At 67.4% G+C, this 56,846-nt stretch carries 54 protein-coding genes and 1 pseudogene (2 of these 55 cut by a window edge); 37 read left to right on the top strand and 18 right to left on the bottom strand.

The annotated features are described in order from the left end of the window. The 10 genes from FHR72_RS19310 to proB all read left to right on the top strand — a co-directional run. A protein-coding gene (locus FHR72_RS19310; protein WP_183471069.1) for a saccharopine dehydrogenase family protein crosses the window boundary here: on the top strand, positions 1–599 show its 3' end. It extends 658 nt beyond the left edge of the window; 599 of the gene's 1,257 nt are visible here — the last part of the coding sequence; the start codon falls outside the window, past its left edge; its stop codon occupies positions 597–599. A gap of 75 nt (positions 600–674) precedes the next feature. Next, positions 675–3,356, top strand: a complete 2,682-nt coding sequence (locus FHR72_RS19305; RefSeq protein ID WP_183471067.1) for a valine--tRNA ligase — start codon at positions 675–677, stop codon at positions 3,354–3,356. Then, positions 3,353–4,762, top strand: a complete 1,410-nt coding sequence (gene folC / locus FHR72_RS19300; RefSeq protein WP_183471059.1) for a bifunctional tetrahydrofolate synthase/dihydrofolate synthase — start codon at positions 3,353–3,355, stop codon at positions 4,760–4,762. Before FHR72_RS19305 ends, folC begins: the two co-directional genes overlap by 4 nt. A gap of 104 nt (positions 4,763–4,866) precedes the next feature. Next, entirely contained in the window at positions 4,867–5,205 is a 339-nt protein-coding gene (locus FHR72_RS19295) for a DUF4233 domain-containing protein (RefSeq protein ID WP_260156126.1), read from the top strand. 10 nt (positions 5,206–5,215) lie between these two features. Then, entirely contained in the window at positions 5,216–5,626 is a 411-nt protein-coding gene (ndk, locus tag FHR72_RS19290) for a nucleoside-diphosphate kinase (RefSeq protein ID WP_183471055.1), read from the top strand. A gap of 308 nt (positions 5,627–5,934) precedes the next feature. Beyond that, the gene (gene rne / locus FHR72_RS19285) at positions 5,935–9,018 is read left to right on the top strand and encodes a ribonuclease E (protein WP_183471053.1); all 3,084 of its coding nucleotides are present in this window, start codon (positions 5,935–5,937) and stop codon (positions 9,016–9,018) included. Between the two features lie 157 nt (positions 9,019–9,175). Further along, complete coding sequence (gene rplU, locus FHR72_RS19280) at positions 9,176–9,499, top strand: 50S ribosomal protein L21 (RefSeq protein WP_183471051.1); 324 nt, start codon at positions 9,176–9,178, stop codon at positions 9,497–9,499. Positions 9,500–9,516: 17 nt separating this feature from the next. After that, positions 9,517–9,783, top strand: a complete 267-nt coding sequence (gene rpmA, locus FHR72_RS19275) for a 50S ribosomal protein L27 (protein ID WP_183471049.1) — start codon at positions 9,517–9,519, stop codon at positions 9,781–9,783. Between the two features lie 89 nt (positions 9,784–9,872). Beyond that, positions 9,873–11,318, top strand: coding sequence for a GTPase ObgE (gene obgE, locus FHR72_RS19270; RefSeq protein ID WP_183471047.1), 1,446 nt, complete (start codon positions 9,873–9,875; stop codon positions 11,316–11,318). Then, the gene (gene proB / locus FHR72_RS19265; protein WP_183471045.1) at positions 11,315–12,427 is read left to right on the top strand and encodes a glutamate 5-kinase; all 1,113 of its coding nucleotides are present in this window, start codon (positions 11,315–11,317) and stop codon (positions 12,425–12,427) included. The genes obgE and proB overlap by 4 nt, the downstream gene beginning before the upstream one ends. Positions 12,428–12,429: 2 nt before the next feature. Here proB and FHR72_RS19260 read toward each other — a convergent pair whose 3' ends face one another. Next, positions 12,430–13,266, bottom strand: coding sequence for an NAD-dependent protein deacetylase (locus tag FHR72_RS19260; protein ID WP_183471043.1), 837 nt, complete (start codon positions 13,264–13,266; stop codon positions 12,430–12,432). 173 nt (positions 13,267–13,439) lie between these two features. Here FHR72_RS19260 and FHR72_RS19255 point away from each other — a divergent pair, with 173 nt between their 5' ends. Continuing rightward, positions 13,440–15,482: an NAD(+) synthase gene (locus FHR72_RS19255; protein WP_183471041.1), complete on the top strand. Its 2,043-nt coding sequence runs from the start codon at positions 13,440–13,442 to the stop codon at positions 15,480–15,482. A gap of 3 nt (positions 15,483–15,485) precedes the next feature. Here FHR72_RS19255 and FHR72_RS19250 read toward each other — a convergent pair whose 3' ends face one another. From FHR72_RS19250 to FHR72_RS19235, 4 genes are read right to left on the bottom strand one after another with little or no spacing between them, the layout of a single operon-like run. After that, positions 15,486–16,094, bottom strand: coding sequence for a cation diffusion facilitator family transporter (locus FHR72_RS19250; RefSeq protein WP_183471039.1), 609 nt, complete (start codon positions 16,092–16,094; stop codon positions 15,486–15,488). Beyond that, positions 16,094–16,423 carry an ArsR/SmtB family transcription factor gene (locus FHR72_RS19245; RefSeq protein WP_183471037.1) on the bottom strand — a complete coding sequence of 110 codons (330 nt, stop codon included), beginning with the start codon at positions 16,421–16,423 and terminating at the stop codon, positions 16,094–16,096. The genes FHR72_RS19250 and FHR72_RS19245 overlap by 1 nt, the downstream gene beginning before the upstream one ends. 46 nt (positions 16,424–16,469) lie before the next feature. After that, positions 16,470–17,285: an enoyl-CoA hydratase/isomerase family protein gene (locus FHR72_RS19240; RefSeq protein ID WP_183471035.1), complete on the bottom strand. Its 816-nt coding sequence runs from the start codon at positions 17,283–17,285 to the stop codon at positions 16,470–16,472. Between the two features lie 20 nt (positions 17,286–17,305). After that, the gene (locus FHR72_RS19235) at positions 17,306–18,163 is read right to left on the bottom strand and encodes a ribokinase (protein WP_183471033.1); all 858 of its coding nucleotides are present in this window, start codon (positions 18,161–18,163) and stop codon (positions 17,306–17,308) included. A gap of 70 nt (positions 18,164–18,233) precedes the next feature. On the opposite strand from FHR72_RS19235, the gene FHR72_RS19230 reads away from it, so the two are divergent. From FHR72_RS19230 to FHR72_RS19220, 3 genes are read left to right on the top strand one after another with little or no spacing between them, the layout of a single operon-like run. After that, positions 18,234–19,481, top strand: coding sequence for a glutamate-5-semialdehyde dehydrogenase (locus FHR72_RS19230; protein WP_183471031.1), 1,248 nt, complete (start codon positions 18,234–18,236; stop codon positions 19,479–19,481). Between the two features lie 16 nt (positions 19,482–19,497). Then, complete coding sequence (locus tag FHR72_RS19225; RefSeq protein WP_183471029.1) at positions 19,498–20,373, top strand: AAA family ATPase; 876 nt, start codon at positions 19,498–19,500, stop codon at positions 20,371–20,373. Then, a complete protein-coding gene (locus FHR72_RS19220) occupies positions 20,373–21,809 on the top strand; it encodes a vWA domain-containing protein (protein ID WP_183471027.1) in 1,437 nt (478 codons plus the stop codon). Before FHR72_RS19225 ends, FHR72_RS19220 begins: the two co-directional genes overlap by 1 nt. A gap of 13 nt (positions 21,810–21,822) precedes the next feature. Here FHR72_RS19220 and FHR72_RS19215 read toward each other — a convergent pair whose 3' ends face one another. From FHR72_RS19215 to FHR72_RS19200, 4 genes are read right to left on the bottom strand one after another with little or no spacing between them, the layout of a single operon-like run. Continuing rightward, positions 21,823–23,067 (bottom strand): NAD(P)/FAD-dependent oxidoreductase, encoded by a 1,245-nt coding sequence (locus tag FHR72_RS19215; RefSeq protein WP_183471026.1) that lies wholly within the window; start codon positions 23,065–23,067, stop codon positions 21,823–21,825. Further along, positions 23,064–24,449 carry an NAD(P)/FAD-dependent oxidoreductase gene (locus FHR72_RS19210; protein ID WP_183471024.1) on the bottom strand — a complete coding sequence of 462 codons (1,386 nt, stop codon included), beginning with the start codon at positions 24,447–24,449 and terminating at the stop codon, positions 23,064–23,066. The genes FHR72_RS19215 and FHR72_RS19210 overlap by 4 nt, the downstream gene beginning before the upstream one ends. Then, the gene (locus FHR72_RS19205; protein WP_183471149.1) at positions 24,446–25,894 is read right to left on the bottom strand and encodes an FGGY family carbohydrate kinase; all 1,449 of its coding nucleotides are present in this window, start codon (positions 25,892–25,894) and stop codon (positions 24,446–24,448) included. Before FHR72_RS19205 ends, FHR72_RS19210 begins: the two co-directional genes overlap by 4 nt. Before the next feature lie 11 nt (positions 25,895–25,905). Then, on the bottom strand, positions 25,906–27,411 hold the full coding sequence (locus FHR72_RS19200; protein ID WP_183471022.1) for an amino acid permease: 1,506 nt from the start codon (positions 27,409–27,411) through the stop codon (positions 25,906–25,908). A gap of 144 nt (positions 27,412–27,555) precedes the next feature. Between FHR72_RS19200 and FHR72_RS19195 the strand changes: the two genes are divergently transcribed. The 7 genes from FHR72_RS19195 to FHR72_RS19165 are packed head-to-tail and all read left to right on the top strand — an operon-like array spanning position 27,556 to position 32,123. Continuing rightward, on the top strand, positions 27,556–28,284 hold the full coding sequence (locus FHR72_RS19195; protein WP_183471020.1) for a GntR family transcriptional regulator: 729 nt from the start codon (positions 27,556–27,558) through the stop codon (positions 28,282–28,284). 43 nt (positions 28,285–28,327) lie between these two features. After that, positions 28,328–28,969 carry a nicotinate-nucleotide adenylyltransferase gene (gene nadD / locus FHR72_RS19190; protein ID WP_183471018.1) on the top strand — a complete coding sequence of 214 codons (642 nt, stop codon included), beginning with the start codon at positions 28,328–28,330 and terminating at the stop codon, positions 28,967–28,969. Then, the gene (gene rsfS / locus FHR72_RS19185) at positions 28,966–29,388 is read left to right on the top strand and encodes a ribosome silencing factor (protein ID WP_260156124.1); all 423 of its coding nucleotides are present in this window, start codon (positions 28,966–28,968) and stop codon (positions 29,386–29,388) included. Before nadD ends, rsfS begins: the two co-directional genes overlap by 4 nt. Further along, positions 29,385–30,059 (top strand): glucosyl-3-phosphoglycerate phosphatase, encoded by a 675-nt coding sequence (gene gpgP / locus FHR72_RS19180; RefSeq protein ID WP_183471016.1) that lies wholly within the window; start codon positions 29,385–29,387, stop codon positions 30,057–30,059. Before rsfS ends, gpgP begins: the two co-directional genes overlap by 4 nt. Then, positions 30,049–30,795, top strand: coding sequence for a diglucosylglycerate octanoyltransferase (octT, locus tag FHR72_RS19175; RefSeq protein ID WP_183471014.1), 747 nt, complete (start codon positions 30,049–30,051; stop codon positions 30,793–30,795). Before gpgP ends, octT begins: the two co-directional genes overlap by 11 nt. Before the next feature lie 3 nt (positions 30,796–30,798). Further along, positions 30,799–31,641 (top strand): DegV family protein, encoded by an 843-nt coding sequence (locus FHR72_RS19170; protein ID WP_183471012.1) that lies wholly within the window; start codon positions 30,799–30,801, stop codon positions 31,639–31,641. A gap of 14 nt (positions 31,642–31,655) precedes the next feature. Then, entirely contained in the window at positions 31,656–32,123 is a 468-nt protein-coding gene (locus FHR72_RS19165) for a DUF2834 domain-containing protein (protein ID WP_260156111.1), read from the top strand. 55 nt (positions 32,124–32,178) lie between these two features. On the opposite strand, the pseudogene FHR72_RS19160 reads toward FHR72_RS19165, so the two are convergent. Beyond that, positions 32,179–32,376, bottom strand: a pseudogene (locus FHR72_RS19160) (dihydrodipicolinate reductase); the annotation flags it as partial. Between the two features lie 17 nt (positions 32,377–32,393). Here FHR72_RS19160 and FHR72_RS19155 point away from each other — a divergent pair. The 3 genes from FHR72_RS19155 (at position 32,394) to FHR72_RS19145 (ending at position 35,924) form a co-directional block, all read left to right on the top strand. Further along, the gene (locus FHR72_RS19155; protein WP_183471010.1) at positions 32,394–33,764 is read left to right on the top strand and encodes a recombinase family protein; all 1,371 of its coding nucleotides are present in this window, start codon (positions 32,394–32,396) and stop codon (positions 33,762–33,764) included. A 956-nt stretch (positions 33,765–34,720) separates the two neighbouring features. Next, a complete protein-coding gene (locus FHR72_RS19150) occupies positions 34,721–35,173 on the top strand; it encodes a hypothetical protein (protein WP_183471008.1) in 453 nt (150 codons plus the stop codon). A gap of 505 nt (positions 35,174–35,678) precedes the next feature. Then, a complete protein-coding gene (locus tag FHR72_RS19145; protein WP_183471006.1) occupies positions 35,679–35,924 on the top strand; it encodes a hypothetical protein in 246 nt (81 codons plus the stop codon). Positions 35,925–36,805: 881 nt separating this feature from the next. Here FHR72_RS19145 and FHR72_RS19140 read toward each other — a convergent pair. After that, positions 36,806–37,084: a hypothetical protein gene (locus tag FHR72_RS19140; RefSeq protein WP_183471004.1), complete on the bottom strand. Its 279-nt coding sequence runs from the start codon at positions 37,082–37,084 to the stop codon at positions 36,806–36,808. A gap of 14 nt (positions 37,085–37,098) precedes the next feature. Here FHR72_RS19140 and FHR72_RS19135 point away from each other — a divergent pair, with 14 nt between their 5' ends. From FHR72_RS19135 to FHR72_RS19110, 6 genes are all read left to right on the top strand, one after another. Continuing rightward, positions 37,099–38,547: a terminase large subunit domain-containing protein gene (locus tag FHR72_RS19135; protein ID WP_183471002.1), complete on the top strand. Its 1,449-nt coding sequence runs from the start codon at positions 37,099–37,101 to the stop codon at positions 38,545–38,547. A 10-nt stretch (positions 38,548–38,557) separates the two neighbouring features. Further along, positions 38,558–39,904, top strand: coding sequence for a phage portal protein (locus FHR72_RS19130; RefSeq protein ID WP_183471000.1), 1,347 nt, complete (start codon positions 38,558–38,560; stop codon positions 39,902–39,904). A gap of 71 nt (positions 39,905–39,975) precedes the next feature. Continuing rightward, positions 39,976–40,395 (top strand): hypothetical protein, encoded by a 420-nt coding sequence (locus tag FHR72_RS19125; protein WP_183470998.1) that lies wholly within the window; start codon positions 39,976–39,978, stop codon positions 40,393–40,395. Between the two features lie 129 nt (positions 40,396–40,524). Next, complete coding sequence (locus FHR72_RS19120; RefSeq protein WP_183470996.1) at positions 40,525–41,388, top strand: phage major capsid protein; 864 nt, start codon at positions 40,525–40,527, stop codon at positions 41,386–41,388. Between the two features lie 318 nt (positions 41,389–41,706). Further along, the gene (locus tag FHR72_RS19115; protein WP_183470994.1) at positions 41,707–42,087 is read left to right on the top strand and encodes a hypothetical protein; all 381 of its coding nucleotides are present in this window, start codon (positions 41,707–41,709) and stop codon (positions 42,085–42,087) included. Between the two features lie 244 nt (positions 42,088–42,331). Next, positions 42,332–43,000: a hypothetical protein gene (locus FHR72_RS19110; protein ID WP_183470992.1), complete on the top strand. Its 669-nt coding sequence runs from the start codon at positions 42,332–42,334 to the stop codon at positions 42,998–43,000. On the opposite strand, the gene FHR72_RS19105 is transcribed toward FHR72_RS19110, so the two are convergent. After that, positions 42,895–43,896 carry an NAD(P)H-dependent amine dehydrogenase family protein gene (locus FHR72_RS19105; RefSeq protein ID WP_260156110.1) on the bottom strand — a complete coding sequence of 334 codons (1,002 nt, stop codon included), beginning with the start codon at positions 43,894–43,896 and terminating at the stop codon, positions 42,895–42,897. The two genes, FHR72_RS19110 and FHR72_RS19105, sit on opposite strands and share 106 nt — an antisense overlap. A gap of 57 nt (positions 43,897–43,953) precedes the next feature. On the opposite strand from FHR72_RS19105, the gene FHR72_RS19100 reads away from it, so the two are divergent. Continuing rightward, positions 43,954–44,760, top strand: coding sequence for an SDR family NAD(P)-dependent oxidoreductase (locus tag FHR72_RS19100; RefSeq protein ID WP_183470990.1), 807 nt, complete (start codon positions 43,954–43,956; stop codon positions 44,758–44,760). 3 nt (positions 44,761–44,763) lie between these two features. Here FHR72_RS19100 and FHR72_RS19095 read toward each other — a convergent pair whose 3' ends face one another. Genes FHR72_RS19095 through FHR72_RS19085 form a run of 3 tightly spaced genes read right to left on the bottom strand, consistent with a single transcriptional unit; the run spans position 44,764 to position 47,695 of the window. After that, the gene (locus FHR72_RS19095) at positions 44,764–45,753 is read right to left on the bottom strand and encodes an acyl-CoA dehydrogenase family protein (RefSeq protein WP_183470988.1); all 990 of its coding nucleotides are present in this window, start codon (positions 45,751–45,753) and stop codon (positions 44,764–44,766) included. After that, positions 45,750–46,895 (bottom strand): acyl-CoA dehydrogenase family protein, encoded by a 1,146-nt coding sequence (locus FHR72_RS19090; protein ID WP_183470986.1) that lies wholly within the window; start codon positions 46,893–46,895, stop codon positions 45,750–45,752. The genes FHR72_RS19095 and FHR72_RS19090 overlap by 4 nt, the downstream gene beginning before the upstream one ends. Further along, positions 46,895–47,695 (bottom strand): hypothetical protein, encoded by an 801-nt coding sequence (locus tag FHR72_RS19085; RefSeq protein ID WP_260156109.1) that lies wholly within the window; start codon positions 47,693–47,695, stop codon positions 46,895–46,897. Before FHR72_RS19085 ends, FHR72_RS19090 begins: the two co-directional genes overlap by 1 nt. A gap of 110 nt (positions 47,696–47,805) precedes the next feature. On the opposite strand from FHR72_RS19085, the gene FHR72_RS19080 reads away from it, so the two are divergent. Genes FHR72_RS19080 through holA form a run of 3 tightly spaced genes read left to right on the top strand, consistent with a single transcriptional unit; the run spans position 47,806 to position 51,034 of the window. Then, a complete protein-coding gene (locus FHR72_RS19080) occupies positions 47,806–48,609 on the top strand; it encodes a ComEA family DNA-binding protein (RefSeq protein ID WP_183470984.1) in 804 nt (267 codons plus the stop codon). 5 nt (positions 48,610–48,614) lie between these two features. Then, positions 48,615–50,078 carry a ComEC/Rec2 family competence protein gene (locus FHR72_RS19075; RefSeq protein ID WP_183471145.1) on the top strand — a complete coding sequence of 488 codons (1,464 nt, stop codon included), beginning with the start codon at positions 48,615–48,617 and terminating at the stop codon, positions 50,076–50,078. After that, complete coding sequence (gene holA, locus FHR72_RS19070) at positions 50,075–51,034, top strand: DNA polymerase III subunit delta (RefSeq protein ID WP_311736197.1); 960 nt, start codon at positions 50,075–50,077, stop codon at positions 51,032–51,034. Before FHR72_RS19075 ends, holA begins: the two co-directional genes overlap by 4 nt. A gap of 31 nt (positions 51,035–51,065) precedes the next feature. On the opposite strand, the gene rpsT is transcribed toward holA, so the two are convergent. After that, entirely contained in the window at positions 51,066–51,326 is a 261-nt protein-coding gene (gene rpsT / locus FHR72_RS19065; protein ID WP_183470982.1) for a 30S ribosomal protein S20, read from the bottom strand. A gap of 206 nt (positions 51,327–51,532) precedes the next feature. Here rpsT and FHR72_RS19060 point away from each other — a divergent pair, with 206 nt between their 5' ends. From FHR72_RS19060 to FHR72_RS19050, 3 genes are read left to right on the top strand one after another with little or no spacing between them, the layout of a single operon-like run. After that, the gene (locus tag FHR72_RS19060; RefSeq protein WP_183470980.1) at positions 51,533–53,173 is read left to right on the top strand and encodes a circularly permuted type 2 ATP-grasp protein; all 1,641 of its coding nucleotides are present in this window, start codon (positions 51,533–51,535) and stop codon (positions 53,171–53,173) included. 15 nt (positions 53,174–53,188) lie between these two features. Next, the gene (locus tag FHR72_RS19055) at positions 53,189–54,163 is read left to right on the top strand and encodes an alpha-E domain-containing protein (RefSeq protein ID WP_183470978.1); all 975 of its coding nucleotides are present in this window, start codon (positions 53,189–53,191) and stop codon (positions 54,161–54,163) included. Between the two features lie 2 nt (positions 54,164–54,165). Next, complete coding sequence (locus tag FHR72_RS19050) at positions 54,166–55,005, top strand: transglutaminase family protein (RefSeq protein ID WP_183470976.1); 840 nt, start codon at positions 54,166–54,168, stop codon at positions 55,003–55,005. Here the strand turns inward: FHR72_RS19050 and FHR72_RS19045 are convergent. Both FHR72_RS19045 and FHR72_RS19040 read right to left on the bottom strand, forming a co-directional pair. After that, a complete protein-coding gene (locus FHR72_RS19045; RefSeq protein WP_183470974.1) occupies positions 54,989–55,849 on the bottom strand; it encodes a ribonuclease Z in 861 nt (286 codons plus the stop codon). The genes FHR72_RS19050 and FHR72_RS19045 overlap by 17 nt on opposite strands. A 59-nt stretch (positions 55,850–55,908) precedes the next feature. Beyond that, positions 55,909–56,846: the 3' portion of an aldo/keto reductase gene (locus FHR72_RS19040; RefSeq protein ID WP_183470973.1), read on the bottom strand. It continues 67 nt past the right edge of the window; 938 of the gene's 1,005 nt are visible here — the last part of the coding sequence; the start codon falls outside the window, past its right edge; its stop codon occupies positions 55,909–55,911.

Raw genomic sequence — 56,846 nt, 5'->3', positions numbered from 1 at the left:
AACTGGGGGCCCAGCCCGACGCGCGGTGGCGGCGCGGTCGCGACATCGCCCCCGAGCTCGACGGGTATTGGGTGGGGGCGTTCGCGATGGCGCTGCCGAACACCCGGATCGTGCGCCGCAGCAATGCGCTGCTCGATTTCGCCTACGGCAGAAGGTTCGAGTACGCCGAGCAGATGAGTACCGGACGCTCCGTCGGCGCACCGCTGGTGGCGGCGATGGCCACCGCCGGGAACGTCGCGACGATGGAACTCGGCAGCCGCTTCATCAACCGGGTGCCGCAGGGGGCGCTGGAAAGGGTGCTGCCCAAGGCGGGCACCGGACCCAGCGAACAGACCCGCGAGCGGGGGCACTACACCGTCGAGACGTACACCACGACGTCGCAGGGGGTGCGCTATGTCGCGCGGATGTCGCAGCAGGGCGACCCTGGCTACAAGGCGACATCGGTCTTGCTGGGCGAGAGCGGGCTGGCGCTGGCGCTCGATCGGGACACTCTGCCCGACCTGCACGGGATCCTGACGCCGGCGGCGGCGATCGGTGACGCACTGCTCGCCCGCTTCCCGGCGGCTCAGGTGTCGCTCGACGTCACACGTCTGAACTAGCCGGACGCCCTCAGATCGCCGATGCCGCGCTTGGGCGGCACGCGGCGGGCGGCGGCCGGTTCCTAGAATGGCGCGGTGACCTCCCAGCCCCACGCCCACGGTGACGCACACAGCGTCCCCGCGCTCGACGCCCTGCCCAAGTCCTGGGATCCGGGGGCGGTCGAGAGCGATTTGTACGAAGGCTGGGTCAAGGCCGGCTACTTCACCGCCGATCCGACCAGCGAGAAGCCGCCGTACTCGATCGTGCTGCCCCCTCCCAATGTGACCGGCAGCCTGCACATGGGCCACGCCCTGGACCACACGCTGATGGACGCGCTCACCCGGCGCAAGCGCATGCAGGGCTACGAGGTGCTGTGGCTGCCCGGTATGGACCACGCCGGCATCGCCACGCAGACCGTGGTCGAGAAGCAGCTCGCCGTGGACGGCAAGACCAAGGAGGACTTCGGTCGCGAGCTGTTCATCGACAAGGTCTGGGACTGGAAGCGTGAGTCCGGCGGCACCATCGGCGCCCAGATGCGCCGCCTCGGCGACGGCGTCGACTGGAGCCGCGACCGCTTCACGATGGACGACGGGCTCTCGCGGGCGGTGCGCACGATCTTCAAACGGCTCTTCGACGCCGGGCTGATCTACCAGGCCGAGCGGCTGGTCAACTGGTCCCCGGTGCTGGAGACCGCGATCTCGGATCTCGAGGTCAAGTACGAAGATGTCGAGGGCGAGCTCGTGTCCTTCCGCTACGGCTCGATGGACGACGCCGAGCCGCACATCGTGGTCGCCACCACCCGGCTGGAGACCATGCTCGGCGACACGGCGATCGCCGTGCACCCCGACGACGATCGCTACCGCCATCTCGTCGGCACCACGCTGCCCCACCCGTTCCTCGACCACGACATCGTCGTCGTCGCGGATTCGCACGTCGATCCCGAATTCGGCACCGGCGCAGTCAAGGTCACACCCGCGCACGATCCGAACGACTTCGAGATCGGCCTGCGCCACCAGCTGCCGATGCCCACGATGCTCGACACCAAGGGCCGGATCGCCGACACCGGAACGCAGTTCGACGGCATGGACCGTTTCGAGGCGCGCGTCGCGGTGCGCGAGGCGCTGGCCGCTCAGGGCCGCATCGTCGCCGAGAAGCGCCCGTACCTGCACAGCGTGGGGCACTCCGAGCGCAGCGGCGAGCCGATCGAACCGCGGCTGAGCCTGCAGTGGTGGGTCAGGGTCGAATCGCTGGCCAAGGCCGCCGGTGACGCAGTCCGCAACGGGGACACGGTGATTCACCCCGCGAGCCTGGAACCGCGATGGTTCGCCTGGGTGGACAACATGCACGACTGGTGCATCTCGCGCCAGCTGTGGTGGGGGCACCGCATCCCGATCTGGCACGGCCCCGACGGCCAGACCGTGTGCGTCGGCCCCGACGAGACGCCGCCGGAGGGGTGGGAGCAGGATGCCGACGTCCTGGACACCTGGTTCAGCTCGGCGCTGTGGCCCTTCTCGACGATGGGGTGGCCGGACCACACCCCCGAACTCGACAAGTTCTATCCGACCACCGTGCTGGTCACCGGGTACGACATCCTCTTCTTCTGGGTGGCCCGGATGATGATGTTCGGCACGTTCGTCGGTGACGATCCGGTCCTCGCCCCGAGCGGCACACAGAGCGGACGCCCCCGAGTTCCGTTCGAGAACGTGTTCCTGCACGGCCTGATCCGCGACGAGTTCGGCCGCAAGATGAGCAAGTCGCGCGGTAACGGCATCGACCCGCTGGACTGGGTGGAGATGTTCGGCGCCGACGCGCTGCGGTTCACGCTCGCGCGCGGCGCGAGCCCGGGTGGCGACCTCGCGATCGGTGAGGACCACGCGCGCGCGTCGCGGAACTTCGCGACCAAACTGTTCAACGCGACGCGGTTCGCACTGCTCAACGGCGCCAGCCCCGCCGAGCTGCCGCCGATGGCCGCGCTCACCGATGCCGACCGCTGGATCCTCGGCCGCCTCGAAGAGGTGCGCGTGGACGTGGACACCGCACTCGATGCCTACGAGTTCAACCGGGCCTGCGAGTCGCTGTACCACTTCGCCTGGGACGAATTCTGTGACTGGTACGTCGAGCTCGCGAAAGTTCAATTGAGCGAGGGCATTTCGCATACCACCGCGGTGCTGGCGGCGGTGCTGGACACCCTGCTGAAGCTGTTGCACCCGGTGATGCCGTTCGTCACTGAGGTGCTCTGGAAGGCGCTGACCGGGGGAGAGTCGCTGGTGGTCGCCGACTGGCCGGCACCCACCGGCCACGGCGTCGATCCCGCTGCCTCGCAACGGATCGCGGACATGCAGAAGCTCATCACCGAGGTGCGCAGGTTCCGCAGCGACCAGGGCCTCGGGGACCGGCAGAAGGTGCCGGCGCGACTGTCGGAGATCGCCGCGGCCGGCCTGGATTCGCACGTGCCGGCGGTCACGGCCCTGGCCTGGCTCACCCCGCCGGCCGAGGACTTCACCCCGTCGGCGTCGGTCGAGGTCAGATTGTCGTCGGCCACCGTGGTGGTCGAGGTGGACACCTCCGGCACGGTCGATGTCGAGGCGGAACGCCGTCGGCTGGAGAAGGACCTCGCCGTCGCCCAGAAGGAGCTCGCGGGCACCTCGGCCAAGCTCGGCAACGAGGCGTTCCTGGCCAAGGCGCCCGCGGAGGTCGTCGACAAGATCCGCGCCCGCCAGCAGGTCGCCGGGGAGGAAGTCGAGCGGATCACGGCTCGCCTGGCCGCCCTCTCATGACCGAACCGACGCCCGACGAGGTCGCCGCGCTGCTGCAGGTCGAGCACCTGCTGGACCAGCGCTGGCCGGAAACGAAGATCGAGCCGAGCACCGCGCGGATCACCGCGCTGCTGGAGATGCTCGGTTCTCCCCAGCGCGGCTACCCGTCCATCCACATCGGGGGGACGAACGGCAAGACGTCGGTGGCCAGGATCGTCGACGCGCTGCTGACGGCGCTGCACCGCCGGACCGGGCGCACCACGAGTCCGCACCTGCAGTCGGCCGTCGAACGCATCTCCATCGACGGCAGACCGATCAGTCCGGCGGCCTACGTGGACACCTATCGCGAGATCGAACCGTTCGTCGAACTGGTCGATCAGCAGTCCGAGGCGTCCGGTGGCCCCCGGATGAGCAAGTTCGAGGTGGTCACCGCGATGGCGTTCGCCGCCTTCGCCGACGCCCCCATCGACGTCGCGGTCGTCGAGGTCGGCCTCGGCGGCCGGTGGGACGCGACCAACGTGGTCAACGCCCCCGTCGCCGTCATCACCCCGATCGGCGTGGACCATGTCGACTACCTCGGCGGCACGATCGCCGAGATCGCCGGCGAGAAGGCCGGGATCATCACGAAGCAGGAAGACGACCTCGTGCCCACCGACACGGTCGCGGTGATCGCCCGCCAGGTGCCGGAGGCGATGGAGGTCCTGCTCGCGCAGACGGTGCGCGCGGATGCGGCTGTGGCGCGCGAGGATTCGGAGTTCCGGGTGCTGAGCAGGCAGGTGGCCATCGGCGGTCAGATGCTCGAGCTGCAGGGGCTCGGCGGGGTCTATCCGGAGATGTTCCTGCCGCTGCACGGCGACCATCAGGCGCACAACGCGGTACTCGCCCTGGCCGCCGTCGAGGCGTTCTTCGGCGCCGGCGCGCAACGCCAGCTCGACGTCGACGCCGTGCGTGCCGGTTTCGCCGCCGTGACGTCGCCGGGGCGTCTGGAGCGCCTGCGCAGTGCGCCGACCGTGTTCATCGATGCCGCGCACAACCCGGCGGGCGCCGCCGCGCTGTCGGAGGCGTTGCGCGACGAGTTCGACTTCCGCTACCTCGTCGGCGTCGTGTCGGTCATGGGGGACAAGGACGTCGACGGGATCCTCGCCGCCCTCGAGCCCGCCCTGGATCAGATCGTCGTCACCCACAACGGCTCACCGCGGGCGTTGGAGGTCGCGGCGCTGGCCGTCAAGGCCGAGGAGATCTTCGGGCCCGAGCGGGTGATCACCGCGTCGACGCTCGCCGATGCGATCGAGACGGCCACCGCGATCGTCGAAGAGTCCGGCAGCGATGCCGACGGGGCGGGGATGAGCGGAGCCGGCATCGTGATCACCGGTTCGGTGGTGACCGCGGGTGCCGCCCGCACGCTGTTCGGAAAGGACCCGGCATGAGCGACGACGCGGTGCCCGGCGCACCCGGTCCCGACACACCCGGTTCCGGCGCACCTGGTCCCGGCGCCACGCCACCGGATCCGTGGAAGAGCTTCCGCGGGGTGATGGCGGGCACGCTGATCCTGGAGGCGATCGTCGTGCTGCTGGCCCTCCCGGTGGTCGGCGCCGTGGGGCCCGGTCTGACGGGTTTCTCCGTGGGCTACGTCGTCGGCGTCGCCGTGCTGCTGGTGCTGATGGCCGGCATCCAGGGCCGCCCGTGGGCCATCTGGGCCAATCTCGGCATTCAGCTGCTGCTGGTCGCCGGCTGGGTCGTCTACCCGGGCGTCGGCTTCATCGGCCTGCTGTTCGTCGTGGTCTGGTTGCTCATCGTCTACCTGCGGGCCGAGGTGCTGCGCAGGCAGAAGCGGGGCCTGCTGCCGGGGCAGCGACCGGCCGGCGATTAAGCTGTCCGGCGTGACTGAGCGAACTCTCGTCCTGATCAAGCCCGACGGCGTCCAGCGCCGCCTCATCGGAGAGATCATCAGCCGGATCGAAGCCAAAGGCCTGACCGTCGCCGCCCTGGAGCTGAAGAACGTCAGCGACGAGCTGGCACGTGCCCATTACGCCGAGCACGAGGGCAAGCCGTTCTTCCCGTCGCTGCTCGAATTCATCACCTCGGGCCCCGTGGTCGCGGCGATCCTGGAGAGCCCTCGCGCCGTCGCCGCGTTCCGGCAGCTGGCCGGCGGCACCGATCCCGTGGAGAAGGCCACCCCCGGCACGATCCGCGGTGACCTGGGCCTGGAGACCCAGTTCAACCTGGTGCACGGCTCCGATTCACCAGATTCGGCGGCCCGCGAAATCGACCTCTGGTTCCCCGGTTCCTAGGGTTCGCGCCGCGAGCTAACCCGGCCTTATCGGTTCCGCCTCCGCGGTGTGGGATACTGGTCGCGGGTGACCGGCCTTACAACCCGGGTCGGCCGCCCGAATGAAGACTTCGACGAGCGCGACCATCGCTACCGCGGTGCGGCGCAGACCGTCCAGCCATCATTCAGACCGGCACCGGGACCGTTCCTTCGGGATCGCCCGGAGCGAGACCATAAGAGGTTCGGGCGTAGGTAGCTCGGACGAATAATCGGAAGCCCTCGCGTGGCCGCGTTAGCAAACTGACGCGCCCGGGGGCTTGAGGAGAATACGTGGCCGACAATGAGAATCTTGACGCATCAACTCACGACCTCGGGCAGGAGCCGCAGCAGCCGGCTGACGCCCCCGCGGAAGCAAAGACCGCTCCGGCGCCCGAGAAGCTGAGAGTTCATTCGCTGGCGAGGGTGCTCGGCACCACCAGCAGGCGCATCATCGACGCGCTCCTCGAGGTCGACGGCCGCGCCCGCAGTGCGCACTCCACCGTGGGCCGGGAGGAGGCCGACCGCGTCCGCGAGGTGCTGGCCGCCCCGGAGCCCGACGCCGCCCCCGCACCGGCCGATGAGCCCACCACCGACGCCGCCGAGGCTGCTGTGCAGCCCGAGGCGCCGTCGGCAACGCCGGACGAGGCTCCGGCAGCGAATGCCGACGACGCGCCAAACGGTGGCGAGACCGCCGAGGAGGAGCCGGAGTCACGGCTGATCCTGGAGGCGCCCGCGTCCGGCCCCACCACCGAACCCGCCGATTACCTGCCGCTGTTCGTGGCGCCTCAGCCGGTGCGATTCCAAGAGCCGTACGACGAGGCCGAGGAGGACACCGCCGACAGCGACGACGTCGACGACGCCGGCGACACCGAGGCCGGCGACGCGGACGGTGACGGTGACGACGCCGAGCGGCCGGCCGCCAAGCGGCGCCGACGCGGCCGCCGTGGCCGTGGCCGTGGTCGCGGGGAGCAGAACGGCGACGAGCCGGGTGCCGACGGTGACACCGACGGCGACGCCGAGACCGACAAGTCCGAATCCGACGACGACACCGACGACGATGCGGGCGAGGACGACGGTTCCGGTGGCGACGGAAACAGCCGCCGCCGCCGCCGGCGACGTCGCCGCAAGTCCGGTTCCGACGAGGACGGCGACAGCAACGGCGCACCCGACGATCCGCCCAACACCGTCGTCCACGAACGCGAACCCCGGAAGTCCGGGCGGTCGGAGAAGTCGTCGTCGGACAACGAGATCCAGGGCATCAGCGGCTCCACCCGGCTGGAGGCCAAGCGCCAGCGTCGGCGGGACGGGCGCGACGCCGGACGGCGCCGACCGCCCATCCTGTCCGAAGCCGAGTTCCTGGCCCGCCGCGAAGCCGTGGAGCGCACGATGGTCGTGCGCGACAAGGTGCGCACCGAACCGCCCCACGAGGGCGCCCGCTACACCCAGATCGCCGTCCTCGAAGACGGCGTGGTGGTCGAGCACTTCGTGACGTCGGCGGCGCAGGTCTCGCTGGTCGGCAACATCTACCTCGGCATCGTGCAGAACGTGCTCCCGTCGATGGAAGCGGCGTTCGTCGACATCGGCCGCGGACGCAACGGTGTGCTCTACGCCGGCGAGGTGAACTGGGAGGCCGCGGGTCTCGGGGGTGCGCAGCGCAAGATCGAGCAGGCCCTCAAGCCCGGCGACTACGTCGTCGTGCAGGTGAGCAAGGACCCCGTCGGGCACAAGGGCGCCCGTCTGACCACCCAGGTGTCGCTGGCCGGGCGCTACCTGGTCTATGTCCCCGGTGCGTCGTCGACCGGCATCAGCCGCAAGCTGCCCGACACCGAGCGGCAGAGGCTCAAGGAGATCCTGCGTGAGGTCGTCCCGTCGGACGCCGGCGTGATCATCCGGACCGCCTCGGAGGGCGTCAAGGAAGAGGACATCCGCAGCGATGTCGAACGCCTGCAGCAGCGGTGGACCGAGATCGAGGCCAAGGCCGCCGAGATCACCAAGAAGAAGGCCGGCGCCGCGGTCGCGCTGTACGAAGAGCCCGACGTGCTGGTCAAGGTCATCCGCGACCTGTTCAACGAGGACTTCTCCGGCCTGATCGTGTCGGGCGACGACGCGTGGAACACCATCAACGACTACGTCAACGCGGTCGCACCCGAGCTGCTGCCGCGGATGACGAAGTACGAGCCCGCTGGTAACTCCGAAGGCGGGACGGCCCCGGATGTGTTCGCGGTGCACCGCATCGACGAGCAGTTGGCCAAGGCGATGGACCGCAAGGTCTGGCTGCCGTCGGGCGGCACGCTCGTCATCGACCGCACCGAGGCGATGACGGTCGTCGACGTCAACACCGGCAAGTTCACCGGATCGGGCGGCAACCTCGAGCAGACCGTCACCCGCAACAACCTGGAGGCGGCCGAGGAGATCGTGCGCCAGCTGCGGCTGCGCGACATCGGCGGCATCGTCGTCATCGACTTCATCGACATGGTGCTGGAGTCGAACCGGGACTTGGTGCTGCGACGTCTGACCGAGGCGCTGGCCCGTGACCGCACACGCCACCAGGTGTCCGAGGTGACGTCGCTGGGATTGGTGCAGCTGACCCGGAAGCGGCTGGGGACGGGTCTGGTCGAGGCGTTCTCGACCACCTGCTCGCACTGCGCGGGGCGCGGCATCGTGTTGCACGGCGATCCGGTCGATTCGATGTCGGCGTCCAACGGCCGCAAGGCCGAATCGGGCGGCGCCGGCGGTGGCGGCGGCGGAGGCGGGGGACGCCGCAGCAAGCGCGGCAAGCGTGGCGGACGGACCGAACAGGAAGTCCCGGTCGTCAAGGTGCCCGCGCACTCGCCCGGTGAGCATCCGATGTTCAAGGCGATGGCCGCGGCCAACGGCAAGCATGAGGATGACGAGGACGGCGACACCGACGAGGGCACCGCCGTCGCCGAGGATGTCGGCGAGCTCGATGCCGACGCCGCCGCGGTCGTCTCGGACGACACGGACGACACGGACGACGAGTTCGGTGACGAGGACTCCGACGACGAGTCGGAGGACGACGACACCGACGACGATACGGACGAGGACTCCGACGACGACACGGACGAGATCGACCTCGATGACGACGAAGACTCCGAGGACGACGACTCCGAGGACGACGAGGACGACATCGACGAGCTCGACGACGAGGACGAGGACGACGACTCTGATGAGGACGAGGACGACGACTCCGATGAGGACGAGGACGACTTCTCAGATGACGAGGATGACGACTCCGATGACGAGGACGACTCCGATGACGAGGACGAGGACGACGAACCCGTCGTCGCGGCCCCGGTAGGCAGACAGCGCCGGCGCGCCGCGGCGCGACCCGCAGGTCCGCCGAGCCGCGACTGAGCGGTTTGACCCTCTCCCCGCTGGTCACGTACCCTTGACCAGTTGTCTCCAGGGCCTGCCCACAGCCGGCCGGAGACGGGGACGAGATCCCCACCCAGACCCGCACGCACACCCCCGGTGATGCGCGCCCGCACGCAGAGCAGAGGAAGACCAAGCGATGGCAGCGAATACAGCCACGTACGCGATCGTCAAGACCGGTGGCAAGCAGTACAAGGTCGCAGCCGGTGACATCGTCAAGGTGGAGAAGCTCGACGTCGAGCCCGGTGCGTCGGTCTCGCTGCCGGTCGCACTGGTCGTCGACGGTGCGAACGTCACCACCGACGCCTCGGCGCTGGAGAAGGTCGCGGTGACCGGCGAGGTTCTCGAGCACACCAAGGGCCCCAAGATCCGTATCCACAAGTTCAAGAACAAGACCGGCTATCACAAGCGCCAGGGTCACCGTCAGCAGTTGACGGTGCTCAAGGTCACCGGCATCAAGTAACGACGGGAGCGACACACATGGCACACAAGAAGGGCGCTTCCAGCTCACGCAACGGTCGTGACTCCAATGCGCAGCGGCTCGGCGTCAAGCGTTTCGGCGGGCAGATCGTCAAGGCCGGCGAGATCCTCGTCCGCCAGCGCGGCACCCACTTCCACCCCGGCGTGAACGTCGGCCGTGGCGGCGACGACACGCTGTTCGCGACCGCCCCCGGCGCGGTGGAGTTCGGCACCAAGCGCGGACGCAAGTTCGTCAACATCGTCCGCGTCGCGCGCACCGACGCCTGAGGTCCTCGACGCCGAGATCGACGTTTTGCACCGACGGCCCTCGCGCTCAGGCCTGCAAAACGTAGATTTCGTCATGGAAAGGACGTCCGATGCCCCGCTTCATCGATCGCGTTGTCATCCACGCGCGGGCGGGCAACGGCGGTAACGGCTGCGCCTCGGTACACCGCGAGAAGTTCAAGCCCCTCGGTGGCCCCGACGGCGGCAACGGTGGGCGCGGCGGAAGTATCGTCTTCGTCGTCGACCCCCAGGTGCACACCCTCCTGGACTTCCACTTCCATCCGCATGTGGTGGCCCCGTCGGGCAAGCAGGGCGCCGGCAGCAACCGGGACGGCGCCGCGGGAGCCGATCTGGAAGTGAAGGTCCCCGATGGGACCGTCGTACTCGACGAGCAGGGGCAGATACTCGCCGACCTGGTCGGAACGGGCACCCGGTTCGAGGCCGCGGCCGGCGGCCGGGGAGGCCTCGGAAACGCGGCCCTGGCGTCGCGGGCGCGCAAAGCCCCCGGCTTCGCGCTGCTGGGCGAGAAGGGCGAGAGCCGCGACCTCACCCTGGAGCTCAAGACGGTCGCCGACGTCGGCCTGGTGGGATTCCCCTCGGCGGGCAAGTCGTCGCTGGTGTCGGCCATCTCTGCGGCCAAGCCCAAGATCGCGGACTACCCCTTCACCACCCTGGCCCCCAATCTCGGTGTCGTCTCGGCGGGGGAGCACACCTTCACCGTCGCCGATGTCCCCGGTCTGATCCCGGGTGCCTCGGAGGGGCGCGGCCTGGGCCTGGACTTCCTCCGTCACATCGAACGCTGCGCGGTGCTGGTCCACGTCGTGGACTGCGCGACGCTGGAGCCGGGTCGCGATCCGATCTCCGACATCGAGGCCCTGGAGGCCGAGATCGCGGCGTACGTGCCGACGCTACAGGGGGATTCGACACTGGGCGACCTGGCCGAGCGCCCCCGCGCGGTCGTGCTGAACAAGATCGACGTGCCGGATGCGCGCGAGCTCGCCGACTTCGTCCGCGACGAGGTTGAGCAGAGGTTCGGCTGGCCGGTGTACGAGATCTCGACCGTGGCGCGGGAAGGGCTGCGCCCCTTGACGTTCGCCCTCTGGGACATGGTTGCGGCGTACCGCGCGACCCAGCCTGCCGCGGTGCCGCGGCGCGCCGTCATCCGGCCCATCGCCGTCGACGAGACCTCGTTCAGCGTCGAGTCCGACGGCGACGGCGGGTTCGTCGTCAAGGGCACGAGGCCGCAGCGGTGGGTGGCCCAGACGAACTTCGACAACGACGAGGCCGTCGGCTACCTCGGTGACCGCCTGGCGCGTCTGGGCGTCGAAGACGAACTCCTCAAGCAGGGTGCGCGGCCCGGGTGCGCGGTGACCATCGGGGACATGACGTTCGACTGGGAGCCCCAGACACCGGCCGGGGTGGACGTGCACATGTCGGGCCGCGGCACCGACATCCGGCTCGAACAGACCGAACGTGTCGGCGCCGACGAACGCAAGGCCGCGCGGAAGGCGCGCAGGCAGGGCGACGACGAAGAGTGAGCGAGCACCGGGACGCCATCCGCGGCGCGCGGTCGGTCGTCGTCAAGATCGGTACCACCGCGCTGACGAATCCGTCGGGTGAGTTCGATGCGGGCAGGCTGCAGTACCTGGCCGACGCCATCGAAGCGCGGATGAAGTCCGGGTCCGATGTCGTGATCGTGTCCTCCGGTGCGATCGCGGCCGGCATCGAGCCGCTGCGGCTGACCAAACGGCCCACCGACCTCGCCACCAAGCAGGCCGCGGCCAGCGTGGGACAGGTTGCGCTGGTCAATTCCTGGAGTGCTGCGTTCGGACGGTACGGGCGCACGGTGGGGCAGGTGCTGCTCACCGCCCACGACATCTCGATGCGGGTGCAGCACACCAACGCTCAGCGCACCCTGGACCGGCTGCGCGCGCTGCACGCGGTGGCGATCGTCAACGAGAACGACACTGTGGCGACCAACGAGATCAGGTTCGGCGACAACGACCGGCTGTCGGCACTGGTGGCCCACCTGATCGGGGCCGACGCGCTGATACTGCTCAGCGATATCGACGGCCTCTACGACGGGGATCCGCGCAAGGCGTCGCCGCAGAATCCGGCGCGCTTCATCTCCGAGGTCTCCGGACCGAACGATCTGCAGGGGGTGACGGCCGGGCGGGGAAGCCATCTGGGCACCGGTGGTATGGCGTCGAAACTGTCCTCGGCGCTGCTCGCCGCCGACGCCGGTGTGCCGGTGCTGCTCGCAGCGGCCTCCGATGCGGCCGCTGCCCTCGAGAGCGCCTCCGTGGGAACGGTTTTCGCACCCCGTCCGGAGCGGATGTCCGCCCGCAGATTCTGGGTGCGCTACGCCGCAGAGGCGTCCGGGGCGCTGACCCTCGACGAGGGTGCGGTCAGGGCGGTGGTGCGCCAGCGTCGCTCACTGCTGCCCGCCGGCATCACCGCACTGTCCGGGAGGTTCTACGGGGGCGACGTCGTCGAACTGCGCGATCACGAAGGCGAGATGGTGGCCCGCGGGGTCGTCGCCTACGACGCGGCGGAGCTGGCGACCATGCTGGGCCGGTCCACGTCGGATCTTCCTGCCGAGATGCGCAGGCCCGCAGTGCATGCCGACGATCTCGTCGCCGTGTGAGGTCAGGCTGTAGTGGCGACCGCGGGCAGTTCGTCGGCCAGCAGCGCCAACATCGGTGAGCACCCGCTGTCGAGCGTGACGGAGGCGAGATCGTCTCCCCGGGTGCGGCCGCGATTGATGATGGCGACCGGGATCTTCGCCGCGGCGGCGTGCCGGACGAAGCGGTAGCCCGAGTACACCGTCAGCGACGATCCGGCCACCAGCAGCGCGTCGGCGGCGTCCACCATCGAATACGCCTCGTCCACACGTCCTTTGGGCACGCTCTCGCCGAAGTACACGATGTCGGGTTTGAGCATGCCGCCACAGTGCGGACAGTCGACGATCCGGAACGTCGCGGTGTCGTCGACCACGGCGTCGGCGTCGGGGGCCACGGCGATGCCGCCCACCGATGCGGCCCTCTCGGCGAAACCGGGGTTGGCCGCCTCCAGCAGATCGGCGAGCGCGGCGCGCGGCATGGTGCGCGCGCAGTTCAGGCAGACCACCTGCGCGTAGGTCCCGTGCAGGTTGATGACGTTCCTGCTGCCCGCCTTGGTGTGCAGGAGGTCCACGTTCTGGGTGATCAGCCCGGTCACCACCCCGGCCCGCTCCAGCGTCGCCAGCGCCCGGTGCCCCGCGTTGGGTTGCGTCCGGTCCATGTGCCGCCACCCCAGGTGATTGCGGGCCCAATAGCGCTGCCGGAACTGCGCGTCGGTGGTGAACTGGCGGATCGTCATCGGGTTGCTCGGAGGAGAGTCGGGCCCGCGGTAATCGGGGATGCCCGAGTCGGTGGAGATGCCGGCGCCGGTCAGCACCGCGACGCGTCTGCCCTGCAGTAGGGCGACCAGTTCCGGTGCTTCCACCCCTACGAATGTAGGTGATCGGGTCCGGCGGCCGCGTCGGTGCTGGTCAGCGGGCCGACACCCGCGGAAGCTCGTCGACGGATGTCCGTGGCGTCCGGCGATAGGAAGGTGCGGCCGGGATGTGGCGGCACGGGCCAGGAATATCGCGGGCGAGGACGGGCAACAATGGGGCCATGGATTTCTACTCGGCGTATCAGCAGGGTTTTGTCCGGGTCGCTGCGTGTACGCAGCCGGTGTCGCTCGCCGATCCCGTGGGGAACGCGGACACCGTGCTGGAGGTGGCGCGGGACTGCGACGCCGACAGCGTAGCCGTCGCCGTCTTCCCGGAGTTGACGCTGTCGGGATATTCGATCGAGGACATCCTGCTGCAGGACGCCCTGCTGGAGGCCGTGCACGAGGCGGTGCTGCGGCTCGTCGCCGAGTCGGCCGCCCTGATGCCGGTGCTCGTGGTGGGCGCGCCGCTGAGGTTCGGCAACCGGGTCTACAACACCGCGGTGGTCATCCACCGCGGCCGGTTGCTCGGTGTGGTGCCGAAGTCCTACCTGCCCACCTACCGCGAGTTCTACGAACGCCGGCAACTCGCGCCGGGCGACGACGTGCGGGGGACCATCCGCATCGGTGACGCGGAGGTGCCCTTCGGTCCCGACCTGTTGTTCTGCGCCACCGATGTCCCGGGCCTGGTTCTGCACGTCGAGATCTGTGAGGACATGTTCGTGCCCATCCCGCCGAGCGCCGAGGCGGCGCTGGCCGGGGCCACGGTGCTGGCGAACCTGTCGGGCAGTCCGATCACCATCGGTCGTGCCGAGGACCGCACTCTGCTGGCCCGCTCGGCGTCGTCGCGATGCCTCGCCGCCTACATCTACGCCGCGGCGGGCGAGGGCGAGTCGACCACCGACCTGGCCTGGGACGGCCAGACGATGATCTGGGAGAACGGCGTCTGCCTGGCCGAGTCCGAACGCTTCCCGTCGGGGGTGCGCCGCTCGGTCGCCGATGTCGACCTGGAACTCCTGCGGGCCGAACGCATCCGGATGGGAACGTTCGACGACAACCGTGTCCACCACGGGATCGAGGCCGACGACTACCGGCGCATCGAGTTCCTGCTCGACCCGCCCCCCGGCGACATCGGGTTGCGGCGCGAGGTGGAGAGGTTCCCGTTCGTGCCGTCGGATTACTCACGCCTGCAACAGGACTGCTACGAGGCCTACAACATCCAGGTGTCGGGGCTGGAGCAGCGGCTACGGGCCATCGGTTCGCCGAAGATCGTCATCGGTGTCTCCGGTGGGCTGGATTCCACCCACGCGTTGATCGTCGCGGCGCGCGCGATGGACCGGCTCGGCCGTCCGCGCAGCGACATCCTCGCGTTCACGCTGCCCGGCTTCGCGACGGGTGACCGCACCAAGAGCAACGCCGTGCGCCTCGGCGAGACACTCGGGGTGACCTTCTCCGAGATCGACATCCGCCAGACCGCGGAGATCATGCTGTCCGAGATCGACCACCCCTTTTCCCGAGGGGAGAAGGTCTACGACATCACGTTCGAGAACGTGCAGGCCGGTCTCCGCACGGACTACCTGTTCCGGCTGGCCAACCAGCGCGGCGGAATCGTGCTCGGCACCGGCGATCTCTCCGAACTCGCACTGGGTTGGTCGACCTACGGCGTAGGTGACCAGATGTCCCACTACAACGTCAACGGCGGGGTTCCCAAGACGTTGATCCAGCACCTGATCCGCTGGGTCATCTCCTCTGAACAGTTCGAGGACGCGGTCAACGAGGTCCTGCAGTCGGTGCTCGACACCGAGATCAGCCCCGAGCTCGTCCCTGCCGGCGAGGACGAGGAGATCCAGAGCAGCCAGGACAAGGTCGGTCCGTATGTGCTGCAGGATTTCTCGCTGTTCCAGGTGCTGCGCTACGGTTTCCGGCCCTCGAAGGTGGCGTTCCTGGCCTGGCATGCCTGGAGCGACGCGGCCGAGGGCGACTGGCCGCCGGGAATCCCCGACAACAAGCGGCCGTCCTACTCCCTCAAGGAGATCCGGCACTGGCTGCAGGTCTTCGCGGAGCGCTTCTACTCGTTCTCGCAGTTCAAGCGTTCCGCACTACCGAACGGGCCCAAGGTGTCCCACGGGGGGTCGCTGTCCCCGCGGGGGGATTGGCGTGCCCCGTCGGACATGTCGGCGCGGACCTGGCTCGACGAGATCGAGCGCTCCATCCCCACCGAATAGCCCTCAGCCGCAGCAGGGGTCGCCGCGCCACGCCTCCACGCCCTCGCGCACGGCGAGCGCGGCGATGCCCAGCGCCGCCACCGGATCGGCCCATGTCCACCCCGTCGTGGCGTGCAGGACCAGGCCGCCGAGCAGTACAGCGGACAGGTAGGTGCACAGCAGCGTCTGCTTCGCGTCGGCCACGGCGGACGCGGATCCGAGTTCACGCCCGGTGCGCCGCTGGGCATAGGACAGCGCAGGCATGATCGCCAGGCTGGCCGCCGCGACGACGATGCCGAGGGGTGAGGGCTGCGTCTCGCGCCATCCCGCGAGGGTGAGGATCGCATCGACCGCGACGTAGGCGGCCAGGGCGAAGAAGGTGAACGCGATGAACCGCAGGGTCGCCTTCTCGCGGGTCTCGGGGTCCCGGGCGGAGAACTGCCAGGCCACCGCCGCCGCGGAGGAGACCTCGACGAGGGAGTCGAGACCGAATCCGATCAACGCTGCCGACGAGACCCGCACGCCTTCGGTCAGGGCAACGGCCGCCTCGACGAGGTTGTAGGTGATCGTCGCGGCGACCAGCAGACGCACCCGCCGGGTCAGGACGGCGCGACGGTCGAGATCGACCGGCATCAGCAGCACCCCTGGTCGTCGGATACCGGACAGCAGGCCGGATCCACGTCGAGCACCAGGCCGAGGAGGTCGGTGAGCGCGTGGGCGATCCGCGGGTCGGCGAGGTCGTAGCGGCTGCGTCTGCCCTCGGGGCTCACCGTCACCAGTCCGCAACCTCGAAGGCACGCAAGGTGATTGGACAGGATCTGGCGGGAGACGCCGATCCGCTCCGCGAGTTCGGACGGGTAGCCGGGCCCGTCGCGCAGGATCAGCAGGATTTCGGCGCGGGTCGGATCGGACAGCGCGCAGCCGAACCGGGCCAGAGCGCTGCTGTCGAGTACCGTCTGCATCCTCAGGACGATACAGCAGATTCTGTATTCAGCTATAGCTGAACTGTCAGAGGCGACCGTCGGTCCGCAGATCCGGGTGCACCCACTCCGGCGAGCGGCGCTCCTTGAACGCCATGAACCCCTCGATCGATTCGGGCGCGCCGAGGCTGGCCTGCATGCCGATGCGGTCGTACAGACCGATGTAGTTGTCCAGGCTCGACTTGATCACCGACCGGGCGTGCGGCGCGGTCCGGCAGCAGGCCGCCAGCACGTCGCGGGCCGCGTCGGCGAGCTCGTCGTGGGCGACGATCCGCGCGACCATGCCCCAGTCGTGGGCTTCCTCGGCGGTCAGCGTCCGGCCGGTCAGCATCAGGTCACGCGTACGCACCGGGCCGATCAGCCGTGCCAGCATGTGGCTGTAGTAGGTGTCGGCGATCCCGCGGTACAGCTCCGGCACGCGGAACGTCGCGCGGTCGCTGACCACCGCCATGTCGGCGCACAGCGCGATCTGCAGGCCACCGCCCTGGCACAGTCCGTTGACCGCGGCCACCACCGGTTTCGCCGACTGTCGCAGGGTGTCGAACGGCAGTGCGTCCATCCCCAGTGCCGGCCCGAACGTCATCCAGTTGTCGCCCCCGCCGCCACCCATGTCGCCCCCGGGCGCGAAGACGTCGCCGGTCCCGGTGATCAGCAGGCCGGCCAGATCGGGGTCGGACTCGACGTGTTTGACCGCGTACTTGATGCCGAAGTACATCGCCGGGGTCATCGCGTTGCGCGCCTCGGGCCTGTCGAGCCGGCAGACCCCGAACGGCCCCTCGCGGGTGAAGTGCAGGTACGGCGTGCCGAGCCAGTCGCCGTCGGGAGGTCGGGGTGCGGTCGTCATGGGGCGGTCCTCCCGTCGGCTCAGGACGCGCTCAGGACGTCCTCGATGGCCTCACTGTAAGGGGCACAGTCGCCGGCTCCGGGAGTGAGTGTCGCCAGCGCGCCGGCCGCACATGCCCGCGCCAGGGCATCGGGCACGCCTCGCGGCCACGAGGCGGCGAGCACGCCGGCGAACACATCGCCTGCGCCGGTGGTGTCGAGCGCTTCGACTGCGGGCGAGGGGGTGTCGAATGTCGGATCCCCGATGTGGCTCGCGCCGCGGGCACCCCGCGTGACGATCAGGTGCGGTACCGCGCCGTCGTGGGCGGTCCACCACGGCGCCTCGTCCTCGTTGACGATCACGACGTCGACCAGGCCGGTGAAGACCGACGGATCGTCCGGGGCGGGGGAGGCGTTGAGGACCACGGTCGCGCCGGCCGAGCGGGCGACGCGGGCCGCCACCACCGCGGTCTCCTGCGGGATCTCTAGGGACAGCAGCACGACGTCGCTGTCCGCCACCACCGCCTGCAACGCCGGCGAGCTCAAATTCAGGTGGCCGTTCGCGCCGGGGGCGACCACGATGCAGTTCTCGGCGGCGGCGTCGACCAGGATCGCCGCGGAACCGCTGGGACCTGGCACCGTGACGACGCCGGCCAGCGCGACGTCGTTGCGCTCCAGATGGGTGCGCAGCTGGTCGGCCGCCCCGTCGGTACCCAGCGCGGCGACCAGATGCACGATCGCACCCGCCCGCGCCGCTGCCACCGCCTGGTTACCGCCCTTGCCGCCCGGCGCGAAGGCCAGCGACGACGCCAGCACGGTCTGGCCCGGCCTCGGCAGGGCGTCGACGGTGTAGGTCAGGTCGGCGTTGACACTGCCCACCACGCAGAGCCGCGTCGCCATACCGGTCAACCTAGCGGCCACCGGGTCGACGCGTGTCGAATACCGCCGGGACGTTCGATACGCTGGCCTGATGAGTGTGCAGGCCCCCGCCACCCCCGACTTGCGCGAGCAGGTCCACGACGCCGCCCGGCGTGCGCGCGGCGCCGCGCGCGGGTTGGCCACACTGAGCACCGAGACCAAGAATCACGCGTTGCGGATCGCCGCCGACCACGTCCTGATGAACACCCGCGCCGTGCTGGAGGCCAATGAGGCCGACCTCGACGCGGCCCGTGCCTCCGGCACGCCCGAGGCGATGCTCGACCGGCTCGCGTTGACCCCGGCCCGGATCGAAGGGATCGCCGACGGACTGCGCCAGGTCGCCGGACTGCCCGACCCGATCGGCGAGGTGCTGCGCGGCCGCACGCTGCCCAACGGACTGCAGCTGCGCCAGCAGCGCGTTCCGCTCGGCGTCGTCGGCATCGTCTACGAGGGCCGCCCGAACGTGACCGTCGATGCCTTCGGATTGACGCTGAAATCGGGCAACGCCGTTCTGCTGCGCGGAAGTTCGTCGGCGAAACGGTCCAATGCCGCGTTGGTGAACGCGTTGCGTGCGGCGCTGGCCACCGAGGGCCTCGACGTCGATGCCGTGCAGCTGCTGCCCAGCGAGGACCGGGCCAGCGTGACGCACCTGATCCAGGCCCGGGGCCTGGTCGATGTCGTCATCCCGCGCGGGGGCGCGGGCCTGATCGACGCCGTCGTCCGGGATGCGCAGGTGCCCACGATCGAGACCGGTGTCGGCAACTGCCATGTCTACGTCCACGAGTCCGCCGATCTCGACATGGCCGAACGGATCCTGTTGAACGCCAAGACGCGTCGCCCCAGCGTGTGCAACGCAGCGGAGTCGGTGCTGATCGACGCGGCCATCGCCGGGGAGGCGGTGCCCCGGCTCACCGACGCGCTGCAGGCGGCGGGTGTCACCGTGCATGTCGATCCGTCCGAGGAGGAACTGCGCGCCGAGTTCCTGTCGATGGACATCGCGCTGGCCGTGGTGAACGGGCTGGACGCCGCGATCGCCCACATCAACGAGTACGGCACCGGCCACACCGAGGCGATCGTCACGAAGGATCACGCTGCGGCGCAACGGTTCTCCGAGCGCGTGGACGCCGCGGCGGTCATGGTCAACGCCTCCACGTCGTTCACCGACGGAGAGCAGTTCGGCTTCGGTGCCGAGATCGGCATCTCGACCCAGAAATTGCATTCCCGGGGTCCGATGGGCCTGCCCGATTTGACGTCGACCAAATGGATCGTGTGGGGCGACGGCCACACCCGTCCGGCCTGAGCCCTAGGAGAGTGAAGTGAGTGTGCCCGCGAGCGTCGAGCCGCTGTTCGCCGACATCGACGATGTCGCGCGCCGGTTGGCCGAGACCGGCTACCTGCCCGACACCGCCACCGCCACCGCGGTGTTCCTCGCCGACCGGCTCGGCAAGCCGCTCCTGGTGGAGGGCCCGGCGGGCGTCGGCAAGACCGAACTGGCCCGCGCGATCGCCCAGTCCACGGGATCGGGTCTGGTGCGGCTGCAGTGCTACGAGGGTGTCGACGAGTCCCGCGCGCTCTACGAGTGGAACCACGCCAAGCAGATCCTGCGGATCCAGGCGGGGCACGGTGACTGGGATCAGACGCGCGACGACGTCTTCTCCGAGGAATTCCTTCTGACCCGACCGCTGCTGACCGCGATCCGGCGCACCGATCCGACGGTGTTGCTGATCGACGAGACCGACAAGGCCGACATCGAGATCGAGGGCCTGCTGCTGGAGGTGCTCAGCGACTTCGCGGTGACGGTGCCCGAGCTGGGCACGATCACCGCCCAGCGCCGGCCGCTGGTGGTGCTGACGTCCAACGCCACCCGCGAACTGTCCGAGGCGCTCAAACGTCGATGCCTGTTCCTGCACATCGACTTTCCCGATCCCGAGCTCGAGCGCCGCATCCTGCTCTCCCGGGTGCCCGAACTGCCGGAGCGCCTGGCCGAGGAACTGGTGCGCATCATCGGTGTGCTGCGCGGCATGGCGCTCAAGAAGCTGCCCTCGGTGGCCGAGACGATCGACTGGGGCCGCACCGTGCTGGCCCTGGGCATGGACACCATCGACGACGAGGTGATCGCCGCGACGCTGGGCGTGGTGCTCAAACACCAGTCCGACCAGGTGAAGGCGGCCGGGGAGCTGAGGCTCAACTGATGCCCCCGCGCCGCACGCGCCCGGCACAGCCGCTGGCTCCGCACGGAATCCCCGGCCACCTCGTCGAATTCGTCGAAGCGCTGCGGGGGCAGGGGATCGCGGTGGGCCCCTCCGAGACGGTGGACGCCGGGCAGGTGATGGCGACGCTCGGCATGGCCGACCGCGCCGTGTTGCGTGAAGGACTGGCCTGCGCGGTGCTGCGGCGTTCCGATCACCGCGAGACCTACGACGCGCTGTTCGACCTGTATTTCCCGGCGGCGCTGGGTGCGCGGACGGTCCTGGAGGACGACGGCGACGACGCGCAGGGCCTGCCGCCGGAGGACATCGAGGCATTGCGCAGCGCGCTGGTGGATCTGCTGACCGACAACGCCGAGTTCGCCGACATCGACGAACGACTGGCGGCGATGATCGCCCAGATCGTGGAGGCCTACGGGCGGTACAACTCCAGCCGCGGCCCGTCGTACTCGTCCTATCAGGCGCTCAAGGCGATGAGCCTCGACGACCTGGAGGGCAGACTGTTGGCCGGCCTGCTCGCGCCGTACGGCGACGAGCCGACGCCGACCCAGGAACAGATCGCTAAAGCCCTTGCCGCTCAGCGGATCTCTCAGCTCCGGAAGATGGTCGAAGGCGAGACGAAGAGGCGTACCGCCGAGCAACTCGGCCGCGACCACGTCCAGATGTACGGCGTGCCGCAGCTCGCGGAGAACGTCGAGTTCCTGCGGGCGTCGGGGGAGCAGCTGCGCCAGATGCGGCGCGTCGTGGGCCCGCTGGCCCGCACACTGGCCACCCGGCTGGCGGCGCGCAGGCGGCGCTCGCGGGCCGGAGAGATCGACCTGCGCAAGACCCTGCGCAAGTCGATGTCCACCGGCGGCGTGCCCATCGACGTGGTGCTCAAGAAGCCGCACCCCGCACGCCCCGAGCTCGTGGTGCTCTGTGATGTCTCGGGGTCGGTCGCCGGCTTCAGCCACTTCACGCTGCTGCTCGTCCACGCTCTGCGGCAGCAGTTCTCGCGGGTGCGGGTGTTCGCGTTCATCGACACCACCGACGAGGTCACCGAGCTGTTCGGACCGGAGGCCGACCTGGCCGTCGCGGTGCAGCGCATCACCCGGGAGGCCGCCGTCTACACCCGCGACGGACACTCCGACTACGGCCACGCGTTCGTGTCGTTCCTCGACAAGTTCCCGAATGTGCTCTCGCCGCGCAGTTCTCTGCTGGTCCTGGGCGACGGCCGCAACAACTACCGCAACCCCGAGACCGACCTGCTCGCCCACATGGTCAATGCCAGCAGGCACGCCCACTGGCTCAACCCCGAACCCAAGCATCTGTGGGGCAGCGGCGATTCGGCGGTGCCGCGCTACCAGGACATCATCACGATGCACGAATGCCGCTCGGCCAAGCAGCTCGCCGCTGTGATCGACGCGTTGCTGCCCGTCTAGTCCTCACCCGGCGCTACGCCAGCGACAGGGTGACCACACCGCCCTTCGGATCGGCCTCGGCCACCAACGACCACGGCGCGCGGAAGATCCGGCCCGGCGCGGCCGGCCACGGTGTGCGCTTCGTCGCCAGTACCCGGCCGTCCTGGACGGCCCGCAGCCTGGGCCACCTGTGGTACTCGTCGACCCACAGCAGAAGATCCCCGCGGGCCGGTGCGGTGCCGTCGGCGGGGATGAGCTGCGGGGTCACCCATCGCAACGGCGCCTCGACACGGATCAGCGCCGACGCCGGTGCTGCGAGGGGTTCATTCCCCGTGCGCAGCCACGTCCGCACCGCCGACGCGACGTGGCGGCCGTCGAGCGCGGCGCCGTCGGCCGTGTCGACCGGGTGCACCAGGTTGCCCACCGCGAAGACCCCCGGCCGGCTGGTGCGCAGCGCGGTGTCGACGACGGGACCGCGGGTCGCGGCGTCCATGGCCAGCCCCGCGGTGCGGGCCAGCTCGTGGTCGGGGATCCAGTCGCCGGTGAAGACGACGGTGTCGCAATCGATCTCGCGACGCGCACCCGTCGCCGCCTCCTCCACCGTCACTGCGCGGACGCGGTTCTTGCCGTGGACGCCGACCACCCGGGTGCCGGTCAGCACCGGGCCGTCCAGCAGTACCCGTCCGGCGGCCCGGAACGCGGCGTACGCCTCGGCCTTCGGATAGGAGGTCACCATCGCGACGGTGCGGCAGCCGGATTCGCGCAGGGTCAGCGCCGCCGACCAGCTGACGAGTTCGGCGCCGACGATGACGGCGCGCGTGCCCACCTGCGCGTGATGCAGGTGGACCAGGTTCTGCAGCTGCCCCGTCGTGTACACCCCGTCGGGCCGGTCTCCCGGGATCAACCGCGCGGGGCGGGGGCGTTCGCGTGCGCCGGTGCCCAGCACGATCGCGTCGGCGGTGACGGTGCGAACTCCGCGCGGGGAGGTGACCTGCAGGGTCCGTTCGCCGTTCCAGCCGGTCACCATCGCCTCGGTCTCGAGGGTGGCGCCGGCCGCGGCCGCGTCGTCGGTCAGACGGCGCGCGTAGGCGGGCCCTGAGACGAACCGGTGGAGATCTCTCATCCCGTAGCCGAGATGGTCGCTGTGGCGCGGGATCCCGCCGGTGTGCGCTTCGCGCTCCAGCACGAGTACCTCGCCGTCGATCTGCGGTGCCAGGGCGCTCGCGGCGGTCAGCCCGGACGGCCCGCCGCCGACGACGGCGACAGCGACGTGGGTCATGACGGTGCTCCCGCCTGCAGGAGGGCCCGGGTCTGCGCGCCGCAGTAGAAGCCCTGGCAGCGGCCGTTCATCGCGCGGGTCCGCCGTCGCAGCCCGTCGAGGTCGGCGGGCGGGATGGGGGAGTCGAACGCGTCGCGGATCTCGCCGGCGGTGACGCGCTCGCAGAAGCACACGATCCGGCCGTATTCGGGGTCGGCGTCGATGAGCGCTGCGTCCTCGAAGGGACGCAACCCCGCCTCGCCGATGTTGGGCATCCGCGGCGGCGGCGGCAGGTCGTCGCGCTCGGCGACGTCGACACCCGCTTCGGCGAGCAGGCCCGCGACATGTTCGGCGATCGCCATGCCGGAGGTCAGCCCGGTGGAACGGATTCCGCCCACCAGCACGTAGCGCTGCTCTCTGTCGAGGTCGATCAGGTAGTCGTCGTGTTCGGTCGAGGCGCGCAGACCGGCGTAGCTCGCGGTGATCTCCTCGTCGAACAGCGAGGGCATCAGGGCGCGGCCCTTGGACAGCAGAAATTCGAAGCCGTCCTCGGAAGTGCCTGTCGCGCTGCGATCCTCGAGGTTCTCCGACGTCGGACCCACCATGACGTTGCCGTAGATCGTGGGACTGACCAGCACGCCCTTGCCGCGCGACGACGGCACCGCCAGCACGATCAGCGGCACCATCGGCCGGGTGAGCTTGTCGAAGACGAACAACTCGCCGCGACGCGGGATCACGGTGAAGCGCCGGTGGCCGAAGAGAGCGTCGACATGGTCGGCCCCGAGTCCCGCGGCATTGATGATCCACCGCCCGCGCACGTCTCCCGCGGTGGTGTGCAGCGTCGTGCCGTCCGCATCGGCGCTCACCTGGGTCACCTTCGCGCCGCGCAGCAGCACAGCACCCCGGGCGACGGCGTCGGTGGCCAGCGCGAGGTTGGTGGTCCATGTGCAGATGATGGATTCACCGGGCACGGTCAGACCGGCCAGAGCCCCCGGCCCCAGGTTGGGGACCCGGCGGTACACCTCGTCGGAATCCACGATGCCGCAGTGCCGGTAACCGTTGGCCTCGGCCTTGGCGAGCAGCTTCGGCAACGCGTCGACCTCTTCCTGGGTCCACGCGACGAGCATCGCGCCGGTGTGTTCCACCGGGATGCCCGTCTGCTCGGCGTACTCGCCGAGCAGCTGGTAGCCCCGGGCCACCAGCCGCGATTCCAGCGTCCCCGGCGTCGCGTCGAACCCGGTGTGCAGCAGTGCGGTGTTGGCCTTGCTCGTCCCGTCGCCGACGTCGTTGCGTGCGTCGATCAGCGTCACCGACAGGTCGGTCCCCGCCAGTGTCCGGGCGATGGCGCAGCCGACGATCCCGGCGCCGACCACGACGACGTCGGAAACGGTCTCGGTGCTCATGGTGTGCTTCTTTCCTGCGAATGGTGCTGTGACAGCGTGTCTTCGGCGGCACCGCGCCAGCGGGTCAGGAATTCCTCGGCCCGGTCGTCAGACCATCGCGGTTCGTAGGTGTGCTGCGGGAACCAGGTCCCCACCGCGTCGGCGACGGAGGTTCCCGGTTCCAGTGCGAGCCGGGCACAGGCGGCCGCGCCCAGTGCGGTGGCGTGCAGCGACGGGTAGACGTCGACGGGCATCCTGGCGAGATCCGCCTGGGCCTGCATCAGGACCGCCGAGCGGGTCAGCCCGCCGTCCACCCGCAGCCGGGTCAGCGGCCGGCCCAGATCGGCGGCCACCAGGTCGGTCAGGGCCGTCACCTGTGCGGCGATGCCCTCGATCACCGCGCGCACCAGGTTGCCGCGGTCACTCGACAACGTCATGCCCGAGAACGACGCGGTCGCGGCCGAATCCCACCACGGTGCGGCGAGTCCCGCCAGCGCAGGTACGCACAGCACGCCGTCGCTCGAATCGCCTGCAGCCGAATCGATCTGGTCGGCCGACGGCACAAGTCCCAGATCCACGGCCCACCGGATGGCCGAAGCGGCCGTGTACACCTGACCGTCGATGCAGTACGACGTCGCGTCGCGCAGCCGCCACGCCACCGAGGTGGTCAGGCCTGCCGCCGAACGCACAGCGTCGTGCCCGAGTTGAGCAAGCAGGAACGCGCCGGTGCCGTAGGTGCATTTCGCCGATCCCGCGTCCAGGCAGCTCTCCGCGAGCAGCGCGGCCTGCTGATCGACGATGAGGCCGGCGACGGGCAGCGTCGGGCCGAAGACCGTTGTGCTGCCCACGATGTCGTCGCTGCCGACGATGGTGGGCAACTCCTCGTCGGCGAGGCCGAACAACTCGAGCAGCTCGTCGTCCCACCGGACGTCGTCCAGAGCGATGAGCAGCGATCTGCTCGCGGTGGAGGCGTCGGTGACGAACGCCCCGCAGAGCCGGTGCACCAGCCAGGTGTCGGTCGTGGTCACCACACCGTCGCGGGTGAGGTTCTGCCGCACCCACGCCATCTTCGGCGCCGAGAAGTACGGATCGAGCACCAGCCCGGTCCGGCCCGCGATGTCGTCGGCCCGCTCCGACAGTGCGGCGCAGAGGGATTCGGCACGGCGGTCCTGCCAGACGACGGCCGGTGTCAGGGGTTTGCCCGTCTCGCGGTCCCAGGCCAGGACCGTCTCGCCCTGGTTGGCCAGCGCCACCGCGGCGACCGGGACGCCCGCCTGCTCCAGTGCCTGCCGGCCCGCGGTGACGACGGACTCGTACAGCGCCTCGGGATCCTGTTCCACGCCGCCGCCGGGCAGATAGACCGGCCGCAGCGGCACCTCGACGGTCGCGGCGACCTGGCCCGCCGCGCTGACCACCACGGCCTTGGTGCCCGAGGTGCCCTGGTCGATCGCCAGGATGTGGTGCATCGGTTGTCCTGTCATTCCCGAAGTTCGGCGTCGATCGAATGCATGTCCGGCATCGACAATCCCTGCTTGCCCCGCCGGACGAGCAGATATGCCAGATATGCCGCACCGATCGCGACCATCACGATCACGTACGTCCACGCTTCCTTGAACGCGGCGTCCCGGAACAGCGCCAGCTCGAAGGCCAACCACACGATGGCGACCACCAGGATCGGGATCTCCCACGCCCCGAGGCTGAACTTCGCCGGGCCGTGTGCTGAACCGGCCAGGTGCCGGCGCTTGACCAGGTACAGCACCACGGTGGAGGCGTACATGACGGCGGGGAGCAGCGTCGCGGCACTGAACAGGGTGAACAGGGCGGTCTCGGAATGGGCGAAGATCGCCAGGATCAGCTGGGCCAGGAAGAAGTACAGCAGCGTCGCCTTCATCGGGGTGTGGAACCGCGGGGAGATCTGGTTCCACTGCTGCCAGCCGGGGAAGCGCTGGTCGCGCGACATCGCCCAGGTCAACCGCACACCGGTGATCATGATGACCAGGCCGCACGCAAAGATCGCCAGCACCACCATGAGCAGTAACAGCGTGGCCACGACCGAGCCGAGGGTCTTGTCGATGACGTCGGCGATCGGGGTGCCGGATTCGGCGAGTGCGACCGGGTCCCCGGCGGCCAGCGTGACCGCGATGATGAAGACGAAGCCGAGGACGCCGGAGGCCAGCACGGCCTGCCACATGGCGCGCGGCACCACGCGTTCGGGGTCGTGGGTCTCTTCGGCGAGATTGGCCGCGGATTCGAAGCCCACGATGGTGAACGCGCCCAGGAGGAAGCCCAGCATCCAGGGCCCGGCCGAGGTCAGGTCGCCGAAGCTCCAATAACCCTCGGGGTCGACGGCGCCGGTGGAGAACAGGTTGGAGAAGTCCATGTCGCCGCGGATCGCGGCCACCACGAGCAGCAGCACCGTCAACGCGGCCATGCCGATCAGTTCCAGGGTGACCAGGCTGCTGTTGACACGCTCGGCCCACGGGGTCGACAGGGCCACCAGGAGAGCCTGCGCCGTCAGCACCGCGGCGGTCATGATCCAGGCGATGGTCGCGGTGCTCTCGTAGTTCAGCAGGACCGGCAGGATCGTCGAGGCGATCGTGTAGTCCACCGCGACGACAACGATCGCCAGGAACGTGAACGAGATCCAGCCGATGATCCATCCCAGGATCGGGTTGGCCAGCCGGGACATCCACTGGTAGTGGTAGCCGGTCACCGGGATCCGCGAGGCCAGGGCGCCGAGCACGAGGGCCACCGCGAGCTGGCCCACGACGGCGACGGGCCAGGTCCAGATGCCCGCGGGCCCGGAACTGTTGAGCACCGCGCCGTAGGTGGTGAAGATCCCGGTCGCGATCGAGACGAACGCGAACGCCACGGCGAACGACGCGAACTTGCCCGTCCGCCGCTCCAGTGACTGTTGGTACCCGAACTGGGCGAGGTCGGCGGAATCGCTCCGCGGTGAGCCATCGGACACGTTCAACTCCATCTCGGCGGTGGTGTGGGGCAGTGGTATAGACCATATGGTTGAACCAAAGTATGGGGCGTCACCACGGCGGCGTCAACGAAATCACACAGAGTTAACGCAGCACATGTGGCGACCGAAGTCGACTTACGTCGCTACGCTGCAGGGATGCCCTCAGGCACCCCTCTGTACATGACGATCGCCGCCGACGTTCGCGACCGCATCGTCACCGAACAGATGGGGCCGCACACGTTGCTGCCGTCGGAGCGGGAGCTGGCCGAGACGCACGGCGTCAGCCGCATGACCGCGCGCCAGGCGCTGTCGCTGCTGGAGAGCGAGGGCGTGGTGTACCGCAAGCCGCCGCGCGGCACCTTCGTCGCCGAGCCGCGCGTCCGCTTCCACGTCGGCAGCTTCTCCGAGGAGGTGGCCCGGATGGGGCGCCGGCCGGCCGCGCAACTGCTGTGGGCCGAACACCAGGTGGCGACGCCTGCGGTGCGCCGGGCACTCGAGCTCGACGACGGCGCGGCGGTCCACGTGTTCCACCGCCTCCGCAGCGTCGACGACGTGCCGTTCGCGTTGGAGACGACCTTCCTGCCCGCGGAGTTGACCCCCGGCATCCTCGAGGTCACCGACGACGGCTCCCTGTGGGCGGTGTTGCGGTCGCGCTACGGCGTCGAACTGGCCCGCTCGACGGCTGTGCTCGAGTCGATCGTGCTCGACGACGCCACAAGCCTCCAGCTCGGTGTGCGGGCCGGTTCGGCCGGCACGCTGCTGACCCGCAGGACCGAGGACATCTCGGGACGGTGCGTCGAGTACGCCCGCGACGTCTACCGCGCCGACCGTGCCGCGTTCGAGGTTTCCGAGGCTCTCGGCTCTCAGCGGTTGTCGCGGGTGTGACTCGGCCTGAGGCCCGGGTGACACTCCCGTAAGCTGGCTATTCGTGCAATCACGACGGCGGCTGGGCGTCATGGGTGGGACGTTCGATCCCATCCACAACGGACACCTCGTCGCCGCCAGTGAGGTCGCGGCGCGCTTCGACCTCGACGAGGTCTTGTTCGTGCCGACGGGCCAGCCCTGGCAGAAGCGGAGCCGACCCGTCACCGCCGCCGAGGACCGCTACCTGATGACCGTCATCGCGACGGCGTCCAATCCGCGGTTCTCGGTCAGCCGCGTCGACATCGACCGGGCCGGGCCGACGTACACCAAGGACACGCTGCGCGACCTGCACGCGCTGAACCCGGACGCCGACCTGTACTTCATCACCGGGGCCGACGCGCTGGCGTCCATCCTGTCGTGGCAGAACTGGGAACAGATGTTCTCGATCGCCCGGTTCGTCGGAGTCAGCAGGCCCGGATACGAGCTCGACGGCAAGCACATCTCGGCGGCCATGTCCGAACTGCCCGCCGACGCGTTGCATCTGATCGAGGTCCCCGCCCTGGCGATCTCGTCGACCGACTGCCGCCGGCGCGCCGAAGAATCCCGACCGATCTGGTACCTGGTTCCCGACGGCGTCGTCCAGTACGTCGCCAAACGCAACCTGTACAGCAGCCAGCATCCCGCTTGTGAAGGAGACCGCACCTGACCGCCACAGCCGAGGCCATCGACATGGCCCGCGTCGCCGCCCGCGCGGCGGCCGCCAAACTCGCCGAAGACGTCGTCGTGATCGACGTGTCCGGCCAGCTCGTCATCACCGACTGCTTCGTCATCGCCTCCGGCAACAACGATCGGCAGGTCAACGCGATCGTCGACGAGGTCGAGGAGAAGATGCGTCGGGCGGGCTACAAACCGGCCCGCCGCGAAGGCACCCGCGAAGGTCGCTGGACGCTGCTCGACTACGTCGACATCGTCGTGCACATCCAGCATCAGGACGAGCGCAATTTCTATGCCCTCGACCGGCTGTGGCGGGACTGCCCGACGGTGCCGGTGGACCTCGAGGGCGCGCAGGACGAGGGTTCGGGGGACGGCGGTCCGGGGGGCGGGGCCACGGGGGAACAGGAATGACCATCCGCCGGCTGGTGATGCTGCGGCACGGCCAGACCGAGTACAACGCGGGCAGCCGGATGCAGGGGCAGCTCGACACCGAGCTCAGCGAGCTGGGTCGTGAGCAGGCGGTCGCCGCCGCCGAGGCGCTCGCCAAACGTCAACCGCTGCTGATCGTCTCGTCGGATCTGCGGCGCGCGCTCGACACCGCGATCGCCCTGGGCGACCGGTGCGGTCAGGCGGTCAGCATCGACGAACGTCTGCGCGAGACCCACCTCGGCGACTGGCAGGGCATGACCCACCTGGACGTGGACGCGGTGGCGCCCGGCGCCAGGTTGGCGTGGCGCGACGACGCCCGCTGGGCCCCGCACGGCGGGGAGAGCCGCGTGGACGTCGCGCAGCGCAGCATGCCGCTGGTGCGGGAACTGGTGGCCCGCCAGCCCGAGTGGGGTGACGGGTCCGACCGCCCGGTGGTGCTGGTCGCCCATGGCGGTCTGATCGCCGCGCTGACCGCCGCCCTGCTGGGCCTGCCGGTGGACAACTGGCCCGTGCTGGGCGGCATGGGCAATGCGAGTTGGGTGCAACTGGCCGGGCACACCCGCGCGGACGGCGACCCGGCGTCCTTCGACGACATCCGCTGGCGGCTGGACGTGTGGAACGCCTCCGCGCAGGTCGCCGGCGATGTCCTCTGAGCCGCCTGCGGGCCGCAGGGCCCTGCTGGTCTTCTGCGACTCGCTGTCCTACTACGGGCCGACCGGTGGCCTGCCGTCCGACGATCCCAGGATCTGGCCGAATCTCGTTGCCGAGCACCTGGGTTGGGATGTGGAGCTGATCGGGCGGATCGGCTGGACCAGTCGCGACGTGTGGTGGGCGGCGACTCAGGACCCGCGGTCGTGGGCGGCGTTGCCGAAGGCGGGCGCGGTGATCTTCGCGACGTCGGGCATGGATTCGCTGCCCTCGCCGTTGCCGACGGCACTGCGCGAGATGATCCGCTACGTCCGTCCGCCTCGGCTGCGCCGCTGGGTGCGCGACGGCTACGGCTGGGCACAGCCGCGCTTCTCGCCGATCGCGCGTCCCGCGCTGCCTCCCCACCTCACGGTCGAGTACCTCGAGATGACCAGGGCTGCCATCGATTTCAACCGGCCGGGAATCCCGATGGTGGCCTCACTGCCGTCGGTGCACATTGCACCCACCTACGGGATGGCCCACCACGGCAGGCCCGGAACGGTGGCCGCGATCAGCCGGTGGGCCGCCGAGCACGCGGTGCCACTGGTCGACCTGAAGGCCGCCGTCGGCGAGGAAGTGATGAGCGGGCGGGGCAATCCCGACGGCATCCACTGGAACTTCGAGGCGCACCGCGCGGTCGCCGACCTGATGATCAAGGGCTTGGCCGAGGCGGGCGTGCAGATCAGCTCGCCGGGCGGCTGACCGATGCCCGTCGTCGTCGTCAGTGATTCGTCCTCGCGTCTGCAGCACGGGGAGCGCCAGCGGTGGGACATCCGCGAGGTACCGCTGCACGTGCTGGTCGACGGTGCCGATCTGCGCGACGGCATCGACGACATCCCGTTCGACATCCACGACCGCCCGAAGGTGACGACGGCGGGCGCCACCCCTGCCGAACTCGTCGACACGTACCGCCGGGCGCTGGCCGACAGTGACGGCGACGGGGTTGTCGCCGTGCACCTTTCGGGCGCACTCTCCAGCACCTACAGTGCCGCGGCCACGGCGGCACGGGAATTCGGTGCGTCGGTGCGTGTCGTGAACTCGCGCTCGGCGGCCATGGGTGTCGGCTTCATCGCGCTGGCCGCGGCACGCTGTGCGCGCTCTGGTGCCGACCTCGACGGGGTCGAGGCGGCCGCGCGGTCGGCGATGGCCCGGTCGCACGTGTTCCTCGTCGTGCACCGGCTCGACAATCTGCGGCGCAGCGGACGGATCCGCACCACCGCCTCGTGGCTCGGTACGGCGCTGGCGCTCAAGCCGCTGCTGTGCCTCGACGTCGACGGCAGGCTGGTGCTCGACCAAAGGATCCGTACCGTCACGAAAGCCCACGCGGCGATGGTCGAGCGTGTCGCCGAGGTGGTCGGGGACCACAGCGCCGACGTCGTGGTCCACCATGTCGACAACCACGACGCCGCCGACCAGCTCGGCGCCGCACTGACACAACGACTTCCGCAGATCTCGTCGCTCACCGTCGCCGACATGGGGCCACTGCTGTCGGTGCACGTCGGGGGCGGCGCCGTCGGGGTCGCGGTGCAGGTCGCGCCGCACCACTAGAAATGAGCAGAGGTATGGGCAGAGGTATGGGCAGCTCCGACCAGATCGATCAGGAACCGTCGATCCCCACGTCCCGCAAGGTCCTGTGCCTCGTCTACGGTGCGATTGCCGTGGTCGGCCTGATCGCGACGTGGACGAACAACCTCGCGTACCTGCCCGACCGTTTTCTCCCCGACTTCCTCACCGACCTCACGGTCACGCCGGCGGCCCGGTCCTACACCGGCGACCTGCTGTTGCTCACCCTGGCCGCGGTGATCTTCATGGTGGTCGAGGCCAGACGCCACGCCATCAGGTTCGTGTGGCTCTACATCGTCGGCGGCCTCGCGACCGCGATCGCGTTCACCTTCCCGCTGTTCCTGATCGCCCGGGAGCTGCGGCTGCCGGCCTCGTCCGCGCCGCGGCTACGGCTTTCCGACCGTGTGCTGCTGATCCTCGCCGCGGTGGTGGTCATCGCTCACGTCGTCTGGGTCAACGTCGGGTAGGGCCGAACCCCGAATACGCCGGCCCGTCAACCGCATTGCCGGCCTGCCCACCGGATCAGACCGCGGCGCGTCCCGTGATCGGGGGGAGGTCGGCCAGCGTCACGATGCCGGGCCGGGCCGCGACGACCGCCGGCACCGCGTTCGTCACCGGGAGGGCGGTGTAGATCATGCCCAGCCCCATGAACCCCGGCTCGGTCCAGTCCTTCGGCGGCAGGCAGTGCACCACCGTACGCATGTTGGGCAGGCCGAAGATTCATCTAGGATGATTCTATGCGCGCCGCAATTTACGCACGTCAGAGCAAGGATAGAGCCGGTAACGAGTTGGCCGTGTCGAGACAGCTTGAGGACTGCCGGAAGATCTGCGCCGCTCGCCGTTGGGACGCAGTGGAATTCATAGAGAACAACGTCAGTGCGAGCAAGGGCCGTAGGCCGGTCTATGAGGCGATGTTGGCTGACGTGCGCGACGGCAAGATCGGTGCAGTTGTTGCGTGGGACGCCGACCGACTCACCCGGCAACCGCGTGAGCTTGAAGATTTCATAGACATAGCCGATAGACACGGTCTGGCGCTGGCAACTGTCGGTGGTGATTTTGATCTGTCGTCCCCTACGGGTCGTGGTAATGCCCGGATGAGGGGTGTTTTCGCCCGGATGGAGATGGAACAGAAGTCGGCACGTCAGCAACGTTCCGCTAAGCAACATGCTGAGAGTGGTGGGGGATGGGGTGGGCGTAGAGCGTTCGGATACACCAAACGTGACAACCTCATTGATAAGGATGAGGCGAAGCTCATCCGCAAAGCGTATACATCCATACTTGCCGGAGAATCTTTGTATTCTATTGCTGCACAATGGAATAGCGCCGGGGTCAAGACCACCGTAGGTAACGCGTGGACGGGCAGCACTGTGCGCCAAGTTTTGGTGAATCCGAGATACGCCGGTAAACGTGCTTATAAGGGTGATGTGGTCGCGGAAGCGGCGTGGAAGCCCCTGGTTGACGTTGATGTGTGGCAATCAGTGCATGACATCCTGACTGACGAGCACCGTCGCCGGGGCGGTGGTGTCCGTAGCCGTCTGCTAACCGGAATTTTGGAGTGTGGTCGCTGCGGCTCGGCGATGGGCTCAGGGGTGGCTAGCGATGGGTCACCGACATATGTGTGCAAGCAGTGCCATCGGTTGTCTCGTCGTCTGCGTCCGGTGGACAAGCTTGTAGTGGATTTAGCCGTTGGTTTTCTTTCGCGCCCGGATTCCATCGTGGTGCTGATCAAAGAAGAACGCACGGATACTGCTGAGTTGCGCGAGCAGGAGCGGGCGATCTTGGAGCAGTTGGAGAAGGTTGCCGCTGACCGTTATGACCCTGATGTGGATTTGAGTGCGGCGCAGTTTAAGGCGGCTAATGACCGGCTGAATGCCAGGCTGAAGGATGTTCGCGGCGGTATGAGGGATTCGAACAGGGTGCGGGTGTTCGACGGCTTGGAAGAGGCGATAGCGAAGGGTGTAGTGCGTGCTTGGTGGGACGGTTTGGGGTTAGACCGGCAGCGCGCAATCTTGCCGTTGCTGTTCAGGGTGACGCTGAAGCCGATGGGTCGCGGTCGTCCGTTTGACCGGAGTCACGTTGATGTGGAGTGGTTGACCGGCGACGATTAAGGCGAGTTTGTTTCTGCGCGTCCGGGATAGCGGCGGCGCGGCTGCCACCTGTTGAGCTGTCCATTCTTCGTCGGTCACTTTCACAACCGTAGAAGTACATCTGTTCCACCAACCGGGGGCTTGACGTAAGTCCGAATGTCTTAACAAAAATGCCAATTTCTTCACCCCACAAGTGAAACCATTTCACCCCACAAGTGAAAATCCGCTGCCCGATAGCGTCTCTATCTGCGACGATCACACGCTTCCCTATATAGAGGCTCTGCGTGTAACCCGGACTACCTGCGACCAACACCACCGGCATCCGCCCGCGTTCCCGGAACCTGTGGAGGGAACCTCTTTGCAGTGAGCGAACCGTGACGAACGCACCGAGTTGGCAGACGAGAGTTTTCGAAAAGATAAGGTGCTTTGTCGTGGTTGCGTTGGGGTGAGCCGTACGGCTTGCTGCGGCTGGTAAGTGGTCGGGGAACGTAGCCGCTTCGCGGGGGCTTGGGACATGAGAGAGGTCCATTTGCCCCACGGGGTGCCTGATTCACCCTTTGTCTCATCCGTAGCCTTCTCTTCCAAGAAGGTAACCACCTGCGAAACGTTCTGTGCCGCACGGCTTTCTGAAATCCGGTAGGAGCTTTCAAATTACTTTACGTGACACCGGTCGATGACCGGATCGGCATGATATCATTACTATGTAAGAAAAAGCAACTATTGTCTTTGGTTTCTTTTAGCCTCCGACGTGAGGCGCACCTTTTTCTCATAGGAGCACCCGCCATGACATCCACGCTGGCACCGCCGTCCCGCCTGACGTTGCAAGAGTTCGCCGACCGCGAACGCGTATCCCTATCCACAGTACGAACGTGGGTTTCCAACGGTGTAGCTCCGGTGTCCTATCGCATGAATAAGCGCCGCGTGTTTGATCTATCGGACGTGGCGCAGTGGGAAGCCAACCTAAAGGCGTCAGCTCGATGAGTCACGACAACCCGTTCGCCATCCACTACCAGTCGGTGTATCGAGAACGGGCGTGTGACAAACGCTTTCCCCTGCTATGGCGTCTGGAATCTCTAGCGAAAGGCACGCATCGACGTAACGGTCACGCCAGCTTCGAAATGGGTGAAATTGCGCGCATTCTTGGTATCTCCGGTGTCCAGGTGTCGAACCTTATCGCTGAGGCGAAAGAACTTGACTTGCTGGACAACCGCTCGTGTTCTCGGTGCCTTGTCGTTCCACCCCACGCCGTCATCGGAGGCGGTCAGACGAGCGAAGCGGATGAACTGTGCGGCTACTGCGATGGCATCCGAACCGGCAAGAAGAAGCTTCAGGACCGGCCGTACGCAATCAAGCACGTGATCCCACCACGCACCGCAGATCGCCGCACACGGAACAGCTCAGCCCGTGACAAGACCCCTGTAGGAGTGTGAGATGCCTTTAACCCAAGAGCGCGCTATCTGCCCTTACTGCGGACGTAGCTGCGCTATCCGACCGGACACCGGAACATTGAACCGTCACGGTCCCCACAACGACACGTGCCCTGGTTCCTCCACGTTCCCCAGTACACCGGTTGCGTTGTCGGATAGGCAAGTGGATTTCGTGCGGTACTGCTGGCACGTAGGAGACGCGGAACCTGTAGCTGAGATGCTTGGTATTGCGTATGCGCCGGATTTATTGGTCAGTGATGATCTTGACAATGAGCTTGCATTCCTAGTCGACCACGCGCGCCGTTGGATTGAGCAGATGTATCAGGACCACACATGACACACGAAACGATCAACCCGCACAGCCTCTACATGCTCGGTTTGCCGAACGCGCCGATCTACACATTGGTGTTCGACCGTGGTTCTCGCATTCCGGCGACCGTAGTCAACCTTCCGAAGGACCTCGCAATCCTTCTGCGGCGCAAACTAAATGAACGACTAGGAACATGACATGAGTAAAGACGTACCAGGTTTCGTGACAGCACCCGCCCTACACGCGGTGGGGGTAGGAGCCCAGATCCTAAGGACACCAGAAGCAGTGTTTCGCGTCTTCCGGTTCATCTCACTCAACGGCGAGATTCTGAATGTGGCGATGGACCGTGACCTTGTTGAGGGCGTGCGTAAGACGGCGCAGGATTTGCAGATCGCGGAGATTGAAGATGACCAGGCACTCTATGACCTAGGAATCACCATCTGAGTTAAGAGCGTTTCCGTCGCGTCACCTGTCCGCTTCTCCGAACTGACAGCCCTACATCGCTTCCGTCCTCGCTGAAGTCGAACCTATCGTCATCACCTGGGAGTTGAGGATCACAGTGTTTCTCGGCGACGGTGATCCAACGTCTCCGATGCGGGACGTAAATGAGATCCCCTACTTCGATGTTTTCGGGAGGCACCTCGTCGGTCTGCACCGCAACTGGATCGGTTGCTGCAACGCGAACCTCGGCGCCACCCTCTACCTCGAATAGGATCGCCGTCTCGGGTTCTGCGCGTCCGATAGATGGGGGACCACCGCCTGGCTGCGAAGTGCTGCTGCGACCGCGCAGGATGCCGCCCGGTTCTTCGCCCAAGAGCTCTACCACTCGATGCCACCCATTCACGCTGATTACATCTCCTGGCACAACTGAACGCGGGTCAATCTTTGTGCTTGTAGTCGTCATAGTCAGGAGTTTTCCATGTTGCTGAAAGCCTGCGTGATATGCGGCGAACCGTCTCAGCAATCGAGATGCCCAGACCACAAGCTGAAACGATGGGGACCGTCAGCCAGCGCGCGCGGATACGGCTACGACTATCAACGACTCCGTGGCGCTGCTATCGCCCTTCAGGGCTTCTGCACTGACTGCCTAACGACGGAGAAGTTGACTCTAGATCACAGCGTGGAGTCGTGGCGCAAGTTGGAGAGCGGTCAACGCCTCACCCTTAAGGATGTTGGGGATGGTCTGTTGGTCGTCCGTTGTGTTCGCTGCAACATTGCCGCTGGTCGTGCTCGTGGAGCAAGCATCACCCACGCCTAAGCAAACCCCCTGGGGGTAACCCCACCGTTCGCCACAGGCAGGACGGACTCGCATAGCATAGTTCGAGTTACTCTTCGTCGCCGTCCGGGGAGTTCACGATTTCTGCAGCTAGCTGGAGGGTTTCAGCGGGAAGTATTTCAGTTTCTAGCTGAATTTTGGCCAGAAGCATTATGCAGAGCTGGATTAGCCCATTCGCAAGGCGAACCTCACCGTTGTCGGGGTTTTCCTCAAAGAATTCGTTCGCAATTTGGGTGGCAAAGGGCTTCCGGCCAGTACCGGGCTCGCTCAGGACGGCTGTTACAACGGCGATGGCCGCTGAGGTGTCCTCTTTTAACGTCTCATCCATGAATTGAGTTTGTCATGCGTGCTGGCCCTAAAGGCAGTGTTGCGGTTGCGCCGCTATCGTTTGTGGGTTGGCCGCGTGATCGTGCCAAGCGCCGGGAAAAGTTCATTCGGACGTTCTTGAAGGTTCCGCGCGGGCATGGTGTCGGAAAAGCGTTCCGGTTGAGGGGTTTCCAGCGGGAGATTGTTCGGGGTGCGTTCGCTCCGGGTGTTCGTACGGCTTTGGTGTCGATTCCGCGTGCGAATGGAAAGACGATGTTGGCTGCTGCGTTGGCGTTGGCTGAGTTGTTCGTGGGGCCACCTTCGGCTGAGGTTTTGGTCGTTGCATCGGATGCCCGACAATCGGCTATTACGCTGCGTTACGCCAAGCGCATGGTGGAGTTGAATCCTGCACTCGCCGAACGGGTCCAGGTCTATGCGGACCGGTTGTATGTGCCTGAGAATGATGCGACCTTGCTTCCGCTTCCCGCTGAGCCCGGTGCCCTTCACGGTCACGACCCGTCGCTGCTGATCGTTGATGAGCTGCATGTGGTGACTGAGGCGGTGTGGGAGGCGATCACGTCAATGTCGGGTAAGCGACCTGAAAGTTTGACCCTAGCCATTTCAACCCCGGCTAGTTCTGCGGATTCGATCATGTGGCGTTTGGTGGAGCACGGTCGCAGCGGGACGGATACTAGCTTCTATTTCAGAGAGTTTGCCGCCCCTGATGGCTGGGAGGTGGATAGCCGGGAAGCGTGGAGGATCGCCAACCCCGCACTGTCGTGTGATGATCCATTCTTGGCTGAGGATGGTTTAGCTTCTGTCCTAAAGACGTTGCGCGAACCTGTCTTTCGTCAGCTTCGGTTGGGGCAGTGGGTTACCGGTGTGGACTCTTGGCTTCCGTGGGGTGCCTGGGATGCCTGCAAGAATGATCACCCTATCGAGGGTCCGATCACGTTGGGTTTCGATGGTTCGGCGTCCGGTGATTCAACCGCTCTCGTGGGCTGCACTCTCGACGGGCATGTGTTTCTGATTGGGCTCTGGGAGAATCCTGGTGACCCGACTTGGCGTGTTCCTCGTGAAGAGGTGTGCAACGTCGTGGATCTGGCGTTCCTGCAATACGACGTTCTGTCTATGGGCTGCGATCCGTGGGGTTGGAGAAGTGAGATTGAGCAGTGGGCTAAACGGTACGGAGAAACCCGCGTCGTGGAATGGAACACCGGGTTCCTAGGACGCATGGCACCGGCAACAGACCGCTTTTACCAGGCTGTCATTGAGCATACTTTGACCCATGACGGTGACCCGCGTCTAGCTTCCCATGTTGCGCATTGTGTAGCCCGCCCGACGACTCAGGGTGACGTGATCGTGAAGGACAAGCGTGGTTCGCCGCGCAAAGTGGACGCCGCTATCGCTGCGATTGTTGCGTTTGACCGCAGGGCTTTTCACGTTAATAAGCCGGTGAAGAAGTACCGCGTTGCCTCTTTCTAAAAGGAAAAATATGAATGATGATGACTTGCTGATTTCGATGCTTCAAAAGTTGGACTCGCCGTCAGCCCGATACCGTGAGCTGAACCTGTACTCGCGTGGTGAGCAACCTCTCGCGTTCCTGGCACCGGAAGCCCGCGCCGCGCTCAACAACAGGTTCGGCAGGATCGCATCCAACATCCCCCGCTTGGCTGTGCAGTCCATCGCGGAACGTCTGCGGGTGGTCGGTTTCGACGGTGCCGCCGTGTGGGATGTGTGGACCTCGCAGGATATGGAGGAGCTAGCGCAGACCGCGATTAAAGAGGCGTTGACGTTGGGGCAGTCGTTCTTCCTCGTGTGGGCCGATGGCGCGGGTAATCCGACGATCAGTGTGGAATCCGCCGAGCAGTGCTGTGTGTTGAGGAACCCCGCCGACCGCTCAGTGATCGCCGGGTTGAAGCGGTACCGCACCGACAAGGAAACGCACTGCTACGTCTACTTGCCGGATGAGATTCGTTATTACGTCGCCGGTAGCCCGTCAGCAGGAGCCGGCTTTGATCTTCGGGATGTGACACCGAATCCGTTGGGTGTGGTGAATCTAGTTCCTTTGACGAACAATGACCGATTGTTGGATGAGGACGGATACTCCGAAATAGCTGATTTACGTTGCCTCGTGGATGGTTTGAATGCTGCTCTTGCTGGGTTGGCGGTGGCTCTTGAGTACTCAGCGCGTCCGCGTCGTTGGGCGACTGGTTTGGAGTTGAAAGAGACGATCCGCCTTGATGGTGATGGGAACGTTGTTGTTGATCCGCTGACCAACGCTCCTGTCATGGACACGGTTAATCCCATTGATGAAACCGCCCGCATGGCGGTGTCTGAGAACGAAAACACGAAGTTCGGTCAGTGGGAAGGTGCCCGCCTGGATGGCTATAAGGCTGCGTGCGATATTTGGGTTCAACAGATTTTGGCGGTGTCGGGGCTGAGTCCTCATATGGTCGGTATCACCAGTGAGAACCCGTCGAGCGCTGATGCGATCCGCAGTAGTGAAAGCTCGTTGACGGCTAAGGCTTTCGGTAAGCAGCGCAGTTTCGGGCGCGCGTTTGAGACGGTGGCGCGGTTGATTGTGGCGGTGCGCGACGGTGTTGACCCTGGTTCCGTTCGGGTTCAGGTGAAGTGGGCTGATCCGTCTACGCGTTCCCCGGCTGCTGAAGCTGACCTCGCGGTGAAGTACTTCACCAGTGGCTTGCTGAGTCGCGAAGCGGTGCTGCGTCGTATGGGAATGAACGACGAAGAGGTTGCCGTGGAGTTGGAGCGTGTTAAAGCAGATGCGCGTTTGGGTGCTGATGTCCGCCTGGGACGTGCTTTCAGCAGCTGGGATTAGGTTTCCCCGTCCGTGCCGTGTTGGTGGCTGTACGTGGCGTACAGCCTTGATTTTGACCTATTGGAGAAGTAATGACCGTAGATGATGACGTAGACGTTGATGTTGATGAGGTGTCCGACGACGCGAACGATGTAGAGGATAAGCAGGACGGCGATAGTTTCCCACGCTCCTACGTCGAACAGCTACGCACCGAAGCGAAGACGAACCGTCAGCGCGCGGAAGCCGCCGAGCAGACCCTAGACAGGGTGCAACGCGCATTGTTCACCTCACAGGTACGGGCAACCGGCAAGCTCGCAGATCCCACAGACCTGGAATATAACGAAGAGTTGTTGAACGACGATGATGCGTTGACCACTGCTATTGACGAGTTGTTGAAGAAGCGCCCGCATTACGCAGCTAAAAAGATTAAGGGCGGCGATGTGGGGCAGGGTGTGACCGGTAAGCAGACCGAGAAGTTCTCCCTATTAGGCCGTCTGCAACAAAGCGTTTAAATGGTATGATTATGTATATAGGTTAAGCAATTGATTTGCAGCCTATTGAACACTTTCTGAGCTGAAGCTCATTCCTACGTTTGTCCTCGATGGCGACGTTTTCATTTGTTGTCAATTGAAGGAAATCGTATGGCTATTCAGACACCCGCTAACAATGCGACACTTACCGCCGCTGAGGTAGCAAATCTCCTAGTTCAGCCTCTTGAGCAGGAATCAACGTTCCTTGCCGCAGGCCCCCAGATCATCGACACCGCAGGGCCGTTGAGGGTGCCGCGTATCGCTTCGGGTGCCTCTGCTGGTTTCGTTGCCGCTGGCGCTCAGATCCCGGACAGCAACGTCAGCTTCGATGAAATTCAGATGCTGCCAAGCACTTTGAAGGGTATCAAGGTTCTTTCGAAGTTGAGTAACGAACTTATTCGTCAGGCTACTCACACCGTTGGCGCTCTTGACAAGGTTGTGCAGAATAAGTTGGTTTCCGACGCCGCGACTGTGTTGGATGCAGCTCTTTGGGATGGCACCGGGGCATCGGACACCATCAAGGGCGTACTGCGTCAAACCAACATTGCTACTGGCACACTTGATTTGACTAACGCTGATTCACTTATTGATGGCTGGGCTACGGCGATGGCAAATAAAGTTCGGCCAACTCATTGGGTCATGACGTCTCAGAGCTTCGCGGCGATCCGCAAGTTGAAGACGGGCGGCAGTTCAGCGCAATACTTGATTGACCCGACGACAATTCAAAACGGGACCGCGCTTCAGCTTTTTGGGCTTCCCGTAATTTTGACTGACTTTATCCCTAACGTATCTGGCAAGGCCCGCGTTGGGTTGGTGGACTTCAGCAAGGTCGTTGTTGCCCGTGATGAGAATCCGACCGTAACTATCTTGGATCAGACATACGGCGATTACGACACAGTAGGCATTCGCGTCACAGCTAGGTTCGATGTTGCGGTGACTCAGCCGAAGGCTGTAACCCTGTTGACGGCAGCGTGATTCAATGGCTGCGCCTACTGTCGCGGATCTGTCCGCGCTGTTGAACCGTCCCGTACCTGAGGTGCACGGTAACGCGGCGCTGCGCAACGTGACGGTGATGGCGAAGGCGTACACCCGCGATCAGGGTTTTTCTGACGGTGTTCCGAATGAGGAACTCGCCGGGGTGATTGTGTCGGCGGCGTGCAGGCTGGTGGCGAACCCTCGCGGCATTGACATGGCTGAGGCTCGCGGACCTGAGAGTGTGAGCTTTCGCGGCGCGTTCTCCGGATGGAGCGTCCCAGAGTTGTTCGTGCTCAACAGGTATCGAGAGCGTGCACGATGATCGTCAACGCGTACAGGAACATGGAATCCGATTTCTACGGTAGAAAGCGCGACAGTCGCACTCTCCTGGGGCAGCTTGAGGGTTGTGTGCTGGGCGGCGAGTCAGCGTCACCGATGGGCAGAAACTTCCCCGGCGTCATCTCAACCGAAGGGCAAATCGGTATCCGTAGGCAGCAAGCGTCGGGTGTCATCGTCCGACAGGGTGACTACTTAGAGATTGTTGCCGGTTCCATCATGCCGGGGCTGTTGCCGATCACCCTCCAGTTGGACGGCTCGTGGTGGAAGGTGCAGTCGATGCGGCAGTGGGACTTCCCGAACACCCTGACCGGAACCCTGCCCGATTACTACTGGGTTGATGTGGTCGCCGCATCTGCTTGAGATTTTGCGCCGCCCGCCTTCCGGCTTAGGTGGGTAGCGAAGTCGTCAGTTTCGCCCTGGCGCGCAGCAATCGTCTCTGTCTTAAGTCTCTCGACTCTCCGGGCAGGGGCGTTTGTTGTATCTGGCGACATGAGCAACCGGGGGAACTTATCCAGCCTTCCGGGGTGCCCTGACAGAGACGGGTACCGACAGCCCTCGTAGTTACTGATGCTGCGGGGGCTTCGCTATGTCTAGGGTCAACCCTGTGGACATCGTTGCATTACTGGACAGCCTCACGCCTGCGATATCTTTCCTCTCTGGTGCTGCCGTCTCTTTGGGTGGCGTCTACCTAAGTTCCTGGTTGGGCGCGAATCAACGTCGGCGTGAGCAATTGGAGAAGGACCGCAGGGATGCGCTGGAGGTCTTTGCTAACGTGCTATCGCTGCTCATGGACAGCAACCCTGTACTTGCTTTCATCTTCCCGCCTCCGCCAGTGGGGGTAGACGGCTGGCTAGAAGCGCTACGTCAGTACCGGAGCCCGGATGTACAAGTCGAAGCTTTGTTAAAACAGTGGGAGTCGCTGCGGGTGGCGATGATGCGGGTAGCGCTGTTGCAATCCTCGCCGGAAGTTCTTGAAATTGGCATGACACTGCGCATGGACCTAGACGACTTCTACGCACGCTTCACAAACGCGCTCGCTATACAGGAGAAGATTATCGCGCCCATCAAGGCGTCGGGACCGGGCGTGTGGGATGGCGATGATGACGAGTTACGTTCTCTATCGGAGGAATTCAGCTCTCTTGATGTCTACGCATGTCACGAGAACTGTCAGGAGGGGGTGATGAAGCTTGCCGAAGTTCTTGGCTGGGAGGAGCCGCACCATGAGCCACCGAAACCGCGCCGACTCCGCTTGAATCGAAAACGTCCTGAATGAATATGCGGGAGGCCGAACACCTGCACGACGTGTCCGTGCTCCAACGGCTTCGGCGGCGTGACGTGGGAGCCCATGATCCAGTTGAAGCCGACGCTGACGATGTTGTGGTCGCCGACCCAACCGCGGTGGTAGCCGTGCACACCGGCCACGGTGCCCTCGGGTATCTGCATGAAACCCAGGTCGCTGTCCCCGGTCGCCGGTGTGAACGTCACGTCGAACGTGATGCGGTCGAGGGTGGCCCCGATGGCGTCGGCCATCATCGCCGCCGACTCGGCGAAGACCTCGCTCTCGACGCGCACGCTCTCGGCGAGCCCCGGGGTGTCGGGGTCCTGCGAGAACCCCATCGCGGTCTGCGTGCCTGCGGATTCATAGGTGGAGCAGTCCACCGACTCGGTGATGCGGATTTCGTCGACGCGCTCGCACGCGCCGCTGAGCACCATGCCGACGAGGTTGCTCATCCCCGGGTGGGCGCCGCTGCCGAAGATCGTCGAATTGCCTGCCTCACAAGCTTTCCGGATGCGCTCCAGATCCTCGGGGTTCTGCTTGCCGCCGGTGATCCAGGCCGCGCTCGAGCACACGTTGATGCCCGACTCGAGCAACCGGACCAGCTCGTCGACGCTGGGCCACAGCGGGTTGTAGCAGCAGGCGTCGGGACGAAGGGCCACGAGTTGGTCGATGTCGTCGGTCGCGTGCACACCGGTCGGCTCCGGCCAGCCCGCCAGCTCGGCGGCGTCGACACCGACCTTGTCGGCGCCGTGGGCGAAGACCCCGACCAGCTCCATGTCGTCGCGGCCGATGATCGCGTGCAGCGAACGCCGGCCGATGTTGCCGGTGGTCCACTGGATGACGCGCAGCGGGGCGGCAGGGGGTCTGGTTGTGGTGGAGATGACGGACATGGTCCTCCTCGTCGAGTGTCGTCAACTACAGCAAGCTACTGCCTCTAGGGTGGCCGCATGAGCGACATGGCGCCGGTGGCCGTGGTGACCGGGGCGAGCCGGGGCGCAGGACAGGGGATCGCCACCGCCCTGTCCTCGTCGGGGTGGCGCGTCTACGGCACCGGACGCAACGTCGGCGACGACCCGGGGTGGGGGACCGGTGTGCGGCTGGACCATCGGGATGACGACGCCGTCGGGCGGTTGTTCGCGCGTGTCGAGCAGGAGACGGGCCGGCTGGACCTGCTGGTGAACAACGCCGCGGTGATCTCCGAGGATCTGGTGAGCCGCGGGCCGTTCTGGGAGAAACCCCGCGACCTCGGCGACGTGCTCGACGTCGGCCTGCGCTCGGCCTATGTCGCGTCGTGGCACGCCGCCCCGCTGCTGCTGACAGCCCCCCGCGGCCTGATCGTGTTCACCTCGTCGCCGGGTTCGGTGTGCTACATGCACGGACCCGCCTACGGAGCGCAGAAGGCCGGCATTGACAAGATGGCCGCCGACATGGCGGTTGACTTCCGCGGCACGAGCGTCACGACGGTGTCGCTGTGGATGGGCATCCTGCTCACCGACAGGCTGCGCTCCGCCTTCAACGGGAACGACGAGGCGCTGGGCGCATTCGCCGAGCAGACCGAGACCCCGGAGTTCATCGGCCGGGTGGTCGATGCGCTCTACCGCGACCCCGCGATCGACGAGGTGAGCGGGCACACCCTGATCGCGGCGGAGGTCGCGGAACAGTACGGCATCACCGACGTCGGCGGGCGCACCCCGCGCTCGCACCGGGAGATGCTGGGGGCGCCGCGGGTTCCCAGTGCGGTGGTCGTGCGCTGAGCGCTACGGGCAGATGAGGGGCCACGCGCCCCCGGGGCCCGCGTCCATCGCCATCTGCGTCAGCCGCGCGTCCCAGTGCCGCACCGACCCGAACTCCGACCGCCATGCCAACGCCGCGCGCGTGTATTCGTGCAGGCGGTGTTCCCGCGTCGTGCCGATCGCGCCGTGGACCTGGTGGGCATTGCGGACGACCACCGTCGCGGCGTGCCCGGCGCACGACCGGGCCGATGCGACAAGGAATTCCAGATGCGGTGAGCTCCAGTCGGTGGTGGCCGCCGCCAGGGCCGACTCTGTCGCCGAGCGTGCCAGCGCGGCTTCGGCGGCGATGTCGGCGATCTGGTGCTGCACCGCCTGAAATTTCGCCAGCGGGCGCCCGAACTGCTCGCGCGACGCGGCATGCTCGATGGTGAGCTCGAGAGCCCTGTCGAGCGCGGCGCAGATCTGGATCGCGCGCACAAGCGCCGACTTGAGCCGCAACTGCCGGACCAGCATGGGGTCCAGGTCGGTACCGGCGTGCGCGGTGGGGTCCGCGGTGACGCCGTCCCGAGGTTCGTCGATCATGTTGAGGCCCTGAATGATCGAGACCTCGTCGGTGCTGACGTCGGCGACTGCGTAACCGCCGCCGCGGGGCCAGACGAGGGCGATGCGGTCGCACTGCGATGCCCATGGCACCCCTGCGGCCCGCCCGTCCCCGTCGAGGACGCACACCGTGCGCACCGCCGCGTCGCTGCCGACGCCGGCCGCATCCAGGAGCCAGCAGGCCAGTAGGTCGTGTTCGGCGACCGGGATTCGCACGCTGTGGCGCACGGCGGCCGACAGCAGCTCGCTCGCCTCCGGCCATCCCGCGCCACTGCCGCCGTCGTCTTCGGCGCCGGTGAGGCGGACGAGCCCGAGCGCGTCCAGTCGTTGCCACAGGTCGGTGTCTGCGCCGTGTTCGGCGAACACCGAATCCATCATCTGCGCGAGCGCGGGCTCGACGCCCGGTGTCGTCATCGAATCCCCAACCCGCGTGCGATGACTCCGCGCAGCACCTCGTTCGTGCCCCCACGGAGGGTGAAACCGGGACGCTGGTCGACCGCGGCGTCGGACATCGCCGAGTACTCGTCGTCCGCGGCGTCCTCGACGGCGAGGTGGGCGAATTCGGCGATGTCGCCCTCGGTGGCCGTTCCCAGCACCTTCACCACCGCGGCTGCCACGTCCGCGGATTCGCCACGTTCCAGCGCGCCGGCCACTGCCGAGGACATCTGGTGCAGCCCGGCCACGCGTGCGACGAGCCGTCCGAGGTCTTCGCCGGGCGGAATCCGTTGCCCTGCAGCAGTTTCCGCGCAGGCATCGAGCAGCACGAAGGTCGACAGGAACCGTTCGGGTCCGCTGCGCTCGAAGGCCAGCTCGGAGGTGACCTGCTCCCAGCCGTCGCCGATCGTCCCGAACACCATGTCGTCGGGCACGAAGGCGCCGTCGAGGATCACCTCGTTGAAGTGGTGGGCGCCGTTCATGGACACGATCGGGCGGATGTCGACGCCGGGTCCGCGCAGATCGACGATGAACTGGCTGAGCCCGGCGTGGCGGTGTGCGGGATCGACGGGTTCCGTCCGGGCCAGGGCGATGAACGCGTGCGCGAGGTGAGCGCCCGAGGTCCACACCTTCGTGCCGGTCAGCGACCATCCGCCGTCGACGCGTTCGGCTCGGGTGCGCACGCTGGCCAGGTCGGAACCCGAATCGGGTTCGCTCATGCCGATGCCGAAAAAGCATCGGCCGCGGGCGATCTGAGGAAGGAATTCGCTCTTCTGGCGTTCGGTGCCGTACTTCAGAAGCGACGGCACGATCTGCCGATCGGCTATCCAGTGCGCCGCCACCGGTGCGCCCGCCGCCAGCAACTCCTCGGTGACGACGAACCGTTCGGAGAAACTGCGGCCCTGACCCCCGTAGGCGACGGGCACCGTCATTCCGAGCCAGCCCCGCTCGGCGAGCGCGGCCGTGAACTTCTCGTCCCATCCACTGAGCCACGCGTCCGGCGACGGGGTGTACGCGCCCGCTGCGCGCTGCTGGGCGAGGAATTCCCGTACCTCGGCTCGCAGGGTGTCGGTCTGCGGCGCATCGACACTCGACGGCGGTACCAGCCGTGACAGTGCCATCAGTCTCCCTGGTGTTCGTCGGTGGCGGACAGCGGATGAGTCCGGCGGTCGTCGGCGCCGGGCGCATCGCCCGGCGATCTGCGGGTGGCGGCGGCCCCGGGTTCGGCCCCGGGTTCGTCCTCGGTGTCGCTCTCGGGGCCGGTCCCGGTGCTGGTTTCGGGGCCGGTCTCGGTGCTGGTCTCGTTGCCGACCGCGACCGGCTTCTCCGCGACGACGTGCTGGGGCGTGAGTGCGATGCCCAGCGCGAGGAAGAACGCCGCTGTCAGGGTTCCGCCGAGGTACTGGTTCATGGGCCCTCCCGGGGAGATGAAGCTCCCTGCGGGCCCGATGATCGTGATGGTCTCGATCAGCTGCTCGACGGTGAACACCGCGGCCACCGTGCCCATCCACCGCGGGAGGTGACCGTCGTTGGCGCTCAACAGGATCGGGATCGCGACCAGGATGTTGGCGATCGTGGCCACCGGCAGCCACATCGCACCGATGTCGTCGAGCGCCCGGGCGGTGCCGACCGTCACCTGGCCCGGCCGCAGCGCAGGCCCGGCGGTGAACCAGACGGCCAGGCACACCTGGGCCACCAGCAGTGCCGAGCCGAGCGTGAACAGATGCGACGGGGGACCGACGAGGCGGTCCCTGGCGAAGGCCAACACCACGACGACCGCCAGCGCGGAGAACGCCAGGAACAGCCCCTGGATGCGGACGACGCCGGCGTCGGGTCCGGGCAGAGCCGGAAGCACCAGCACCGCGGTCGCGTAGAGCACCGCGAACGCGATACCTGCGATCTTCGGGGCTCGGGGGTTCATCGCCGTCATGCTAACCACCGTTGTCCCCAATGCCGAGTTCATCCACAGGCCGGGCCTTTGAGCCCCGCGGGGAGCACGGTCGCGTCGTCGCGCCGCAATACCGTCGGCGCATGTCCACCGAACTGCCCGCCGACCGGTTGCACCGCCGTCTCGGCGCCACCGCGGACGTCGGTGCCGAGGACGACGATCCACCGGACACCTCCCTGTCCCGGTGGCTGCCGGAACAGGCGCCGGCCGGGGCGACGGCCTGGTGGGCGAGGATCCGTGCCGACCCCGGTCGCGCGGGGGTGATCGCCCTCGGCGTCGTCGGACTGGTCGCGGTGCTGGTCACCGTGGTCACGCTGATCCGGGACAGCCCGCCCGCGGTGGTGTCGGCGAAACTGCCGCCGGTGGAGGACGTGTCGTCGTCGGCCGCCGCGCCGGCGCCGCCGGGGCCGGATGAACCGGTGGTGGTCAGCGTGGTGGGGCTGGTGCACACGCCCGGGCTCGTCACCCTCGCCCCCGGTGCCCGGATCGCCGACGCCCTCGACGCCGCCGGCGGGGCGATCGACGGCGCCGACGTGCTCGGCCTGAACATGGCACGTCGTGTGGCCGACGGGGAACAGATCGTGGTGGGAATCGAGGCCCCTCCCGGGCACGCGCCGGAGATGGGCAGCTCCGTGGTGTCCGCACCCGGGCCACCCGGGGTGGATCCGCCCGCCGGAAACGGTTCGGCGCCCGCAGGTGTCCTCGATCTGAACGCCGCGACGGCCGAACAGCTCGACACGCTTCCCGGCATCGGCCCGGTCACCGCGGCCGCGATCATCGCGTGGCGGGACGCCAACGGCCGGTTCGACAGCGTCGAGCAGCTCGGCGATGTCGACGGCATCGGTCCGGCCCGTCTGGACAAACTGCGGCCGCTCGTACGGGTGTGACGGCCGTGGACCTGCGCCTGGTCCCTGCGGCGGTGACCAGCTGGGCGGTGACCGCCGCCGGCATCCTGTGGTGGGTTGCCGGCGCTGTCACCACGGCCGTGGCCGCAGTCCTGGTGACGGCCGCGGCGGGCTGGTGGATGGGGCGCACGGCGGCCGGTGATTCCGGCCGGCGGGCGCCGGTCGCGGCGGTGCTGGCGGTTGCCCTGGTGGGTGCCGGCTTCGCCGTGGCGGTGGTGGTGCGGGTGGACGGGGTCCGGGACCACGCCGCGGCCGCCCAGGTCGGGACGGTCGCGTCGGTCACGGTGACGCCCGCGGAGACGCCCCGGGTTCTCGACGGCGGCCGGACGATGTTCCGTGGGTCGCTGGTGATGCTCGACGGCGCGCCGTCCTCGGGGCGGGTGCTCGTCTTCGCGTCGGGCGCGGAGTACGCACGGCTCTCGGCCGGGCAGCCCGCAGCGTTCCGCGCGCGGATCAGCAGCCCGAAGCGGCGCGATCTCAGCGTTGCGGTGCTCGCCGCGCAGGGTGAGCTCGCGCTCGGCGAGGCGGCGCCCGTACACCGGGCGGCCCACGGCCTGCGGGCCCGCTTCGCGGAATCGGCGCGCCTGACCCTGCCTGTGCCCGAGGCCGCGATGCTGCCCGCGCTCGTCCTCGGAGACACCTCCGCGGTGAGCGCCGAGACGACCGCGCAGTTCCGGACGGCGGGCCTGTCGCACCTGACCGCCGTGTCCGGGGCCAACGTCACGATCGTGTGCGGCGCGGTGTTGCTCAGCGCGGCGCTCGTCGGGCCACGGGCGGCCGTGGGTCTGGCATCGGTCACGCTGCTCGCGTTCGTCGTCGTGGTGCAGCCGTCGCCGAGCGTGCTGAGAGCCGCGGTGATGGGGGCGATCACGCTGCTGGCCGTGCTGTCGCACCGTCGGCGCCAGGCCCTGCCCGCCCTGTCGGCGACGGTGATCGCTCTGATGATCGGGTCGCCCGAACTGGCGGTCGACGTCGGGTTCGCGCTGTCGGTGTCGGCGACCGCGGCGCTGATCGCCGTGGCGCCGGCCTGGTCGAGGCGGCTCACCGCACGGGGCTGGCCCAAGCCGCTGGCCGACGCGGTGAGCGTGGTGGTCGCGGCGCAGCTCGTCACCGCGCCGTTGGTCGCCGGTATCTCCGGTTCGCTGAGCCTGGTGTCGGTCGTCGCGAATCTTGTTGTGGCACCTGTTATTCCGCCGATCACGGTCATCGGCACCGCAGCCGCGGCGCTCTGTGCGGTGTGGCCGGCGGGCGCGGAGCTGTTGATCCGCTTCTCCGGACCGGAAGTGTGGTGGCTGCTGAACGTGGCGCAGTGGGCCGCCAGGATGCCGGCAGCGTCGGTGCCGGTGCCCTCGGGCGTCGCCGGCGTGCTGACCGTCGGCGCGATCGCGGTGGCGGTCGGGGCGCTGTGGCATTGGGCGGTGTCGGGGCGGCGTGACACGATCGTGCGGTGAGCCAAGTGAGCGGACTGCACCTGATCCTGGGCGACGAGGAGCTTCTCGTCGAGCGCGCCGTGGCAGAGGTCCTCAAGAGCGCCCGTGCGTCGGCCGGCACCAACGACGTGCCCGTCGACCGCATGCGGGCCGGCGAGGTCAGCGTCAGCGAGCTCGCCGAACTGCTCAGCCCCTCCCTGTTCGCCGACGAGCGCGTGGTGGTGCTGGAGTCCGCCGCCGAGGCCGGCAAGGATGCCGTGTCGTTGATCCAGACCGCTGCGGCCGATCTGCCCGACGGGACACTGCTGGTGGTCGTGCACTCCGGCGGCGGCCGTGCGAAGTCGCTCGCCGACCACCTCAAGAAGCTCGGCGCGCAGGTGCACCCGTGTGCGCGCATCGCCAAGGCCGGTGAGCGCGCCGATTTCGTCCGGAAGGAGTTCCGGGCCCTGCACACGAAGGTCGACGAGGACACCGTCACGGCGGTGCTCGACGCCGTCGGCTCCGACATCCGCGAGCTGGCCTCGGCGTGCTCGCAGCTCGTCGCCGACACCGGCGGCGCCGTCGACGCGGTGGCGGTCCGCCGCTACCACTCGGGCCGTGCAGAGGTGAAAGGTTTCGACATCGCCGACAAGGCGGTGCTCGGGGACGCCGCCGGCGCGGCCGAGGCGCTGCGCTGGGCGATGATGTCGGGGGAGCCGCACGTCGTACTCGCCGACGCCCTGGCCGAGGCCGTGCACACGATCGCCCGGGTCGGCCCGCTGTCGGGGGACCCGTACCGGCTGGCCGGTGAGCTCGGGATGCCGCCGTGGCGGGTGCAGAAAGCGCAGAAGCAGGCGCGGCGCTGGACCAGGGACTCGGTGGCCGAAGCGGTGCGGGTCGTAGCCACGCTGAACGCCGACGTCAAAGGCGCGGCAGCCGACGCGGACTACGCGCTGGAGAAGGCCGTGCGGAAAGTGGCCGAGCTGGTGGGCGACTGAACGTCGCCCGGCATGGACAGCTTGGGGCGCGTCAGATCTTGTTCAGCGCCCGGGCCAGCGCCGACTTGCGGTTGGCGGCCTGGTTCTTGTGGATGACGCCCTTGCTGGCGGCCTTGTCGAGCTTGCGGCTGGTCGCGACGAGCAGCTCGCCGGCCTTGTCCTTGTCGCCGGCGTCGACAGCCGCACGGAATCCGCGGACCGCCGTGTGCAGAGACGACTTCACCGACTTGTTGCGCAGCCTGCGACGCTCGTTGGTGAGAATTCGCTTCTGCTGCGACTTGATGTTGGCCACGCGTGTATTCCTTCTAAAGCTCGACGGGATTGCTTGAGTCTGTGGGCGCCCGCACGGGGGCAGCGACTGTTCAGGGTAGCAGCGAGTGGGTAAAAGGCCCAAAGCGAGCGCCACCGGCATGCCGGAACGGCCGGGATGCTGCAGCATGGCATCCACAGGCTCGCGAGGCTCGCGCAACGTACGGATGGAAAAGAGTAGGGGACATCTTGGCGACCGAAACGGTACGGACCGTACGGGGCAGCACTGCGAAGTCCGCGAAGCGGCATGACGGTGTCTTCGGCGGTTACAACAAGCTCGGGTCGTACTCCCAGGCGTTCGACGAGATGTTCGACGCGCAGGGCAACGTCCGGGGCCCGTACAAAGGCATCCACAAGGAACTCGCCCCGGCCGACGTCTCGGAACTCGAAGCGCGCGCCGACGCGCTGGGGCGTGCGTTCATCGACCAGGGCATCACGTTCTCGCTGTCGGGCCAGGAGCGGCCCTTCCCGCTCGACCTGGTGCCGCGGGTCATCTCCGCCGCCGAGTGGACTCGGCTGGAGCGTGGCATCCGCCAGCGGGTGCAGGCCCTGGAGATGTACCTCGACGACATCTACGGCGAGCAGGAGATCCTGCGCGACGGGGTCATCCCGCGACGGCTGGTCACCTCGTGCGAGCACTTCCACCGGGAGGCCGTCGGCATCACGCCGCCCAACGGCGTGCGGATCCACGTCGCCGGCATCGACCTGATCCGCGACGACCAGGGGAACTTCCGTGTCCTCGAGGACAACCTGCGGTCGCCGTCGGGGGTGTCCTATGTGATGGAGAACCGCCGGACCATGGCCCGGGTGTTCCCGAACCTGTTCGCCACCCACCGGGTGCGGGCGGTCGGTGACTACTCCTCCCATCTTCTGCGCGCCCTGCGCAACGCCGCGGCCAGCAACGTCGCCGATCCGACGGTCGTGGTGCTCACCCCCGGCGTCTACAACTCCGCGTACTTCGAGCATTCGCTGCTGGCCCGGCAGATGGGCGTCGAGCTCGTCGAGGGCCGCGACCTGTTCTGCCGTGACAACGCCGTCTACATGCGCACCACCGAGGGTGAGCGCCAGGTCGACGTCATCTACCGCCGGATCGACGACGACTACCTCGACCCCATGCAGTTCAAGCCGGACTCGGTGCTCGGCGTGGCCGGTGTGCTCAACGCCGCCCGCGCAGGCAACGTCGTCATCTCCAGCGCGGTGGGCAACGGTGTCGGCGACGACAAGCTCGTCTACACCTACGTGCCGACGATCATCGAGTACTACCTCGGCGAGAAGCCGCTGCTGGCCAACGTCGACACCTTCCGCTGCTGGCTCGACGAGGAGCGCGAGGAGGTCCTCGACCGGGTGGACGAGCTGGTCATCAAACCGGTCGAGGGATCCGGCGGATACGGCATCGTGTTCGGCCCCGACGCCTCGGAGAAGGAACTCGCGACCATCACGAAGAAGATCTCCGCCGATCCGCGCGGTTGGATCGCCCAGCCGGTGGTGCAGCTCTCGACCGTGCCCACCCAGATCGACGACAAGCTGGCGCCCCGGCACGTCGATCTGCGGCCCTTCGCGGTCAACGACGGCAACGACGTCTGGGTGCTGCCGGGCGGGCTGACCCGGGTGGCGCTTCCCGAGGGATCCCTGGTGGTGAACTCCAGTCAGGGCGGCGGCTCGAAGGACACCTGGGTTCTGGCCTCCCGCACCTCGGTCGCCGACCGCGAACTGGCCGCTGCCGAGGTGGTGCGTTCCCTGCCCCAGGCGCCGGCGAGCAAGCACCCGAGCAAGAACGGGAAGTCGGACAGCACTCAGGATCAGCAGCAGCAACAACAGCAGCAGCAGTAGGGCGGGGATCGACCGATGTTGGCACGGAACGCAGAATCGCTGTACTGGATCGGGCGCTACGTCGAGCGCGCCGACGACACCGCCCGAATTCTCGATGTGACGGTGCACCAGCTGCTCGAGGATTCGAGCGTCGACCCCGACCAGGCGTCGCGCACGCTGCTCAAGGTCCTCGGGATCGACCCGCCCGACGAACCGCTCGACGTCTGGTCGCTGACCGACATCGTGGCGTTCAGCCGCGCCACCTACGGCGGCTGCTCGATCGTGGAGGCGATCTCGGCGGCCCGCGAGAATGCCCGCGGGGCGCGGGAAGTCACGTCCACCGAGATCTGGGAGTGCCTCAACACGACCTACAACGCGCTCGCCGAACGCGAACGCGCCGCCAAGCGGCTGGGCCCGCACGAGTTTCTGTCCTATGTCGAGGGCAGGGCGGCGATGTTCGCGGGCCTGGCCGACTCGACCCTCAGCCGCGACGACGGCTACCGATTCATGGTCCTGGGGCGGGCGCTGGAACGAGTGGACATGACCGTGCGCCTGCTGCTGTCCCGCGTCGGGGACAGCGCGTCCTCGCCGGCCTGGGTGACGCTGCTGCGGTCGGCCGGTGCGCACGACACCTACCTGCGGACCTACCGCGGCGTCCTCGACGCCGGCAGGGTGGTCGAATTCATGCTGCTGGACCGGCTTTTCCCGCGGTCGATCTTCTACTCGCTGCGGTTGGCCGAGCACAGCCTCGACGAACTGATGAACCGTCCGCAGAGTCGCCTGGGGGCGACCGCGGAGGCCCAGCGGCTGCTCGGCCGGGCACGCAGCGAGCTGGAATTCCTGCAACCGGGTGTGCTGCTGGAGTCGCTCGAGGAGCGGCTCGCCGATCTGCAGAAGACCTGCTTCGACGTCGGAGAAGCGTTGTCGCTGCAGTACTTCCACTCGGCCCCGTGGGTGGCGTGGACCGATGCGGGCCGCAACGCGTTGGTGATCGAAGAAGGGGAGATCTGAGTATGTGGCGCATGCGCGTGGTGCATTCGACGGGGTACGCCTACAAGTCTCCCGTTACGGCGTCGTTCAACGAGGCACGCCTGACGCCTCGATCGGATCACCGCCAGAACGTGATCCTCAACCGCGTCGAGACGGTCCCGGCGACGAGGTCCTATCGCTACGTCGACTACTGGGGCACGGCGGTGACGGCGTTCGATCTGCACGCGCCCCACACCGAGCTCGAGGTGACGGCGTCCTCGGTGGTGGAGACCGACCGGCCCGAGGAGCCGGCGACGAAGGTGACGTGGACGGATCTGGCGAGCGAGGCGGTGATCGACCGCTACGACGAGGTGCTCGCCCCCACCCATTACGTTCCGGGCAGCAAGCGCATCGAGCGGGTCGGACGTCGTATCGCCAAGTACAACGAGCCGCACGAGGCGGTCATCGAGGCCGCGCGCTGGGTACAGGGCGAGCTGAAGTACGTGGCAGGCACCACCGGCGTGCACACCTCGGGAGTCGACGCGCTGCGCGAGGGCAAGGGCGTGTGCCAGGATTTCGCGCACCTGACGCTGATCCTGTTGCGCAGCATGGGGATTCCGTCACGGTACGTCTCGGGTTACCTGCATCCGCAGCGCGACGCCAAGATCGGTGACACTGTCGACGGACAGAGTCACGCCTGGATCCAGGCGTGGACCGGCGAGTGGTGGTACTACGACCCGACCAACGACGCGGAGATCAACGAGCAGTACGTCAGCGTCGGGGTGGGGCGGGACTATTCGGATGTCACGCCGCTCAAGGGCATCTACTCCGGCGAGGGGTCGACCGACCTCGACGTGATCGTGGAGATCACCCGGCTGGCCTAGCGCACACCCCGGGGTGCACCTCGACGCGGTGCAGGTCGTCCCCGATCTCGATCTGGCGGTCGAACTTCGTCGCCGCCAGCGCGCGCCACTCCTCCTCCTGCCCGGGCTGCAGCGTCGGCACGTAGTGCGTGAGGATCAGGATCCCGGCGCCTGCGCGCGCCGCGGTCTCGGCGGCCTGTTCCACCGAGGAGTGGTAGTCGCAGATGTCGCGGATGCGTTGCATCGGCATGGCCTCGATGAGGTCCCGCCGGATGACGGTGTGCACCAGAGCACCTGCGCCGACCGACAATTCGTCGAGTCCGGGGCAGGGGACGGTGTCGCCGGCGAGCACGACCGACGCCCCGCGGTGTTCGATGCGGAATCCCAGCGTGGGCGCGACCGGCCGGTGGTCGGTGGGACCGACCCGGATCGACACCTCGTCGCGGCCCCACACCACACCTCCGGTGACCTCCTCGACCTCGACCGGCGGCGGCGAGGTCAGGTCGGCATGGTGGGCGATGCGGTAGCCGATGTCGAAGCTGAACGCCTTCAGCATGTTCTCCACCACCGCGGCGGTGCCCGGCGGGCCGATGATCGGCAGCGGCGCCTGGTCGGGGGCGAAGTTCGACACCCAGCGGGTGATCAGGACATCCCCGAGGTCGGCGATGTGGTCGCTGTGCAGATGCGTCAGGAGCAGCGCGGTGATGGCATTGGCGCCGACGCCTATCGCCGCGGCGCGCTGCAGCACGCCGCGTCCGCAGTCCACGAGGAACGTCTGCCCGCCCGCGCGCACCAGCGTCGACGGCCCGGCGCGCCGCGCGTCGGGGATCGGGCTTCCGGTACCGAGCAGCGTGACTTCGATCATGTCGCCAGGTATACCGGCGGGCCCGGCTCCGCGCGGCGTAATCGCCGGTTGGCGGGGCGCTATTCGCGGTGCGAGCCCACCGACGACATGTCGGCGTACCGGGTGCCCGTCACCGCGTCGCCGGCGGCGCCCAGTGTGCGGACCTGCTCCGGGGTCAGTGTCACCGACAGCGACGCCACGTTCTCGTCGATGCGCGCGGCGCGACGAGTGCCGGGGATCGGGACCGACGTGACGCCGAGTTCCTCGGCGCGGTGCCGCAGCCAGGCCAGCGCGACCTGCGCCGGAGTCGCCCCGACCTCGCGGGCCACCGTGCCGACCGCGTCGACGACGCTCTGATTGGCCTCCAGCGCGGTACCGGCGAAGCGCGGCATGGTCCGACGGAAATCGTTGTCGCCGATGTCGGCGGCGGATCGCACCGTGCCGGTCAGGAATCCACGTCCGAGGGGCGAGAACGGGACGATGCCCACGCCGAGCTCGGCGGCCGCGGGGACGATGACGGCCTCGATATCGCGGGTCCAGATCGACCATTCGCTCTGCAGCGCGGCGATCGGGTGCACGGCGTGGGCGGCGCGCAGTTCCGCGGCCGACACCTCGGACAGGCCGAGGTGTCGCACCTTGCCCGCGTCCACCAGTTCGGCCATCGCGCCGACGGTCTCCTCGATCGGCACGTTCGGGTCCCGCCGGTGCAGGTAGTACAGGTCCACCACGTCGGTCTGCAGACGCTGCAGGCTCTCGTCGATGCACTGCCGGACATAGGCCGCGTCGCCGCGCGGGGAGACGCGCCCGCCGCGCTCGGCCGGGTTCGCCTGGATTCCGAACTTGGTCGCCAGCGTCACCTCGTCGCGGCGGTCGGCGAGCAGGCGGGCGATCAGCCGCTCGTTGTCGCCGGAGCCGTAGACGTTCGCGGTGTCGAGGAAGCTCACCCCGACGTCGATCGCGTGGTGCAGCGTGGCCAGCGATTCGGCGTCGTCGACCGCGCCGCCGTACACCGGTGTGA

This window comes from Mycolicibacterium iranicum (assembly GCF_014190915.1).
In the GTDB taxonomy this organism is placed as follows: domain Bacteria; phylum Actinomycetota; class Actinomycetes; order Mycobacteriales; family Mycobacteriaceae; genus Mycobacterium; species Mycobacterium iranicum_B.
This window is presented reverse-complemented; position numbering and strand designations above follow the sequence as displayed.

Coding starts and splice junctions, on each gene's coding strand:
- folC (WP_183471059.1), top strand. CDS start 3,353: ATGACCGAACCGACGCCCGACGAGGTCGCCGCGCTGCTGCAGGTCGAG.
- FHR72_RS19295 (WP_260156126.1), top strand. CDS start 4,867: ATGGCGGGCACGCTGATCCTGGAGGCGATCGTCGTGCTGCTGGCCCTC.
- rplU (WP_183471051.1), top strand. CDS start 9,176: ATGGCAGCGAATACAGCCACGTACGCGATCGTCAAGACCGGTGGCAAG.
- rpmA (WP_183471049.1), top strand. CDS start 9,517: ATGGCACACAAGAAGGGCGCTTCCAGCTCACGCAACGGTCGTGACTCC.
- obgE (WP_183471047.1), top strand. CDS start 9,873: ATGCCCCGCTTCATCGATCGCGTTGTCATCCACGCGCGGGCGGGCAAC.
- FHR72_RS19255 (WP_183471041.1), top strand. CDS start 13,440: ATGGATTTCTACTCGGCGTATCAGCAGGGTTTTGTCCGGGTCGCTGCG.
- FHR72_RS19250 (WP_183471039.1), bottom strand. CDS start 16,094: ATGCCGGTCGATCTCGACCGTCGCGCCGTCCTGACCCGGCGGGTGCGT.
- FHR72_RS19245 (WP_183471037.1), bottom strand. CDS start 16,423: ATGCAGACGGTACTCGACAGCAGCGCTCTGGCCCGGTTCGGCTGCGCG.
- FHR72_RS19240 (WP_183471035.1), bottom strand. CDS start 17,285: ATGACGACCGCACCCCGACCTCCCGACGGCGACTGGCTCGGCACGCCG.
- FHR72_RS19235 (WP_183471033.1), bottom strand. CDS start 18,163: ATGGCGACGCGGCTCTGCGTGGTGGGCAGTGTCAACGCCGACCTGACC.
- FHR72_RS19230 (WP_183471031.1), top strand. CDS start 18,234: ATGAGTGTGCAGGCCCCCGCCACCCCCGACTTGCGCGAGCAGGTCCAC.
- FHR72_RS19220 (WP_183471027.1), top strand. CDS start 20,373: ATGCCCCCGCGCCGCACGCGCCCGGCACAGCCGCTGGCTCCGCACGGA.
- FHR72_RS19215 (WP_183471026.1), bottom strand. CDS start 23,067: ATGACCCACGTCGCTGTCGCCGTCGTCGGCGGCGGGCCGTCCGGGCTG.
- FHR72_RS19210 (WP_183471024.1), bottom strand. CDS start 24,449: ATGAGCACCGAGACCGTTTCCGACGTCGTCGTGGTCGGCGCCGGGATC.
- FHR72_RS19205 (WP_183471149.1), bottom strand. CDS start 25,894: ATGCACCACATCCTGGCGATCGACCAGGGCACCTCGGGCACCAAGGCC.
- FHR72_RS19200 (WP_183471022.1), bottom strand. CDS start 27,411: ATGGAGTTGAACGTGTCCGATGGCTCACCGCGGAGCGATTCCGCCGAC.
- FHR72_RS19195 (WP_183471020.1), top strand. CDS start 27,556: ATGCCCTCAGGCACCCCTCTGTACATGACGATCGCCGCCGACGTTCGC.
- gpgP (WP_183471016.1), top strand. CDS start 29,385: ATGACCATCCGCCGGCTGGTGATGCTGCGGCACGGCCAGACCGAGTAC.
- octT (WP_183471014.1), top strand. CDS start 30,049: ATGTCCTCTGAGCCGCCTGCGGGCCGCAGGGCCCTGCTGGTCTTCTGC.
- FHR72_RS19170 (WP_183471012.1), top strand. CDS start 30,799: ATGCCCGTCGTCGTCGTCAGTGATTCGTCCTCGCGTCTGCAGCACGGG.
- FHR72_RS19165 (WP_260156111.1), top strand. CDS start 31,656: ATGGGCAGAGGTATGGGCAGCTCCGACCAGATCGATCAGGAACCGTCG.
- FHR72_RS19155 (WP_183471010.1), top strand. CDS start 32,394: ATGCGCGCCGCAATTTACGCACGTCAGAGCAAGGATAGAGCCGGTAAC.
- FHR72_RS19150 (WP_183471008.1), top strand. CDS start 34,721: ATGAGTCACGACAACCCGTTCGCCATCCACTACCAGTCGGTGTATCGA.
- FHR72_RS19145 (WP_183471006.1), top strand. CDS start 35,679: ATGAGTAAAGACGTACCAGGTTTCGTGACAGCACCCGCCCTACACGCG.
- FHR72_RS19140 (WP_183471004.1), bottom strand. CDS start 37,084: ATGGATGAGACGTTAAAAGAGGACACCTCAGCGGCCATCGCCGTTGTA.
- FHR72_RS19135 (WP_183471002.1), top strand. CDS start 37,099: ATGCGTGCTGGCCCTAAAGGCAGTGTTGCGGTTGCGCCGCTATCGTTT.
- FHR72_RS19130 (WP_183471000.1), top strand. CDS start 38,558: ATGAATGATGATGACTTGCTGATTTCGATGCTTCAAAAGTTGGACTCG.
- FHR72_RS19125 (WP_183470998.1), top strand. CDS start 39,976: ATGACCGTAGATGATGACGTAGACGTTGATGTTGATGAGGTGTCCGAC.
- FHR72_RS19120 (WP_183470996.1), top strand. CDS start 40,525: ATGGCTATTCAGACACCCGCTAACAATGCGACACTTACCGCCGCTGAG.
- FHR72_RS19115 (WP_183470994.1), top strand. CDS start 41,707: ATGATCGTCAACGCGTACAGGAACATGGAATCCGATTTCTACGGTAGA.
- FHR72_RS19105 (WP_260156110.1), bottom strand. CDS start 43,896: ATGTCCGTCATCTCCACCACAACCAGACCCCCTGCCGCCCCGCTGCGC.
- FHR72_RS19100 (WP_183470990.1), top strand. CDS start 43,954: ATGAGCGACATGGCGCCGGTGGCCGTGGTGACCGGGGCGAGCCGGGGC.
- FHR72_RS19095 (WP_183470988.1), bottom strand. CDS start 45,753: ATGACGACACCGGGCGTCGAGCCCGCGCTCGCGCAGATGATGGATTCG.
- FHR72_RS19090 (WP_183470986.1), bottom strand. CDS start 46,895: ATGGCACTGTCACGGCTGGTACCGCCGTCGAGTGTCGATGCGCCGCAG.
- FHR72_RS19085 (WP_260156109.1), bottom strand. CDS start 47,695: ATGAACCCCCGAGCCCCGAAGATCGCAGGTATCGCGTTCGCGGTGCTC.
- FHR72_RS19080 (WP_183470984.1), top strand. CDS start 47,806: ATGTCCACCGAACTGCCCGCCGACCGGTTGCACCGCCGTCTCGGCGCC.
- FHR72_RS19055 (WP_183470978.1), top strand. CDS start 53,189: ATGTTGGCACGGAACGCAGAATCGCTGTACTGGATCGGGCGCTACGTC.
- FHR72_RS19050 (WP_183470976.1), top strand. CDS start 54,166: ATGTGGCGCATGCGCGTGGTGCATTCGACGGGGTACGCCTACAAGTCT.
- FHR72_RS19045 (WP_183470974.1), bottom strand. CDS start 55,849: ATGATCGAAGTCACGCTGCTCGGTACCGGAAGCCCGATCCCCGACGCG.